We start from the raw sequence: 42,688 nt of genomic DNA, 5'->3' as shown, positions 1-42,688 counted from the left end.
GGCGAGGGGGGACGCGCAGCGGGGGGCGGAGACGGCGGTACGGTCTTGGGCACGGGCTTCGGAGCCTCCGGGAAATCCCATTCGAGCGGCGCGCCAGCGGCCACGGGCGGAGGCGACGCACCGTCCTCGTCCTCCAGGGCCACGGCTTCCACGATGTCCAGCGGCTCGCCCCGGGCCCGCGCCAGCGCGGCGTCCAGGTCGTCCGAAGCCGCCACGAAGACGCGCATCTGCTTGCGGAGCTGGAAGCGCAGCTCGTCCACGAGCGTCACGTCCGCCGGGTCATCCACCGCGACGAGGATGCGCTCGCTGCGGCCTTCCACTTCCATCCGGAACGGCACGATGCGGTGCTCGGACTGGAAGTCCAAGGACACCAAACCCGCGACGTTCGCCGGAATCTCCTCCGGCAGCTCCACGAAGGGCAGCGCGTGCTGGGCGGACAGGGCCTGGGCGATGTGCGTGGGCGTGCACAGCCCCTGCGCCACCAACACCTCCCCCAGGCGCTGACTGCCGAAGGCGCCCCGACGTCCCAATGCCGCGCGGACCTGCTCCTCCGTCACGACGCCGGCCTCGACGAGCAGCTCACCAATCTTTTTGCGCATGGGGGACTACCGCTTGACCTTCGCGAGGTACTCCTCGCGGCTGAACACGCCCTTCTCGATGAGCAACTCCACCATCGCCTTGAGGGCGGCGACTTCCTTGCGCTGCACTTCTTCCACGTTGCGAAGCAGCTCCGCCGGGCTGCCGGAGGCCGCCGCCGGACGGGCGGCGGGAGCCTCGGGCGCAGGGGCGGGACGGCCCGGTGCCGGAGCGGCGCGCGGCGAGGTCGCCACGGCCGCCGGGTCCAGGTCCTTGAGGTTCTTCACCACCGTGCGGCCCTGGGCGTCCACCACCTTGAAGTTGGTGTCCGCGTCCTCCAACTCGTGGTTCTGCTCGTAGATGCGCGCGAAGGCCCGGGCAATGGAGGTCCGGCCCGCCACGTTGGGGATGATGCGGCACTTGGTGATGGCGCGCAGTTCGTCCAGCATGCGCACGTTGAGCGGATCCGACATCGCCACCACCAGCGACTTGCCGTCATCCCGCACCTGCAGCGGCAGCACGGAGAAGTCCCGCGCCGTCTGGGCCGGAATCTTCGCCTTCACGTGCGGCTGCACCATCTGCACCGCGTCCAGGTTCACCGCCGGCATTCCCAGTTGCTTGGACAGGGCGCGCACCAGGATGTCCTCGGAGACGAGGCTCATCCTGACCAGGATTTCGCCCAGCTTGCCGCCCCACTTCGCCTGTTCGGCGAGCGCGGCCTTCAGCTGGCTCTCCTGAAGCACGTTCGCCTTGATCAGCAATTCACCAAGCTTGATCTGTGCCATGTCGTGGCGCGCACTCTAGACTGTCTCGGCAGCGTGCGCCCCTTCTTCCGCGCCTGCTCGGTCAGGAACCCGGTGCCAGGGGCGAGGACGACCCGGAGGCGGGCGCCCCGGCGGGCAGCTCGCGGCCGGCCTCATCCACCTCCACCACCCGGGCTCCCTCGGGGGGGACCAACTCGTAGAGTGTGAGGTCCGGTCGCGCGTTGAGTTTGATCTGCTGGTAGCGGACCTGGAGCTTCGTCTTCGCCTGCTTCGCCTCCAGCGACACCCGGCCCGGGAAGATGAGCCCGCCCTGCTCCAGGAAGTCCTCGAAGCCCAGGTCGTACCCCGGGATGCCCCGCACCTGACTCTTCATGACGCGCAGGTACTTGGTGTGGACGTCGAGCACCTGCGTCGCCGGGCCGCGGTGGAGCGTCAGCACGTAGACGCCCTTCTTGCGGTCCAGCTCCAGCGTCATCCGCTCCGGAGGGATGAGCGGCACCTGCCCGAGCATGATGGGCACCAGCTCCTCGCCCGGCAGCATGACCGGCAGGAAGCGGGACACGTTGGCGGGGCTGGCGGGGCCCTGGTACCAGGTGTTCGTATCCGCTTGATACAGCCCGAAGCGCTGTCCGTCGGACACCAGGGAGGCGAGCGGCCTGTTGAAGAAGTCGAACGTCTCCAGGTGCAGCATGGCCGGCCGGGTGACGGCGATGAACATGCTCAGCGTGCCGCTCTGGTCGGGCAGCTCGGCGCGCAGCTTCGCGTCCCCCTCCAGCGTGACGACGTTCTCCTGGTTCTTCACGACGCGCTGATAGACGGTGTCCGCGTCCGTGAGCTCGCCTTCGGGGCCGAACTCGATTCGCTTGGGACAACCAGAACAGAGCACTACCAGGAAGATTGCGACAGCTGCGCGGTTCATATGTCCTAGTCTGGGCCAAGCCGCCCTGCCCGGTCACCCACCAATGAGCCTGAACGACATCCTCCATTACCTCCGCCTGGGTGGCGTCACCCTCGCCATGCTCATCTTCGCCTCGGTCGCGGCGCTGATTGTCGCCGTCGAGCGCATCATCGCGCTCTGGGGCGTGGGCGAGCGTTCACGCGCCTTGGGTGAGACAGTGAACAAACACCTGCTGCGCGGGGACGTCGCCGCGGCCCGCACCGCCGCCGAGCGCTCCGACGCGGTGGCCGCCGACATCTTCCTGGCCGGGTTCGACCGGATGGAGCGCAGCCGTACCGCCGGGGGCGCTGGCATCGAGGCCGCGGTGGAGCGCGAGCGTGCCCAGGTGGCCCTCAAGCTGCGCCGCTACCTGTGGATCCTGGCCACCATCGGCTCGATTACACCCTTCGTGGGCCTCTTCGGCACCGTGGCCGGCATCATGCGCTCCTTCAAGGACCTGGGCCTGGACGTGGAAGCGGGCGGCACGGGCGGCAGCGTGGCGGTGATGACGGGTATCTCCGAGGCCCTGGTCGCCACCGCGGTGGGCATCCTGGTCGCCGTGCAGGCGATGGTCTTCTACAACTACTTCCAGGCCCGCCTGTCCCGCGTGCTGGTGGAGCTGCGCCTGATTGGCGATGAGTTCGTCGAGCTGCTCAAGGAGCGGGCCGCCGGCCTGCCGCCATCCGAGCCCATGCCTCCCGAACCGCAGGCCGCCGCCGCCACACGCACGGACGCCCAGCCCGCCTAGGCCGGAGGAGAACGCACCATGGGCATGGGAAAGACTCCGGGCAGCGATGACGGCTCCGAGGAGGGCGTCTTCGCTGAAATCAACATCACCCCGCTCACCGACATCTTCCTGGTGCTGCTCATCATCTTCATGGTGACCAGCTCCGTCATCGTGCAACAGGGGCCGGGCGGCGGCGCCAAGGCCGGCCTCAAGGTGAACCTGCCCAAGGGCGGCGCCGCGGACGTCACCGCGCGCACCACGGACCTGTCGGTGGCGGTGCTCGCGGACGGGCGCTTCATGCTGGCCGGCAACGTCGTCTCCCAGGACGAGCTGCAGCAGGCCTTCGATGACGCCAGGCAGAAGGACGAAGAGACGGTGGTCATCGTCCAGGCCGACGAGGGCGTGCCCCACGGCACCGTGGTGCAGGTGATGGAGCTGGCCAAGAAGGCCGGGCTCGCGCAGCTGGCCATCGGCGTTCGCGAAGGCGAATAGGCGACACCTCCCTGCTGGAAACACCAAGGCCACCCAGGGCAGCGAGCCCGGGTGGCCTTTGATGCTTCAGGCGCCCCGCCTTTCAGCGGGGCACGGACTCAGACGGACGCGAAGGCGGCGTCCGAGATGTCCATGGGCGAGGTGTCCTCCATGGTGAGCATCTTCGCCGCCTGCTCCACGTTGGGCAGCACGTTCCGCGCGTACCAGAGGGCGCTGTACTTCTTGCCCTCGTAGAAGGCGTGGTCCGGGTGGTCCGCGGAGACGGAGGCCTTCGCCTTCTCCGCGATGAGCGCCGCGTCCAGCAGCAGCCAGCCCACGGCGACCTCGGACATCATGTTGAGGAAGCGGTTGGCGGACAGCGGAATCAGCGGGAACTTGCTGCCGTCCTGCGACCAGCCGAACACCACCATGGCGCTGGCCATCAGGGCCTCCTGCGCCGCGGCCAGGGACTTCACGGCCTCGCCGTAGACGGCGTGCTCGCGGTGGGCCTCGATGAAGGAGCCCACGTCGCCCATGAACTGCTGGAAGTGCATGCCGCCCGCCTGGCCCATCTTCCGGCCCACCAGGTCCATGGCCTGGATGTGGGTGGTGCCCTCGTAGATGGAGAAGATCTTCGAGTCGCGGGTGTACTGCTCCACCGGGTAGTCCTGGATGTAGCCGGCGCCGCCGTAGATCTGGATGGCCTGCGCGCACAGGCGGAACGCCTGCTCGGAGCTGTAGGCCTTCACCAGCGGGGTGAGCAGCTCCACCTGGCCCTTGTGGTAGGTGGCCGCGTCGTCGTCCTTGCCGGCCAGCTGGCGCGCCTTGTCCAGGTGCATGGCCAGCTTGATGATCAGCGAGCGGATGCCCTCCACGTGCGCCTTGATGTCCAGCAGCATGCGGCGGACGTCCGGGTGCTCGATGATGGAGGCGCGGGGCGCGGTGGGGTCCTTCCACTTGGTGAAGTGGGAGCCCTGCTTGCGGTCCTTCGCGTAGTCCAGCGCGTTGTAGTACGCGGCGGACGCCAGGCCGATGCCCTGGATGCCCACGGCGATGCGCGCGCCGTTCATCATCTTGAACATCTGGCTCATGCCGACGTGCTCGACGGTGCCCACGAGCTCGCCGACACAGTTGTCGTTCTCACCAAAGTTGATGACACAGGTGGCCGAGCCGTTGATGCCCATCTTGTGCTCGATGGAGCCCACGCCCACGTCGTTGGGCTGGCCCGAGCTGCCGTCCGCGTTGATGCGCAGCTTGGGGACGATGAACAGCGACAGGCCCTTGGTGCCCGGCGACGCGCCGTCGATGCGCGCGAGCACGAGGTGGATGATGTTCTCCGCCATGTCGTGGTCGCCGCCGGAGATGAAGATCTTCGTCCCGCGGATGTTGTAGGTGCCGTCGCCGTTGCGGCGGGCCGTCGACTTGGCCGCGCCCACGTCGGAGCCGGCGTGCGGCTCGGTGAGGCACATGGTGCCGCCCCACGTGCCGTTGAGCATGCGCTCCACGAACTGCTTCTGCTGCGCGGGCGTGCCGCACTCCGCGACAACTTCCGCCGCGCCGAAGGCCAGGCCGGGGTACATGTTGAACGCCGAGTTGGCGCCCGACAGCAGCTCCTCCACCGTCACCTGGAGCATCATCGGCGAACCCTGGCCGCCGTGCTCCGGGCTCACGCCCACCGTCTTGAAGCCCTGCTCGTAGAGCTTCTTCCACGCGTCCTTGAAGCCCGTCGGCGTGAAGACGGCGCCGTTCTCCACCCGACAGCCCTCCCGGTCACCCACCGAGTTGAGGGGCCCGAGCACCTCGCGCGCGAAGCGGTACGTCTCCGACAGCACCGCCTTCGCTTCGTCCGGACCCCAGGCATCGAACGGCGCCTGGCCGGCCACCTGGCCGAAGCCGAACTGCTCGAACAGCGTGAAGAAGATCTCTCGAAGGTCGGTCTTGTAGGTGTTGATCCCGGCGGACATGGCCACTCCTGCGTGACGGCTCGCTGCCCGCCCTCGGTGAAAAAGGATGAGGTCAGCGGCGCGTTGAGACGCAGGAAGTGTGGCGGCGACTGATTTTTGAGTCAACCCCGAATGACACCTCGCGTTGAGGGGCGGTCAGAACCGCCCCTCGAGGCGCGGTGCGCCTGCCTACTTCTTCGCCTTCTTCGCGGAGGGAAGCGTGGCTGTCTTGGCCGCCGGCTTTTCCCTGGGAACCGTCTTCTTGGAGGTGACGCCCTCGCGGCGCTCGTCCGCCTCGTCGCTCCCCTCGCTGGGAGCGGCGCTGGTGGCGGAGGCGGGCGCGGCGGCGTTGACGTTGCTCAGGCTCTCCCGAGGCACCTCCACCACGATGGGGGACTGGCCGGAGCGCTGCCGGTTCTCGTCCTCCAGCGAATAGAAGAGCTGGATCTGCGAGGAGCCCTTCATCAGCAGTTCGCCCTTCTGGTTCTCCGCCCAGAGGTCGATTTCGACGAAGTAGCGGCCCCCGGAGCCGTGCCGGTCGCTCACGCGGCCCTTGCAGACGACGGTGTCCCCCGGCCACACCATCTTGATGAAGCGCACGTTGTAGCGCCGCATCTGCCCACCCCGGGCCCAGTCACTGATGAGCTGGCCGAGCATGCCCATGACGAGCATGCCGGGCGCGTAGACGCTCGGCATGCCCACGCTCTTGGCGTAGAGCTCGTCCACGTGGACCGGGTTGAAGTCTCCGGACGCGCCGGCGTAGCGCGACAGCTGGACGCGGTCGACGGGCGCCTTGGCCAGCGCGGGCAGTTCATCCCCGACGCGGATGGCTTCGAAGTACAACTTGCGCGCGGGCATCACGGGGTCTCCTTGGCGGCGCGGACCACCAGCGTCCGGCGAGCGCGGAACACGAGGTTGCCTTCCTCGTCACGGCCTTCATCCTCGATGACCGCGATGTCCATCTTCCCGGACATGCCCGGCCGCTCGAAGACGTCGGAGACGCGCGTGGAGACGTAGATGCGGTCCCCGGCGAAGATGGGCCGCTCGTAGTCGAAGCCCTGCTCCGCGTGGAGCAGGCTCTTGATGCCCACGCCCAGCAGCTCCCGCAGGTCCGCCGCTGAGTGGAAAGACGCGGGGAACGTGGGGGGCGCGATGATGGTGGGGTACCCCGACGCCCGGGCGTACTCCTCATCATAGTAGATGGGGTTGTAGTCCCCGATGGCCTCCGCGAACCGACGGATGGCGCCCTTTTCGACCTCGTTCAGCGTCGGCGGCGAGGCGCGGCCGATCGCGTTCTTGTCCAGCATTTCCTCTCCTGACTCTAGCGTCCGGCCGGAAGCTCAAGCACCGTGAGGAGCCCAGCTTCGGCGGCCGTCAAGCGTGGCGCGGCATTCACCAGCGCATTCGCGGTGGCCCGGTCGCCCGCCACTCCCCCCGGGATTTCCAACACCAGCTTCGGGTCAGCGTCGATTTCGATACGGTCCTTGGGGTCATCCGCCCCCACCGCGATGGTCAGCTCCAGCCGCACCCGCTCCTGTCCGTCCTCCAACCCCACCACGGACTGGAACATGCCAGCCACCCTTCCCTTCCTGACGGGAAACGCGCCACCGGAGATGTCCTCCTCGGCGAACACGGGGGCTACTTCTTCTTCGAAGTCGTCGCAATCCAGCCCCAGGCCGAGGGCCGCGAGCGCCGCGGACTCAACAAGGCCAACGTGGCCCAGTTGCTCACTGTCCACCAGCGCGAAGAACTCCTCCTCCGTCAGCCCCGCGCCCACAATCCGCTGCAAGGCCGGGCGGCGGGTCCGCGCATCCACCACGCGGGTGACGGTGGCACGACGGACTGGACCGCACACCTGTCCGGCAACCGCCACCAGCCGGTCCAGCACGAAGCCCGGATTGACGCCGGTCCCCACCACGGCGACGCCCGCCTCCTGCGCCGCCTGGTCCAGTTCGTCCGCCAGCTCCGGGTACTTCAGGTACGGGAAGGCCAGCTCCTCACAGGTGCTGGCCACGGGCAGTCCCAGCTTCACCGCCTCCATCACCTGGTCGAACACCTTGGGCAGCCGCGAGCCGGTGGCATGCAGCACCACCACGCCCTTGCGCTTGCCCACGGCCTGCGCCAGCGACGCGGAGACCTTCACACGAGGGGCGGGCCCTCCCAGGACATCACCCAAGGGGCGACCCACCAGGCCGGATTGCACGTCCACGGCCCCGATGAGCTCCACCTCAGGTGAAGACATCGCAGCCCGGGCAATTTCCTGACCGATGAACCCCAGCCCCATCACCACCACCGGCACGGGCCCTTCCGGGGCTTTTGCCATCGGAGATTGCTCCACGATTCCAAGGGGTTAGCGATACTGTTCAGCGTTGCAGCGCACCATAAATCACACCTTGGCGGCCAGGCAAGCGTGACGTGGCTCGACCTCTCCTCCCGAATGAAAGAACCTCCAAGAATTTCCATAACTTAGAAGCCCATCACCCGCCTGGGGGGCCTTTTGGGGGCGCGTGGCGGCGTGTATAAAGCTGTACAAGCACGCTGTCCTGGAGGCACCTCGGGCATGGATCGCATCCTCGTCGTGGACGACGACGTCCTCATCCTGGCCGCCCTGTCACGCATCCTCCAGGCAGAGGGGTACGACGTCGTCACCCACAGCGACCCGGCGGTGGCCGCCCGGGAGGTCGGCTTCCAGGTCGTGCTGACGGACTTCATGATGCCGTACCTCAACGGCATCGAACTGCTCGGCGCCCTTCGGGAGAAGAACCCCAAGGCGGTGCGGCTGATGCTGACGGCGGCGGCGGACTTCCGCACCGCCTCCGAAGCAGTCAACCGCGGCGAGGTCTTCCGGCTGCTGGGCAAGCCCTGGTCCCTCAGCGACCTGACGAACAGCGTCCGGCAGGCCTTCGCGCACTACCGCCTGGTGGACGCCAACGAGCGGCTGTCGCGCGAGGTCGCGGAGAAGAACGCGGAGCTGGTGGCCATCAACCGAGACCTGGAGCGGCGGGTGGTGGAGCGCACTGCGGGGCTGCTCGACGGGCTCATCAGCGCCCTGGACTACCGCGATACGGAGACGCAGTGGCACTCGCGCCGCGTGTCGCTCTACTCCCGGCGGCTGGCCCAGGAGGTGGGGATGACGGGCGGAGCGCTGGACGTGGTGGAGCAAGGCGCGCTGCTGCACGACATCGGGAAGATTGGCGTGCGCGACTCCATCCTGCTCAAGCCCGGTCCGCTCACGCCGGAGGAATGGGTGGAGATGCGCAAGCACCCGGAGTTCGGCTATCGGATGCTGGCGAAGATGCCCTACCTGCACGAAGCGGCGCTCATCGTGCTCCAGCACCAGGAGCGCTGGGACGGCAAGGGCTACCCGCAGAACCTGGCGGGCGAGGACATCGTCCTGGGCGCGCGCATCTTCTGCCTCGCGGACACGGTGGACGCGATCACGTCCGACCGGCCCTACCGCAAGGGCCGGCCCATGAGCGTGGCGCGGGATGAAATCCGCCGCTGCGCGGGCACCCAGTTCGACCCGGCGCTGGCGGAGGCCTTCCTCCACATTCCGGAGACGGAGTGGCAGCGCATCCGCCAGGAAGTCGAGGCCTTGGAAGCGGCGGAGAACGAGCGCTGGAACAGCGACCCGCTCGGTCCTCCCGCGCCCCTGGCCCGTGCCAGCGGCGCATGAGTCAACGCTTCAGGGCGCCAGCTCCACCGCGCGCACTTCGCGGATGACGTCCCCTTCCAGGAGGGCGTCGACCACGTCCATGCCGGACACCACCTCGCCAAAGGCCGTATAGCGGCCATCCAGGTGCGGCTGCGGGGCGTGGGTGAAGAAGAACTGGCTGCCGCCGGTGTCCTTCCCGGCCAGGGCCATGCCCAGCGTGCCCCGGCCGTAGGGTCGACGCGTCATCTCGCAGCGAATGGAGTACCCCGGCCCGCCCTCACCGTCCCCGCGCGGGTCTCCGCCCTGCGCGACGAAGTCCGGCACCACGCGGTGGAAGGTGACGCCGTTGAAATAGCCCTTGCGCGCCAGCGCGTGGAGGTTGCCCGACGTGAGGGGCGCCTCGTCCACGTCCAGCCGCACGGTGATGTCCCCCTTGTCGGTGCGCAGCACGAGCCCCGCGCGCGCCGGGGCGGCCACGGGCCGGAAGGTGTTCGCCGGCAGCTCCACGCGCGCCGAGCGCACCCGCTGCCCCGTCAACTGCGTGAGGGCCTGCGCCGCCACGCGCCGCACGTTGGCGTGCGGGTGCATCAGCCATTCACGCAGTCGGGGCTCGGCTGCCGGGCCCTGCAGCGCCACCAGCGCGCCCGCCACCGGCTCGGCCAGGTCTCCCGGCGTCTGCGGCACACGTGCCGCCAGCGCCTCCACGGCAGGTAACGCGGCCGTGTCCTTGAGCACCCCCGCGGTCGCCGCCGCCGCGCCCGCCACCACGTCATCCTCGCCCTCGATGAGCGCACGCACCGGCGCCGCCGCCTCGGGCACGGGCCGCGCGGACACGGCCTCCAGCGCCGTCAGGCGGACGCGCGCCTCGGGGTGACGCAGGTACTTCACCGCGAAGCCCGCCCCTCCCTGCCCCTTCGTCTGAGCCACCTCGCGCAGCCCCAGCGCCAACCGGCGCGCCTCGGGCACGCGCCCATAGCCGCAGCCCAGGACTTCCTTCAGCGTTCCCTCCTGCCGGTCCATCGCCGCCGCCAGCCGGCAGTCCAGCCAGGCCAGGTCCGCACGCGCTACATCTGAGGCCGCGCCCCGCTCCGCGTCCGCCAGCGCGAGCCGCAGCGACTCCAGGACGGGACGCCCAAAGGCGGGCAGACCCTGCTGCGCCAGCGCCAGCAGCGCGTGTCCCTCCGACGACCGCGCCAACGTCTCCACCGGCGCCTTCGCGCCCTCCGGCGCCGATGCCCCCGCCGCCGCCGGAGGCGCCATGCCCCGGGCCACGCGCCTGGCTCGCGCCGCCAAGGCCTCCAGCGCATCCACCGCGGTACACGGTCCACTGCAAGCCGCCGCCAGCTTCGCCAGCGAGCGCGCCGCCTCCGCCGCCACACGCGGAACCGTGTCCTCCAAGAGTCGCCCGAGGACCACGGCATCCTCGGGCCCCCCCACGTCACCGAAGCCCCTCGCACACGAGGCCCGCACGTCCGCGTCCGCATCACCCAGGCAGCGGCGCAGCGCGTGCAAGGCCTCGGGCCGCTTCACGGTGGCCAGGAAATGAGCCCCTGCCTGACGCGCCTCCACCGGCCGCTCAGCCGCGAGCAGCGCCTCTGCTGGCGCCAAGGGCACCTGGGCAACCACCGCCGCGCCGCGGGTGCGTGCGAGGACGCCCAACGCCTGCGTGGCCCAGGCAGCCTCCGCCCCATCCGCTTCGCGCATCCGCTCGGACAGCCACGCCACGGCCCCGGGTGTGCCGAGCCGGCCCAGGGCCTCCACCACCGCCCGCCGCACGTCCGCGTCGCGCTCCGTCCGCCCGGCTTCGAGCAGTGCCCTCTCCAACGCCGCGAGCTCGGCGTCCACCAGGGGCTCCCAGGACAGGGCGAGCACGCCCGCGGCGAAGGCCGCCTCGCCGCGTACCGCCGCCGCCTCATCCTTCAGCCCCGCGATGACGGGCTCCAGGGTGGCCGGGTCCTGGATTCGCGCCAGCGCCCGTAGGGCCCGAGCACGCACCCGGGCATCCGGTGCAGTGGCCGCCAGCGACACCAGGGCCCCATTTCCCAGCGAGCGCGCGTCCTCCCACGCCTGGATGCGCTCGATCGTCTGCGCGTCCACGGGCGGCGGCTTCACCGGTGGCACGGAACGGACGCATCCGGACAACAGCGAGAAAGCGACGACCCATGTCGACAGGGCACGGACGGAGTGCGAGCGGCGCATGGCGCGGGCCTAGGTCAATTCCCCGCGAAAATCCAGGGGTTAGGCCGAGAGGGGTTTGACACGCACGGCCGGCGCTCCGAAGATGACGCGAAGATTCTCTCCGCGGGAGCGTTGGTCCTGAACTGCCCTGGCTGCGGCTCGAAGGTAGCCGCCAACACGTCCATCTGTTCCGTCTGCGATTACATCATCGATGGCTCGTTCCTCTCGGGGGAACCGCCGGCCGAAGAGACTGAGGAGTCCACGGACGCGGCGGAGGACCCCCGCCGAGCCGCCAGGCCACCTCCTCCGCGACGCCCTCGTCCGGCCACGGGCAAGTCCGGAAGTCGGCCCGCCGCCGCGCCGCCGCCCGACTCGGACTCCACCAACATCCGGAGCATGGAGGACATCGCCCGCAGTGCGCCGCAGCAGCGCGCGGCGCGCGCATCGGCGCCTCGGCCCGCGCCTCGCAAGGCGCCCGCTCCCGAGCCCGCGGCCTCGGTGGACCCGTGGGACCGCTCGGACTCGAACGACCGCGGCAGCGCCGTCACCGACCCGGATGAGCTCATCCGTGACGCGAAGGAGCTGTTCGCCCAGCTCCAGGGTGGCGACAAGGTCGCGTTCTGGGGCGCGGCGGTGGTGCTGATGTCCTGCTTCATGCCGTGGAAGGAGACGGCGGTGGATGGGGACGTGCTCGGCCTGATGAGCGTGGGCGCCGGCGCCTTCATCATGTCCATCATCCTGCTCACGGCCGTCACGGTGCGCGTCAAGGGCTCGTTCCCGAACGTGAACCCGGTGGTGCCGTGGATGGGCCAGCTCATCGTCAGCATCGTGTGCCTCATCTGGTGCGTCGTGTTCATCAAGGTGTCGTCCGACACGACGATGGTGCCCACGCCCATCGGCAACTCGGAGATGATGAACTCTTCGCCCAGCTTCGGCGTCTACGTGGCCATCCTGGGCTCGGTCGCCACACTGGGCGGCACGCTGCTGGGGCTCAAGGGCCAGTCCTCGCACTGAGCCTCCGCGCCTCGAATGAAAAAGCGCTGCCGCCCTCCGCGGCAGCGGGCTAGCGTCACCGGCAACCATGTCCGACGCCTCTCCCCTCTCCCGTCTCACCGCCGCGCTCGACGCGGCCGTCTTCGGACAGCAGCGCGTGCTGGAGGACCTGGTGACGGCCTTCCTCGCGCGCGGCCACGTGCTGCTGGAGGGCGTGCCCGGCGTGGCCAAGACGCTCACCGCGCGCAGCATGGCCGGCGCGCTGGGGCTGCTCTTCACGCGCATCCAGTTCACCCCGGACCTGATGCCGGCGGACATCCTGGGCACCAACGTCTTCCAGCCCCAGGACCACGCCTTCCGCCTCGTGAAGGGCCCCATCTTCACGGAGGTGGTGGTCGCGGACGAAATCAACCGCACCCCGCCCAAGACGCAGGCCGCGCTCCTGGAGGCCATGGAGGAGCGGCAGGTCACCATCGACGGTGTATCCCACGCGCTGCCGCCCCACTTCTTCGTGGTGGCCACCCAGAACCCCCTGGAGTTGGAGGGCACCTACCCGCTGCCGGAGGCCCAGCTGGACCGCTTCCTCATGCGCGTGCGCGTGGGCTACCCGGAGGCCACGGCGGAGACGACGATGCTCCGCGCCTTCCACCAACGCGAAGGCAAGCCGGCCATCACCCGCCAGGTGCTGGATGCGCCCACGCTGATGGAGCTGCAGTCGCGCGCCGCCCGCGTGTCGTGTGACGACTCCATCATCCAGTACGTGGTGGCCATCGTCCGGGAGACGCGCACCAACCCGCGCGTGCGCCTGGGGGCCAGCCCCCGCTCGGCCCAGGCGCTGCTCGCGGCCTCCAAGGCCCGCGCCGCGCTGATGGGCACGGACTTCGTCACCCCGGATGACGTCAAGGCCGTCACCTTCAGCGTCCTCAACCACCGGCTGCTCCTCAAGGCCGAGGCCGAGGTGGAAGGCATCACCGCGGACGACGTACTGAAGCAGACGCTCGAGCGGGTCCGAGTGCCCCGGTGAGCGCCGGGCGCCCCGTCCCCACCGGCCTCGCCGTGGCCCTGCTGGCGGCGGGGCTCCTGCCGGCGGCCCTCGCGGTGGCCAGCCCCGCGTTCGGCTGGCTCGCGCTGGCGACGGACGTGGCAGTGCTGGCCCTCTGCGCCGTGGACTTCCTCCGGGCCCCGCGCGCCCAGAGCGTCCGCGTCTGGCGGCGCGTGGAGCCCGTCCTCTCCTCCGGCACGCGCAACGCCGTGCACGTGGCGCTGGAGCGCCAGGACACCGGCACCGCGCCGCTGCACGTGGAGGTCCGCGACGAGCCGCCCGAGGACATGGCCAGCAGCGGGCACCGGCAATCCCTCACCCTGCCCGCGGCACGGACCACGCCCCAAGAGCTCACCTACTTCGTCACGCCGCCTTCACGGGGGGACGCCCGCTTCGGGGACGTGCACCTGCGCCTGCGAGGCCCCCTGGGCCTGTGCGCGCGACAGGTCCGCGTCCCGGCGACGATGGACGTCAAGGTGTACCCGGACCTCACCGCGCTCACCCGAGAAGCGCTGGCGCTGGCCCGCGCTTCGGACGCCCCTTCCGCGCGCACGCAGCGGCGGCGCGCCTCGGAGGGCCGGGAGTTCGAGTCGCTGCGCGAGTACCGCCCTGGCGACGACTACCGCCACATCGACTGGAAGGCGTCCGCGCGCCACGCCCACACCCTGGTGCGCACGTGGCAGCCGGAGCAGCACCAGCCGGTGCTCCTGCTGCTCGACTGCGGCCGGCACATGGCGGGCCGCATCCAGGAGCGGCGCAAGCTGGACCATGCGGTGGACGCGGCGCTGCGGCTGGCGCGCGTGGGCCTGGAGGCCGGTGACGTGGTCGGCGTGCTGGCGTTCGCCAGCGGCGTGCGGGCCTACCTGCCGCCGCGCAAGGGCCGCGAGCACCTGCGGCTCATCACCGAATCGCTCTACCGCACCGAGGCCGCGCTCGAGGAGAGCGACTACGGCCGCGCCTTCGACTTCGCCTTCGCACGCCAGACGCGGCGCGCCCTGGTGGTGCTGTTCACGGACCTGGTGGACCCGGACGCCTCCGCCAGCCTCCTCACTCGCACGCTGGCGCTGCGCCCCCGGCACCTGCCCGTCGTCGCCTCGCTGCTGGACGAGGACGTCCAGGCGGCGGCCCACGGCGTGCCGGTGCAGACACAGGATGCCTACGCGCGCCAGGCCGCGGTACGGCTGGAGACGGAGTACCGGCGGACGGCCACCACCCTGCGGGACGCGGGCGCGCTGGTGATCCGAGCCCCCGCGCGCGGCTTCGGCGCGGCCACGCTCAACGCCTACCTGGACGTGAAGGCGCGCGGACTGCTCTAGGCCTCTGCGTCAAGTCCAGCAAAAGTTTTGTACGGAGTGTGCAGTCAACGTGTATCGACGCCGCTCGCGAAGAAGCATGCCAATCGCGCGGAGGCCGATTTTTCGGCTTCGGCCACGACCCCCTTTACAGATAGGCGCGCGTCAACAAAATGGCCGGTCCTCGCCCGCCGTGACGGTGGGCGACCTCGAAAACACCACGGATGGAGACGGTCTTGGCGGAGGTCGCGAGGGGATTCAGGGTGGAGGTTGAGGCGGACGCGGCGGCGGCGGTGGCGGCACGGATGGAGTCCGAGTCGGCGGCGGCCCCCCCGGCGTTGACGCCCTTCCATGAGCGGCTGCTGGCAGAGGAACTGCTGGCCCGCAGCGGTGACACGCAGCAACGGCTGGCGGGAGCGCTGTCGGAAGCGAAGGTGGACCTCAACCCGCACCAGGTCGAAGGCGCCATGTTCGCGCTCGACTCGCTGTCGCGCGGCGGCTGCATGCTGGGCGACGAGGTCGGCCTGGGGAAGACCATCGAGGCGGGGCTCGTCATCGCCCAGCTGATGGCCGAGGGGAAGTCGCGCATCCTCATCCTGGCGCCCGCCACGCTGCGCGCGCAGTGGAACAGCGAATTGCGGGAGAAGTTCGACCTGGACAGCGTCCTGGTGGACGGCCGCACCGTGCGCGCCACCGGGAACTGCTTCGACCAGCCCTTCCCCGTCATCTGCTCGCACCCCTTCGCGGCGAACAAGGCGCACCTGACGGCGGAGATTCCGTGGGACCTGGTGGTCATCGACGAGGCCCACCGCCTGCGCAACGCGCACCGGCCCAACAACAAGATGGGCCAGGCCCTGAAGGCGTCCCTGGCCGGCAAGCCCAAGCTGCTGCTCACCGCCACCCCGCTCCAGAATGACTTGATGGAGCTGTTCGGGCTGATGTCCCTGCTGGACGAGCAGATCCTCGGGCCCGAGCACGCCTTCCGCAGCCGTTACCGGACGGACGAGGCCGGCGGCATGCCGGAGGCCGCCGCCATCGAGCTGAAGGAGCGGCTGGCCCCCGTGGTGCAGCGCACCCTGCGCCGGCAGGTGCGCGAATACGTCCGCTACACCAACCGCCGCTCCATCGTGGAGGACTTCACCCCCTCCCCCGAGGAGCACGACCTCTATGAGAAGGTCAGCGAGTACCTCCAGCGCTCCGAGGTCGCGGCGATTGAGCCCGGCAAGAAGACGCTGCTGACGCTCTGCTACCGCAAGCTGCTGGCGTCCTCCACCTACGCCATCGCGCCCACCCTGCGCCGGCTGTCGGACAACCTGGAGAAGCGGCTCCAGGCGGCGAAGCTGGGCCAGCAGGCCCTGGCGATGTTCGAGCCCGAGGAGGCCAAGCAGTTCGTCGAGGAGGGCGAGGAGTGGTCGGACGACCCCGCCAAGGCGCCCAACGTCCGCGTCCTGGAGCAGGAGGTCTGGGAGCTGCGCCAGTACGCGGACCTGGCGGACTCCATCAAGGTCAACGCCAAGGGCGAGGCGCTCAAGCGCGGCCTGGACCGGACCTTCGCCGTGATGAAGTCGCACGGCTGGCCGGAGAAGGCGCTCATCTTCACCGAGTCCAAGCGCACGCAGCAGTACCTCTTCAACCTCCTGTCGGAGAGCGGCTACCAGGGGAAGATCTCCCTGCTGTCCGGAGACGCGGGCACGCCCGAGGACCGGCGCGCGCTGGTGGAGGAGTTCCGCCACCGCACGCAGATCCTCATCTGCACCGAAGCGGGCGCCGAGGGCCTCAACCTCCAGTTCTGCAACCTGGTGGTGAACTACGACCTGCCCTGGAACCCGCAGCGCGTGGAGCAGCGCATCGGCCGCTGCCACCGGTACGGCCAGCAGCGGGACGTGCTGGTCATCAACTTCCTCAACCGGATGAACGCGGCGGACGCCCGCCTCTTCGAGCTGCTGGAGAAGAAGCTGAACCTCTTCGACGGCGTGTTCGGCGCGTCCGACGAAATCCTGGGCGCGCTGGAGAGCGGCGTCGACTTCGAGCGGCGCATCCTGGACATCTACCAGTCCTGCCGGAAGCCCGAGGACATCAACATCGCCTTCGACAAGCTCCGCGAGGAGTTGGAAGGCCGCATCAGCCAGCGCATGACGGAGATGCGCTCGGTGGTGCTGGAGCGCTTCGACGGCGACGTGCGGCGTCGGCTGCGCGGACAGAACGAGCAGACGAAGGAGGCCCTGGCCAAGCGCCAGCAGGAGGCGCGTGCCCTCACCGCGTCCGTGCTGGGCAGCCGCAACTCGGGGCGGCTGGAGGTGGCCAAGGCCGCCTATGCCGTCAAGGAGCGCACCCAGGACGCGGTGAGCTACCTGCAACTGGACGCGGCGGGACTGCCGTCACGGCTGGCGCGGCTCGCGGGCAGCGAGGGCTGGTGGTTCGCGTACAAGTTCGAGACGACCGGCCTCAAGCCCGAGGAGAAGCTGGCCCACCTGGTGCTCGTGCGCGACAGGGACGGCTTCCGCGCCCTGCCCATGGCGGACAGCGCGCACTTCGTGAAGCTGGCGGCGAAGCCGGAGCGGCGGCGTCAGCCCGCGCCCGTGTCGGTGCAGCTGATGCAGGAGCAGGCGCTGATGGCGGCGAAGGACGAAATCGTCCGGGCCGCGGAGCGGCGCAACGCCCTGGAGCTGGACAAGGCCAAGGAGCGCGCGGACCGCTACGTCGAGGACTGCCTCATGGAGTCGCGTGAGGCCGTGGAAGCCGCGCGGCAGACGTGGATTGAAGCGCGCAAGCAGGTCGGGCTGGCCGAGGACATCGCCGACAAGGCCAAGGCCCGCGCGAACTCAGACAGGATGGAGCGCGAGTACCGCCGCAAGCTGTCCTCGCTCCGCAACGAGGAGGAGAAGCGGTACGCCTCCAAGGACCGGCAGTTGGCGGATCTGGCCAACAAGGCGAAGGTGACGGAGAAGCGCGCCCTCATCGCCTCCGCCTACTTCTGGCTGTCGTAGTCCGCTGGGCGCAGGCGTACCCACGTCGCGCCCCAACCGCCGTCCCCTTCACCCGCGGAACGGAACGACTCCACCTCAGGCAGTCTGGGAAGCAGCGACTGCACGGTGCGCCTCAGCGCGCCGGTGCCCTTGCCGTGGATGATGCGCACGTCCAGGACGCCCTTCTGCCGGCACGCCCAGAGGTACTCCACCACCAGGTCCTTCACGTCGCGCGGGTGGAAGAGGTGCAGGTCCAGGTTCCCATCGATGGGAATTTCTACAGCTTCGTCCTCGGGAGGCGGCGGCTCCGGCCCTTCGGGCGGGAGCGGCGGCTCATTCGCGTCGAGGACCGGCAGGCGCCTTCGGCTCACGCTCCCACTCCTGCTTCTCCTTCTCCGCCTGCAAGCGGCGCCGCTCGCGGGCGGCCTTGAAGCGCTCGGACAGCGATGAGACTTCGCCCTTCAGCGCGGAGAGGTTCGTGGAGATGCTGCCCGGGTCGCCTTGCTGGCGGCCGGCTGCCTGCTCGCCCTGGGCGCCTGCGCCCCCTGCGGACATCAGCTGGACCACCAGTGCCGCAACCGTCATGACTGTCATGGCCCCACAGGTAAGCAAGACGCGTGCTCAGTGGCAAGTGACACTCAGCGGGGGGCGGCCCGAAGCTCGGCCTCTTCCCGCCTGCCCAGAACGACGCGCTCGGCCAGTTTGATAGCGGACAGTGGCGCGCTGCCCTCGGCCTTGTTGTTGATGGTGATGAAGGTGGGCTTGTCCCGGCGCAGCGCCGCCAGGCACACCCGGGCCAGGACATCACGCGTGGGGACGTCCTCGTCCACCAACTGGTTGAACGGCGCGTAACGCGCGCGCGCCTCCTCGTAGCCGAGGTCCGGCGGCAGCATCCACCGCACCACCAGCGCGCGGGACTCGAAGGCGCGAGTGCGCTTCGCCTGCCGGCCCACGGGCGGCATGTGCGCCCACACCGCCAGCACCGGGCTGACGCCCACGTCCGCCAGCGCCTGTGCCAGCCCCTCCGTGAGCAGCTCCTCGTTGCGCAGCTCCACCGCGTACAGCGGCCCCTTCGGCAACGCGGCGAAGAAGGCGTGTAGCCGCTCCACGAAGCGCGCGGGGCCGCCGAGCGCCTGCGGGTCCTGCGGCGGGAACTGGAAGACGAGCGGCCCCGCCTTCTCCCCCAGCCCCTCCATGAAGGGCATGACGACGGCCTCCGTGGCATAGGCGGCATGGAGGAAGCGCTCGTTGGTTTGTCCCCGCTGCGCGCCGTAGCGCTCGTGCAGCGGGAAGCGCGCCAGGGTGCAGACCTCATGGGCCTTCACCAGGAAGCGGAAGGTGTCCGGCACCTGGGCGGCGTACTCGGCGAAGGCGCTGGAGGCGATGGGGCCGTAGAAGGTCCGGTCGATGCCCACCGTGCGCAGCACCGGGTGGCGCGCGTAGGCGGCCAGGCCCTCCCGCGCGAGCTGCGAGGCGGAGGCCTCATGGTCATAGACGATGCCGGACCAGCCCGGGAACGTCCACGAGGACGTCCCGAGGAACACGCCCCGCGGCAGCTCCCGCCCCAGCGTGGCCAGCGACTCCGGCACGGCCGCGGGCTCCACGGGCTGCGCGCCCTTGCGGCCCCTGGCGGGCGGCTCCACGGCGGCGCCGGTGAAGAGGTCGAGCTGTGCGGGTCCTCGCTCTTGAGGCATGGCGCGTCTCCTGGGCCAATACAGCAGGCACCGCGGGCACGGCGCCGTGCGTCCAGCGCACCTAACGCCGGACGCCACTGGATGCAGGAGGTTGCCTCAGTCCAGCCCCACGTCCCAAGTGCCATGTCGCCCGACAGGCGACCGGGCGACGAATCGGGGCCCGTGAGGGCTACAACACCTTGAGGCGGATGGCCCCGGGCAGCAGCGTCATGGTGCACGGGAGGCGGCCCGGCGTCTCGCCGTCCACGTCCAGGAACACGTCGCCGCCGTCCACGGGCTCGGCGCGCAGGGTGCGGCAGCGCAGGCGCCGGGTGCCCTTCCAGTTCACGTGCGAGCCGTTGTAGACGCCCTTCGACTTGAGGATGAAGTCGCTCAGGCTGTAGCCCGACCAGATGGTGACGTCGAAGAGGCCGTCGTGGGTGACGGCGTCCGGCGCGACGAACATGCCGCTGCCGAAGTAGCGGCCGTTGGCCACGGCCACCGCGGTGACACTCACCACCTCTTCCGGGCCCCCGTCCACCGACAGCCGCACCTGCCGCTCCGAGTACTTCACCAGCCCCTTCAACGTGCCCCACATGAAGCTCAGGTGGCCGCCCAGGGCCTTGCTGCTCTGGTTGACCTCCTGGGCCACCACCGCGCTCACACCGAACGAGGCGATGTTGGCGAAGTAGCGCGTGGCGGGCTGGCCCGCGTGGTCGATGAACTCCAGCTGGCCCACGTCGAACGGCTCTGTCCTGCCGGAGCGCAGCCGCTCCAACGACGAGGCCAGCTCCAGGTCCCACCCGAAGGTGCGCCGGAAGTCGCCACCCGTGCCCCGAGGAATCAGCCCCAGCGCCGCGTTCGGATTCAGCGCCTTGCCGTCCTCGAAGAAGCCGTTGGTGACTTCGTTGAGCGTGCCGTCACCGCCCACCGCGACGATGCACTCGTACCCGTCCAGGAGCGCCTGGCGGGTGATGCGCGCCGCGTCCATGCCACCCTGGGTGAAGCCGTGGCCGAAGTCGCCCAGCGCCCTGCCGACCTGCGCGGAAATCTCCGCCCAGCGCTTTCCCGTCTGCCCGTTGGCGCTGCGCGGATTGACCACGAGGAACGTCTTCATCTGACCCTACCCCTCCCTTGGCCCTCCCTGTTTACGCGGTTGCGCACCGGCACTCCACTCCGTGGCCATGTTCAGGGCACGGCGGGCCCGCCGCCACCCCGCGTCAAAAGGGGTGGCGGGACCGCGCGAGCGAGGGCTCGCGTCTGACGGACTAGGCCTTGGGCGCCACGGGCACCGGCCGCACGTGGACCTCGCGCAACTGCCGGTCATCCACGTCGCCGGGGGCGCCCGTCATCAGGTCGGTGCCCGTCTTCGACTTCGGGAACGGAATCACGTCGCGCAGGGACTCGGCGCCCGTGAGCAGCATGGCCAGCCGGTCCATGCCCAGCGCGATGCCGCCGTGCGGCGGAGCGCCGAACTTCAGCGCGTCCAGCAGGAAGCCGAACTTGGCGCGCGCGTCCTCGTCGCTGATGCCCAGCGCCTTGAACACCTCCGCCTGCACCTTCGGGTCATGCAGACGGATGGAGCCGCCGCCAATCTCGAAGCCGTTGAGCACCACGTCGTAGCGGTGGCACTTCACCCGGCCCGGGTCCGTGAGCAGGTAGGCCACGTCCTCGTCGTGCGGACGCGTGAAGGCGTGGTGCGCCGCCGCCCAGGTGTTCGTCTCGTCGTCGTACTCGAACAGCGGCGGGTTCACGACCCACAGGAACTTCCACTGGCCGCCGCTGCCGTACTCCGGAATCAGGCCCAGCTTCTTGGCCACGTGCACGCGCAGGTTGGCCATCACCGTGTGGACCAGCGCCTCCTTGCCGAACTGGAACAGGAGGAGGTCGCCCGTCTTCGCGCCCACGGCCTGGTTGATGGCCTGCCGCAGCGCGGGGCTGATCGTCTTGGACAGCGGGGACTGCGTCCACTCGCCACCCTCCGCCACCTTCGCGCGGGCCAGGCCCTTGGCGCCCGCCTGCTTGGCGAACTCCTCCAGCTTGTCGCTCTCCGCGCGGCTCATCGCCTTCTCCGCGGGGACGACCATGGCCTTGACGATGCCCTTGTTCTGCACCGCCTCCCAAATCATCGGGACGCCGCCGCCCTCGCCGTGCTCGCGAATCAGGTCGGTGAGCACCACGTGCTCCAGCCCGAAGCGCAGGTCCGGCTTGTCGTTGCCGTACTTCGCCATGGACTCATAGAAGTCCATCCGCATGAAGGGCGTGGGGATGTCGATGCCCAGCACCTCGCCCCACAGCTTCTTCAGCAGTCCCTCAATCATCGTGAAGATGTCGTCCTGGGTGACGAAGCTCATCTCCACGTCGATCTGCGTGAACTCCGGCTGCCGGTCCACGCGCAGGTCCTCGTCGCGGAAGCACTTGACGATCTGGAAGTACCGGTCGAAGCCCGCCACCATGAACAGCTGCTTGTAGAGCTGCGGGCTCTCCGCCAGCGCGTAGAACTTGCCCGGGTTGAGGCGGCTGGGGACCAGGAAGTTGCGCGCGCCGCCCGGCGTGTACTTGCCCATGAAGGGCGTCTCCAGCTCCAGGAACCCGTTGTCCACCATGTACGAGCGCGTCAGCGCGTTCATCTTCGAGCGCGTCATCAGCGAGTGCTGGAGCGGTGCGCGGCGCAGGTCCAGGAAGCGGTGGGCCAGGCGCTTCTCCTCGGACGTGTCGATGCTGTCCTCGACGGGGAACGGCGTCGGCTCCGAACGGTTGAAGATGGTGAGGTCGCTGGCCCGGACCTCGATTTCACCCGTCTTCATCTTCGGGTTCACGTTCTTCCCGCGCGAGACGACCTTGCCGCGCACGCCCACGCAGTACTCCAGCCGGAGGCTCCCGGCGAGCGCGTGCGCCTCCGCGTGGTCCGGCTCGAACACCACCTGCGTGAGGCCATCCCGGTCTCGCAAGTCGATGAACACCGCGCCGCCGTGGTCTCGGCGGTTGTGCACCCAGCCGAAGAGGACGACTTCCTCGCCGACGTTGGTCGCGGTGAGCTGACCGCACGTGTGGGTACGCTTGACCTCGGAGATGAACGGGACTGCCATGGCACCGCCTGCTGGATTCGAAGGGGGGGAGAAGGCGGAGCACCATACGGATCGCGGAAACGACGCGTCAAGGAGTCCGAGCGCCCCGGGTACGTCTCAAACCGTCGGAATCAGTGCGGATTCCGGGTTCCAAAGCCGCCCGCGAGGCCCGGGCGCACCGGCCGGCCGGCCGCCGTGCTCGCGAAGGTGACGGCCGGGGGGAATACACGTTCCGGGCGGTCCGGAGTAGAACGGCGGCATGCTCCGAACAGTCATCGCCTCGACCGCCGCGCTCGGACTGGCCGCCGGCTGTGCGCCCGATTCGACCGCGCCCGTCAAGGTCAGCGCCCTGGTGCTCTCCAGCAATGGCCAGTACGTCCCCCAGGAGGTGGAGCTGAAGACCATCTCCGACATCGTCGGCCTCAAGGGCACGGTGGCTGACCTCCAGGGAGGCGCGCGCATCGTCATCGACTCCCAGGACCCGGACCTGAACAACGCCACCACGCCGGAGGGCTACGCCAACGCGCTGCTCAAGAACGCCGGCCGTGACGTCAGCGCCAACTACATCTCCCAGGACGGCGTCCTGTGGCCGGCGGACTTCCACACCTGGAACATGGTGACGGCGTACTACAGCATGGAGCGCGCCTACGATTACTTCCGCGTCGTGGGCAACATCCCCGCGGCGGACTTCAAGGACCCCGTCACCACGTACTACTTCCCGGAGTTCGTGCTCGCGGACGTGGACAAGAAGCCGATGAGCGACAACGCCATGTACTTCTCCGTGCTGGAGTCGTTCCTGGTGCTGCCCTTCGACAAGCTCCAGCGCGCCCCGCTGGCCATCAACGCCGGCATCATCGCCCACGAATACGCGCACCGCGTCTTCAACCTGAAGGCCTACAACGGCCAGCAGTTCCCGGAGGCGCTCACGCTGTGGCAACAAGCCGGCGCCAGCCCGGGCGCCAACATCCTCAAGTCCTTCGACGAGGGGCTCGCGGACTACCACGCGTACGGCGCCACCTGTCAGACGACCCAGGGCGGCAAGGGCTGTGACACGCGCTTCTTCTCCACGTCCTTCCACGGCAACCTGTACGGGCAAGTCACCGAGGACCGGGACCTGGCCCGCGTGGACCGCTGCATGGACGCGTCCCTGCTGAACCAGCTGTACAACCAGAACCTGAGCGCGTTCAGCGGCAACGAGTACCGGGTGGGCACGCTGCTCGCCAGCGCGCTCTACCAGGCCGGCGAGGCCACCGGTCAGCGCGACGTGCTGCTGCGCGCCATCGTCGCCTCGTACAACGACGAGAGCACGACGACGCCCGGCCTCTACCAGCTGGCGCGCGCCACGCTGGCGGACCAGTCCCGCTTCACCCTGGCCGTGGCCGCCAGCGCCATCATCACCCACATCACCGACCTGCGCCTGAAGGAGGCCGTCTGCAACGAGCTGATGGACCACCTCCAGATTCCGCGCGAGCAGCTCGTCGGCAACGATCCCAACATGTGCCCGCCCAGCGCCGCGGGTGGCACCACCTGCCCCCGCCTGGACCTGTGAGCATGAGGACAGCTTCCGTGAAGACGTGGCTCTTGCGTTGCGCCCTGGGCAGCCTCGCCCTGTCCGCCCCCGCCCTGGCGCAGGACGAGGACGACCCCTACGCCTACCCGGACGAGGAGCCCGCCAACGACGCCTCCGACTCCTATGACCGCGTCCGCCCCAGGGTGGACGAGGCGGACGACTTCCGCCGCGTCTCCGAGCAGGAGCACGACGACGACGAGGACGGCTTCAAGCCCCTCTCCGGGCTCGACGACCCGAACCTGGGCGTGGCCATGGAGTTCATCACCGGCGCCCTCTTCCTGGACAGCCCGCGCGGGCGGGCCGCGGAGACGCGCCTGGGCCTGGGCGTGCGCGCCACGTGGGAGTACGGCCGCATCCTCGACAACGAGTCGCTTCGCGAGGCCCTCTGGGCCGACGTGCGCTGGACGTTCGGCGGCACCAGCGACGGCACCGACTTCATCCAGGGCAAGACGCACCTCCACTACTTCACCATTGCCCCGGCCTATGAGCTGAAGCTCGGCAAGTCCGACTTCGGCTTCTTCGCCCAGGTGGGTGGCGGCATCGCGTACACGTCGTCCACCATCACCATCGACACGGTGGAGACGAAGGTGAGCGGCAGCAAGCCACTGCTTCAGTACGGCGTGGGCTTCCGCGGCCGGCCCCGGCTGACCTCCTCCGGTAACTTCCGCCTCGCCTTCCGGCTGGAGGCCATGGGCTACCGCCGGGGCTACCACAACGACTTCTTCCTGGGCGGCAGCCTCGGCACCGCCTTCTGAAGTCGCCTTCACCGGCCGCTCGCCGCGCTGCACCCGGCGGGCGGCCATGAAGATTCTTCCACCGCCTCCCCTCTTCGCCCGTACCCCCTCCTTGCGACTTCAAGGAGTTGGGCTTGGCACGCCGTGTGCTCTCATTTCAACCGGGACGGGAACCTGGGTTCCCCTGGGGGCAGGGAGGCGAGCGATGAAGAACGCGCAGGGACAAGGACAGCACTTGGACCCCGTATGTGGGAAGACCTTGGACACACCCGAGGGCCGTCCCACCGCCGAGTACAAGAAGCGCCGTTACTTCTTCTGCTCGGAGCGGTGCCGCCACGCCTTCGAAAGGCAGGCGGAGCGCTTCCGCTTCAACGAGCTGGCCCGCGTCGGCGCGCTGATGACGCCGGGCCGCGTCCGCTGGGGCATTGCCTGAGCGCCACGGCCGCTAGGCGGCCACGCGCAGGTCCTTGAGCCGCAGAGACAGCTTGCGCTGGCCTCGGAACGTGTCGAAGCCGGCCTGAAACGCCAGGTCCACCGGGCCATCCACCAGCGTGGCCCGGTCCGCCATGTTGAAGCCGATGGCGTCCAGCTCCGGCGCGTCCGCCAGGGCCAGCTTGAGGTGGCCGCTGCCCGTGCCGGACTTGGGCTGCAACACGCGCGGGCGAGCCACTTGCCGGCGCAGCACCAGCACGGGCTCCGGATTGCCCTGCCCGAAGGGGCCCAGCCGCTGGAGCGACTCAACCGCGTGAGCGTCCAACTCGTTGGGATTCACCACCGCGTCCACGCGGCACCGGGGGATGAGGTCCTCCGGCGTGAGGCGCTGGTAGGCAATCTTCTCAAAGGCCTCCCGGAAGGCGGGCAGCCGCTCCGCGTCGATGGTGAGCCCCGCGGCGTGCTTGTGGCCGCCGAAGCGCGTCAGCATCTCCGCGCAGCCACTGAGCGCGTCATGGAGGTGGAAGGCCTCGATGCTGCGCGCCGAGCCCTTCCCCACGCCGTCCTTCACCCCCACCATGACGGTGGGCCGGTAGAAGCGCTCCACCACGCGCGAGGCGACAATGCCGATGACGCCCGGGTGCCAGCCTTCGTCGTACAGCACCAGGCCGCGCGCGTCCTTCAGCGACTCCGCCTGGGCCAGCGCCTGCGTGAGGATGCTGCTCTCGATGCCCTGACGCTCCGCGTTGGCCCTGTCCAACACCGCGGCCAGTGAGCGCGCCGTGTCCGGTGACTCCGAGCACAGCAGCTGAAGTCCCAACGAGGCGTCATGCAGCCGGCCCGCCGCGTTGATGCGAGGCCCCAGCCGGAAGCCCACCTGACCCGCGGTGACGGAGGCGTCCGGGTCCATGCCCGCCACTTCCTTCAAGGCCCGCACGCCCGGCCGACGGCCCGCGCTCAGCTCCTGGAGGCCATGCGTCACCAGGATGCGGTTGGCGCCCGTGAGCGGCACCACGTCCGCCACCGTGGCCAGCGCCACCAGGTCCATCATGGACCGGAGGTTGGGCTCCTTCCGGGTGGCGAAGAAGCCCTCGTCGCGCAGGCGCTTGCGGATGCCCATGCAGAAGTTGAAGGCCACGCCCGCGGCGCACAGCGCCTTCGTCGGGTACTCGCAGCCAGGCTGGTGCGGGTTGAGTACCGCCACCGCGGGCGGCAGCGTGGGCGGCACGGTGTGGTGGTCCACCACCAGCACGTCCAGGCCCAGCTCCTTGGCGCGGGTGATTTCCGCCACCGAGGTGATGCCGCAGTCCAGCGTCACCAGCACCCGCGTGCCCTCCGCGGCGATGCGCTCCACCGCGCCGACGTTGAGGCCGTAGCCTTCGTCCAGCCGGTGGGGGATGTACGTCGCGGGCGGCGCGCCCAGCTCCTTCATGAAGAGGTACAGGAGCGACGTGGAGCAGACGCCGTCCACATCGTAGTCACCGTAGAGCGTCACCTTCTCCCGCGAACGAATCGCCCGGATGATGCGGTCCACCGCCCCCGGCATCCCCTTCATGCGAAACGGGTCCGGCAGGTCCGCCAACCGGTCCGACAGGAACGCCGACGCGGACTCGGGGGTGCGGTAGCCACGGTGCAAGAGCACCTTCGCCGCGAGCGGGTGCAGTGACAGCTCCCCCGCGAGGGACGCCACTTCCTGCTCGACTACATCTGGAAGCAACCACCGCACGCTCGACACGCCTCCTCGCCTTCTCCGAGGGGAGTTGGCGGGATGAATTGGCTACGAACGCGACAGTACCTCAGACGTCTGACCAGGACAGTCCAACCTTGAACCCGACACTTCCCCTCCTGCACAGACGTTCAGACGAGCGCACGCATGGTGGCCCGCTGGTTCACGCACGGTCGGTCGCCGGTGAGCAGGTTCAAACGCACACCCGAAAACAGTGAGGTCGAGCATGCATCCAAGAGGTATCCGGGCCGCCACGCTGGCCCTGGCATTCGCCACGCTGGGCACCGCGGGTTCGGCGGGCGCGCAGGAGCGGCGCGACGGAAAACGTGGTGACCTGAATGTGTTCCTCCGCGGCGGCGTGGGCGACTTCACCGGAGGCCTGGGCGACCTGACGAGCACGGGCCCGGCCTGGGGAGTGACGCTCAACATCCAGCCCACCACCTTCCTCGGCTTCGAAGTGGGCTACGAGGGCTCCCGCAACGGCATCACCGACGGCCGCCTGCCGGAGCAGCCCTCGCTCGTCCGGCAGGGCGGCAGCGCGCTGGTGAAGGTGTCACCGCCCTTCCTCACCACCGTCCGGCCCTTCGTCGGCGCGGGGGTGGGCGTCTCCCACATGAATGTCCGCGGCCCGGTGGAGGAGCTCTACCAGTCAGACACGATGCCGGAGGTCCCCCTGGCCGCGGGCGTGGAGTTCAACCGCGGCGCGCTCACGGCGGGCATCCGGACCACGTACCGCGTCCTCCTCAGCGAAGGCTGGGCGGACGGCGCCGTGGAGGACGCCAACGGCGGCCTGCTGGACGCCTCGCTCACGCTGGGCGCGCGCTTCTGAGAGCCCCCCTGAAACACCCAGGGCCCTGCTTCCCGTGAAGGAAGAGGGCCCTGTCGGTGTCCATCGCGCGAGGCCTTCCTCAACGGAAGGAAGGCCTCAGGTGCGGGTGGCTCACGCAGCGTTCGGCTGCTGGTGGTCCATGTTGCCGCTGGCGCGCAGACGGGCTTCCTTCGCCGCGGCGCGCTCGTCCAGCCAGATGGTCAGCGGGCTGGCGATGTAGATGGTCGAGTACACACCGACCACGATGCCGACCAGCATCGCCATGGCGAAGTCGAAGATCTCGCCCACGCCGAAGATGAGCAGACCGATGAGCGACAACGCCGTGGTGCCGGACGTGAGGATGGTGCGGCCCAGCGTGTCGTTGATGGCGATGTTGATGACCTCCGCGAAGGGCTTGCCCTTGTACTTGGCCATGTCCTCGCGGATGCGGTCGTAGATGACGATGGTGTCGTTGACGGAGTAGCCGACCACCGTCAGCAGCGCCGCGATGGCCGTCAGGTTGAACTCGCGCCGGCTCACCAGGTAGTAGCCCGCCACCATGATGACGTCATGGACCATGGACAAGAGCGCGCCCGGACCGAACTTGAAGTCGAACCGGAACGCCACGTAGATGAGGATGGCGACCATCGAGTACAGCAGCGCCATGATGCCGCGGTTGCGCAGCTGCTTGCCCACCTGCGGACCGACGTAGTCCACGCGGCGCTGCTCGAAGTCCGGCTTCTCCAGTCCGGCGTTGAGCGCGGCGAACACGCGGTCCGCCATGCCGCTGGCCACCACCTGGTAGTCGTAGCCCGTGCCGCCCTGGGCCTCGCCCAGGTCACGCACTTCCTGCACACCGATGCCCGCCGACTCCACCGCCTTCTTGATGGCGTCGGAGTCCATGGGCTGCGCGGCGCGGAAGCGGATGATGCCATTGGGCAGGTCCGAGTAGACGTTGCGCACGCCCCCCAGCGCCTCTAGGGCCTCCTTGCCCTTGGCACCGCTCTCCTCGTTGAGCTGCGTGACGCCGCCCATGCGGAGCAGGAAGGTGTTCTCCTCCGCCGCGCCGATGTTCTGCACGCTGACGTCCGGCAGGCCGCCCTTTTCCGCGCGCTCGCGAACCTCCTCGGCGGTGATGGGGTGGTCGAACTTCACCTCCACCACCGTGCCGCCCGCGAAGTCCACGCCGAAGTTGAAGCCGAAGGCGGCGATGCCGACGATGATCGCCAGGTTCAGCACCGTGGAGAGAAACAGCGCGGGCTTGCGCTTGCCGATGAAGTCGATGTTCGTCTTGTTCTTGAGAATCTGCATGACGGTTCCCGGACTCCGGCCGGTCAGACGGAGACGATCTTCGCGTTACGACCGTGGACGAAGTAGGTCATGATGACTCGCGTCACCGTGATGGACGTGAACAGCGACGCCAGCAGGCCGATGATGAGCGTGGTGGCGAAGCCTCGCACCGGTCCGGTTCCCGTGAAGAACAGGATGAAGGCGGAGATGAGCGCCGTCACGTGCGAGTCGAAGATGGTCCAGAAGGCCCGGTCGTAGCCCTGGTCCACCGCCGCCCGGGCCGACTTGCCGTGTCCCAGCTCCTCGCGGATGCGCTCGTTGATGAGCACGTTGGCATCCACCGCCACCCCCAGCGTCAGCACGAAGCCGGCGATGCCCGGCAGCGTCAGCGTGGCGTTGAAGAAGGCCAGTCCCGCCAGGATGAGCAGGCCGTTGAGCACCAGCGCGAGGTCCGCGATGAGGCCTGAGGCCTTGTAGTAGATGGCCATGAAGAGGATGACCAGGCCCAGGCCCAGCACCGCCGCCAGGCCACCCTTCCGGATGAGCTCGTCACCCAGGCTGGCGCCCACCTGACGAATCTCGCCCACCGTCACAGGGGCAGGCAGCGCGCCGGCCTTGAGCACCAGCGCCAGCGTCTGGGCCTCGCCCAGCCACTCCTCGAAGGTGCGGCCGCCCATGCGACCCATGGTGATGCGGGCCGAACCACCGCTGATCTTCTCGTTGATGTTCGGCGCCGTCTGGACGTTCTCGTCCAGCACGATGGCCATGCGGCGGCCCACACCCTGCTCGGTCAGCCGCTCGAACTCGCGCGCGCCCGCGGGGTCGAAGGAGATGTTCACCTCCGGCTCGTTGAGCTGGCTGATGTTCGCGTCCGCGCTCGCCAGGCTCTCGCCAGTCAGCGGCACGTTCTTGTCCAGCAGGTAGGAGCGGTACGAGGTGCACTCGTTCTTCTTCACCGGGTTGGCGATGCACTCGGTGAGCACCACCCGGTTCTCCGGCACCTTGTCCTTCGTGTACTCGATGATGGCCTCACGCGTCGGGGCCTGGAGCTGCGGGAAGCCGCCCTCCGTCGTCAGCGTGATTTCGCTGCCAGCCGGCGGCGGGGTGGCCTGGAGCAGCTGCGCGAAGAACTGCGGGTTGGAGTCATCCACCATCCGGAACTCGAGCTGCGCGGTGGTCCCCACCAGCTCCTTCGCCTGCTCCGCGTTGCTGCGGCCCGGCAGCGAAATCTGGATGGAGTCGGCGCCCAGCTTGCGCACGTCCACTTCCGCCACGCCCCACTTGTCGATGCGGCGGCGGATGACGAGCATCGCCTGGTCCACCGCTTCCGTCCGGAAGACGTTGGCCTGGCTCTCGTCCTGCACCAGCACCAGCGAGGCGCCGCTGCGGCTGACTTCCTTGAAGTCAGTGAAGGTGGCCAGGACCTCCTTCTGGATGGCGTCCATGGTCCCCGGGTCCTTCGCCGTCAGGGTGACCTCGAGCTTCTCCGGGTCCGTGTCCGCCGTCACCTCGCCCAGCTTCTTGTCATTGACGTAATTGACAATCTGCTGCGCCCGGCGCTCGGTCCGCTTCTGGAGCGCCGTCTTGGTGTCCACCCGCATCACCATGTGGATGCCGCCCTGGAGGTCCAGCCCCAGGTTCAGGCGGTACTTCGCGGGAGGCGCCCAGGCAGGCATCCGCTCCTCGAGCACGGCCAGGTTGTTGCGCTGGTCCCGGTCGAGAACGACGAGCGAGTAGTAGGTCGGGATGAGGAACCAGATGCTGCCCAGCGTCACCGCGACGATGAGTCCGAACTTCCACCACCAGCCGCGGTCCATCACTTCTCCTCCTTCTTCTCTCCGGCCGCCGCCGCGGGGGCCGCGGGCGTGCCTTCCGCCACCGCGCCCTTGGCGCTGATGGCCGTCTTGAGCACGCGGATGCGCACGCCGCTGGAGACCTCCAGCGTCACGGTGCGCTCCTCCACGAGGTGGATCTTCCCGAGGATGCCCCCGGAAGTGACGACCTCATCACCCTTCTTCAGCGCGGAGAGGAGCGCACGGTGCTCCTTCAACTGCTTCTGCTGCGGGCGGATCATCACGAAGTACATGATGCCCACCAGGATGACCAGGAAGCCCAGGGTGCCCAGGGGATTGCCACCACCGGCCTGCGCCAGAATCAGAAAGCTCTCAGCCACACACTGCCTCGTCGGTTGAGGAAAGCTTGGGATGGAAGGCCCCCGATTTTGTTCGAGGAAACCATCCGAAAGGGGGCCCTCTTAGCAAGGGGGGCCCATGTGAGCAAGTGAACGCGGGAAGCCGGGCAATCCATCCGCCCGGTCAGCGACCGCGGGTCCGTTCGGCCTCCTGCGCCTTGGCACGGGCACGGAATTCCCGGGCAAAAGTGGCGAACCGGTCCTCTGCCACCGCGCGCCGGACTTCTGCCATCAGTCCCAGGAAGTAGTGGAGGTTGTGAATCGTGTTGAGCCGCATGGCCAACAGTTCCTGGGCGGCGAAGAGGTGCCGGAGGTAGGCCCTGCTGAAATTGCGGCAGGTGTAGCAGGAGCACGCGGGATCCACCGGCCGGTTGTCCCTGGCGTAGGCCGCGTTCCGGATGACGACCTTGCCCTCCGAGGTGAACAGCAGGCCGTTGCGCGCGCACCGGGTGGGCAGGACGCAGTCGAACATGTCCACCCCGTGCTCCACGCAGGTGACCAGGTCCACGGGCGTGCCCACGCCCATCAGGTAGCGCGGCTTGTCGCGGGGCAGCAGGGGCGCGGAGTAGGCCACGCCGTCATGCATGGCCTCCGGAGCCTCGCCCACGGAGTAGCCGCCCAGCGCGTAGCCGGGCAGGTCCACCGCGCACACCTCCTCGGCGTGGCGCTTGCGCAAATCCTCGTGCAGGCCGCCCTGGACGATGCCGAAGAGCGACGAGCGCTCCCGGCTCCAGGCCTTCACGCACCGGTGCAGCCAGCGGGTGGTGCGGGCCAGCGACGCCTCCAGGTAGGCCCTGTTCTCGGTGGAGGGCGGGCACTCATCGAAGGCCATGATGACGTCGGCGCCCAGCGTCTCCTGGATGTCGATGGAGCGCTCGGGCGTGAGGAAGTGCCGCGCGCCGTCCAGGTGCGACTGGAAGGCGGCGCCCTCCTCGGTGATTTTGCGCTTCTCGGACAGGCTGAACACCTGGAACCCGCCGCTGTCGGTGAGCATGGGCCGGTTCCACGACACGAAGCGGTGCAGGCCGCCCATCTCCCCCACCAGCGCTTCGCCGGGGCGCAGCATCAGGTGGTAGGTGTTGCCGAGGATGATCTGCGCGTCCAGCGTGAGCAGGTCGTCCGGCCCCACGCCCTTGACGCTGCCCACGGTGCCCACGGGCATGAAGATGGGTGTCTCCACGGGGCCGTGCGGCGTGTGCAGACGCCCCCGGCGGGCCTTCGTTCCCGACGCGTCCTCGTGAAGGAGCTCGAAGCGGACCATCCCCGGCTCCACGCGGGTGTCGCCCTTGCCACCTGACTGCTTCGCTTCCTGCTGCTCGCCCATGGCGTTCACTCCGACACCAGCATGGCGTCGCCGTAACTGAAGAATCGGTACCCCGCGCGGACCGCCTCCGCGTAGGCCTCCAACGTGCGCTCCCGTCCGAGCAGCGCGCTCACCAGCACCACCAGCGTCGAACGCGGCAGGTGGAAGTTGGTGAGCAGCAGGTCCACCTGGCGGAAGGCGAAGCCGGGACGGATGAAGAGGGTCGTCTCGCCGGGGCCCGCGCGCAGCCGCCCCGTCTCCGGGTCGGTGGCGGACTCCAGGGTGCGCACCACGGTGGTCCCCACCGCCACCACGCGCCGGCCTTCCGCGCGCGCCGCGTTGATGGCCTTCGCGGTGGCCTCCGGAACGGTGTAGCGCTCCGGGTGCATGTGGTGCTTGTCCAGGTCGTCCTCACGCACCGGCAGGAAGGTGCCCGGCCCCACATCCAGCGTCACCAGCGCCCGGTCCACGCCACGCGCGTCCAAGGCGGCCAGGGTCTCCTGGGTGAAGTGCAGGCCCGCTGTGGGCGCGGCCACGGCTCCGGAGGCGCGCGCGTACACGGTCTGGTAGCGCTCCGCGTCCGCGGCGTCCGGCTCCCGGGTGATGTAGGGCGGCAGTGGCAGGCGGCCTGCCGCGTCCAACAGCGCGGCCAGCGAGGCGCCCGGGGGCGCGTGGAACCGCACGCGGTACTCCCCTCCTCCCAGCGCCTCCTGGATTTCGGCCTCCAGGCCGCTGGCGAACGTCACGCGCTGCCCGGGCTTGAGCCCCTTGGAGGCCTGCCCCAGACAGACCCAGTCGAGCGACTCGGGGGCCGCCCCGAGCGCCGCCGAGGTCAACGTGTTCTGGGCGGCCGGGCGCACGACGAGCAGCTCCACGCGGCCACCGGTGCCGGCCTTCTGGCCCAGCAGGCGCGCGGGGATGACGCGGGCGTCGTTGAGGACGAGCAGATCCCCAGGGCGCAGGAGCTCCTGGAGGTCTGCGAACCGGCGGTGCGACCAGGTGCCGCTGGAGCGGCTGATGGTCATCAAGCGCGACGCGTCCCGCTCGGCCAGGGGAGCCTGGGCGATCTGGGATTCGGGCAGCGCGAAGTCGTAATCAGAGAGACGGGACGACACGGGGGTGGCGCTTGTAGCAGCCCCCACGCCGTCGCGGAAAGCGCGCCGGACGCGAGAGGCATCAGTAGAGCTGCTGCAGCTCGGCCCCGGGGTAGTAGTGGGAGAGGATCTCCCGGTACTCCCGGCCCTTGTCGGCGAGCGCCTTGGCGCCCCACTGACACAGGCCCGCCCCGTGGCCATAGCCGCGACCGGTGAACACGTAACCGCGCTCGGTGCGTTCCACCTCGAAGCCCAGGCTCTTGAGCCGGGTGTAGCCAAGCTTGCGGCGCAGCTCCACGCCGTCCATGGAGGTGCCGTCCGCCAGGGTGACGCGCGTCACCCGCCGCGTCCGCGTGCGGGCCGCCACCTTGAGCCCCTGGGCCGGGTGGCGGAGCGCCGCCTTGATGTCCGCGTCGGAGAGCGTCGCCGACCACCGGCTGGCGGGGAGCTTTCCGCAGGGGCAGTCGACGGGTTGGAGGTACGGCAGGTCGCGCTGCAAGGCATCGAGCCCCGACTCCGTCCGGCCGCCGCACGAGGCATGGAAGTACGCCTCGATGGGCGCCAGCTCGTACGTGAGCACCTGTCCCCGCGTGGCCTCGACGGCGGCCTTGGTGCGAGGGTCCTCGCGGTTGACGCCGCCGTAGACTTGATGGAGCACGCTGCTGCCCAGGTGGAACGCGTTGCTGTAGGCATCCAGTTTCTTCTGGAGCGCATACGTCCGGGCGGCCACCGCCTGGGCCTTGAGGGCCTCCGGGGGAAACGACACGGGCATCTCGCTGCCCAGCACGGCGGCGAGGTAGTCCTCCAAGGGAATGACGTTGATGAGCTGCAGCCCACTGCGGTGCAGGCGCACCACCACATCGCCGCGGACCTGCGCCGCGCCCGCCTTGAGCGGCTCGGTGCCAGGCGCGGCCGAGGCCTCCGACATGCCAGCGCGGAAGCGGACGGAGTCGCCCTCCACGGGCGTGCCGTTGACCTCGATGCGGCTCCCCTTGCGGCGGACGTTCGCCTGTCCCGAGGCGATGGGGGCGAACGTGGCCTCCTCGCTGTCGGGCCCGGAGGCCAGCCCCCGGCCGCTGATGCGCACCTCGCTGCCCGCGTCCTCAATGGAGATGCGCAGGGTCTCCACGGCGAGCACGCCCGAAGGGACCAGCAGGAGCAGGACGAGTGCAACAGGTCGCAACATGGCCCCGAAGTGTAGAGGCGTGGGTGCTCGCCTCAAGAAAACGTCCGGCGGATGGGAGAGGATGGCTCACCCGTGACGTCACCCTCGCGCCCTGCCATCCCCACGACCTTCGTCACCGCCCTGCGCGAGTTGGAGCCCCGTCCCTCCGCGATGCTCACCCTCCGGTTGGTGGAGGGCCGCTCGCGGGAAGCCTGCGCGACGCACTACGGCATCCCCGCCCAAGCCTTCTCGGTGCTGCTGCTGAGGGCCGCCATCGCACTGGCCCTGCACCGGGGCGCCCCCGCGCGCGAGCCCGCCAGCGAGGACGAGGAAGCCGCCTGGGCACGGATGCTCGCGGACGCGCTAGAGCGCCAGGACGCGAAGTGCCCCGCCGCGCTGGCTCCGGTGGTCGAAACGTGCAGAGAGCTCCAGACGCTGGCGCCCCAGGTCGCCACCGGCCTGGAAACGGCGGAGCGGGAGGCCCGCGCGTCGCCCCAGCGTCGCCGCGAGGAGTGGCTGCGGAGGCTCGCGGTGGCTTTGCTGCTGGCGATGACGGCCTGGCTGTACCTGTCGAAGCCCTGAGGCCCTTCGGCGCCCCTCCAACGTCCACCGGTGCACACCACGCCAGCCCGTCCCTGATGGAACGACACCGCGGGCCGTCGCCGCTGGACGCCAGGACCGCGGACACATAAGGGATGCGACCATGCGCGCCCTTCCACGGATGTTGCTGGCCTGCGTGCTGCTCACGGCCTGCGCGAAGCAGGTGGACGCCCGCGTCGCGGGCAACGACGACGCGGCCATCGACTCGCTGTCCCTGCGGCTCGAGGAGCTTCGGACGCGCGACGCCCTGGACGACGCGACGTGCGCGGACCGGTGTTCGGTGGGAACGCAGACGTGCGAGCTGGCGGAGTCGCTGTGCGCGCTCGTCGAGCGCCATCCTGACCGGGACGACCTGCCGCCCCGCTGCGCCCAGGGACAGGAGCAATGCGCCACTGCCCGGAATGTCTGCGCGCGGTGCGGGCCCTGAACGGCACGGCCCGGGTGCATAGAAGCAGGCTCCGTGTTTAGACTGCGACGGTTCCCGCTGTCCTGAACGAGGTCCTCCCGTCATGTCCCCCCGCTCTGCCCTGCTCCTGGTCACCTCGTGGCTCGTCATCCCTGGGCAGGCGCTCGCCGCCGACAGCTCGGAGCTGACTCCGGAGAAGGTGGCGGAAATCCGCCGCGACGAGGCCCAGGCCATGTCCCAGGTCGACGCGGAGTACGGCAACCGCAAGTCGTCGGAGATGAGCACCGCGGAGCGCCGGGAGGCCATCGGCAAGCAGAAGGCAGCCTCGGCGGCGGTGCTGGAGAAGCACGGTGTGTCGGGCAAGGACTTCGCGCGTTACGAGGCGCGCATGTCGCCGGCGGACAACGCCCGCGCGAAGGCGGAGGAGCAGCGGCTGGCGGAGGCCGCCAAGGCGGCGAAGCGACCCGCGCCCGCGGCCGCCCCGGAAGAGGTCCACGTCCAGCAGGGCTTCAACGACGAGGACCCGGTGGAGCTGGAGGCCATGGAGGGCGCGGAGCCATCCATCGACGTCGGCGTACCGAAGGACGCCGAACTGCCGCAGTAGGCCTCTTTTGAACGACAGGTGCGCGGTGGCGAACCCCCACCGCGCACGCTGCTCAGCCCTTGCGGTATCCGTAGCGCGGGGCCCGCTCCTGCCACACGCCGTCATACGGACAGGTGCAGTCCGTCTCCTCGGGTTCCGGGTACGTGAAGCGCTCGCCCTTGTAGTTACGGAACACCGTCTCCTGCGCTCCGTACTCGACGGCATAATCGGGCTGGAGCGTCACCTTCCCACCGCCCCCCGGCAGGTCCACCGCGAGGTGCGGCACGGCGAGGCCGGTGGTGTGGCCCCGGAGCTGCTGGATGATTTCCAGCCCCTTGGCGATGGGCGTGCGCAGGTGCTCGCAGCCCTCGGCGACGTCCATCTGGTGCAGGTAGTACGGCCGCACGCGGCTGCGCAGCAGCAGGTGCGACAGCTCCTTGATGATGCGCGCGTCGGAGTTCAGCTGCCGCATCAGCACGGCCTGGTTCTCCACCGGAACGCCGTGGTCCACCAGCCGCTCACAGGCCTCGCGCGCCTCGGGCGTCACTTCCTTCGGATGATTGAAGTGCGTGACGACGAAGACGGGCGCGTAGCGCCGGAGCGTTTTCGCCAAGGCGTCGGTGACGCGCATGGGCAGACACACGGGGACGCGCGTGCCGATGCGAATCATCTCGACGTGGGGAATCTCGCTGAGCGGCGCGAGCAACTCCTCCAGCCGGGAGTCACTGAGCATGAACGGGTCCCCGCCGGAGATGAGGACGTCGCGCACCTCGGGATGGCGCCGGACATAGTCCACCCCCCGGCGGAGCTGTTCCTTGGAGAGCTCCGCCACCCCCCCCTGCGTGATGCGCCGCCGCGTGCAGTGACGGCAATAGACGGAGCACGTATCCAGCGCGAGGAAGAGCACCCGGTCCGGGTACTTGTGGACGATGCACTCCTCCGGGCGCGTCTTGTCCTCACCCAGCGGATCCGCGAGCTCGCCCGGACGGATGCGCGCCTCGGCCCTCACTGGGATGGACTGCATGCGCACCGGGCAGAACGGATGCTCCGGGTCGATGAGGGACAGGTAGTACGGACTGATGCCGATGCGGAACAGCGCGGACGTTTCCTGCACACCCGCGCGCTCGTTGGAGGTCAGCGGGACGTACCGCTCCAACTGCTCCAGGCCTCGCACCGCATGCCGCTGCTGCCAACGCCAGTCCGCCCACTCCGCGTCCGTGGCGTTGGGAAACAGCCGTTTGCGCCCTTCGGCGCTGAGCGACGCGCGAGCGGCCGCCGGCTCCGGCGGGAGACCCGCCGGAAGCACTGAGGTATCCATTACGCCGCCTTCTGCTGCTCCCGCCACCAGGCCTGCCCCGCCTCAGGCAGCTGGTCGATGGGGTCGAAGTACTCGTACTTCCGGCTGAGCGCGTCCGCATCGTTCATTTCGATGCCGGTCCGGTAGTTCTTGGTCCAGTACGAGATGCCGCGCTCGCGGTCATACTCCGCCACCTGGTGGACCCAGCGCTTCCCGACGAAGGGCACGTCACAGACGATGCGCGGCGTGGCGAAGCCCGGCATGTAGCCCATGATGTCGTGCTGCAGCTGCTGCGCCTGAGCCACCGACAGCCGCCAATGCTCGCTGTTGGGGATCATGTCGCACATGTAGAAGTAGTACGGCAGGATCTTCGCGTGGTCGAGCAGCGTGAAGCACAGGTCCAACAGCGCCTGCGGGCTGTCATTCACACCGCGCAGCAGCACGCCCTGGTTGCGCACGTCACGGAAGCCCATCTCCAGCAGCTTGCGCACGGCCTTGCCCACCAGCGGGGTGAGCTGCTGCGCGTGATTGACGTGCGTGTGCAGCGCCAGGTCCACGCCGCGCTCGACGGCCTTCTTCGCCAGCCGGTCCAGCCCCTGGAGGACGGAGTCCTGGAGGAAGTGCTGCGGGATGGCCATCAGCCCCTTGCTGGCCAGGCGGATGTCCCGGATGTTCGGGATGTCCATCAGCGAGCTGACGAACGGCTCGAGCTGCTGGATGGGCAGGTTCGCGATGTCTCCACCCGACACCACCACGTCGCGCACCGTCGGCGTGCGACGCAGATAGTCGAGCATCTGCGCGTAGCGGTCCTTGGGCCCGATGCCGAACTTGTGTTTGCTGACCTGCGGCACGTCATTGCCCACCAGGTCCATGCGCGTGCAGTGGCCACAGTACTGCGGGCAGGTCGGCAGCATCTCCGCCAGCACCTTGGTGGGATACCGGTGCGTCAAGCCTTCCACCACCCACATGTCCTGCTCGTGAAGACTGTCACGGCTGGCCTTGGGATGGTTGGTCCACTCCGTGAGGCGGTCCGCGTAGGCCGGCAGCATGTAACGACGCACCGGGTCACGCCACAGGTCCTCAAGGTTCATGGTGTTGAGCATCTGCGGAGGCACGAGCAGCGACATGGTCGCCCGCTCGCGCTGATCGCGCTCCATGCTCTCAGCCAGGTCATCCGGGAGCAGAGCCCCCAGCGTCGCCTTGAGTTCCTTGAGGTTCTTGATGGTGTGCTTGCGCTGCCAGACGGAGTTCTCCCAGTCGGCGGCGGACACGTCCTTGAAGCCAGGGATCCGCCGCCAATCGGGCTCGATGAACTCCCGGCGGTGAGGATACGTAAAAGGCTGTTCAGCGGGGCCAGCCTCAGGCTTGGCCCGGATGGGCGTCGTTTGCATGGCGCATCACCTCTTAGATTGCTCGCGGGCGAGGCGTCATAACGCGCCCATGCCCCACTTCGGTCAACAATCGAAGGGGGCATCGGATGCCCGCCTTCTCACTCGATGGGAACATTGACCAGCTTGGCTACATTGTCTTCCGTGATGTCGACCACCACGGGCTTGGTCGTCTTGCCGTTGAGCTTGAACGAAATCTTCCGCTTGCCCACCGGTAGCATCAACGGACTGCCAAGTGTCACCGGCGTCTGGCGATTCGTCTTCTTCCCATCGACGTAGATGTCCGCGCCCGCCGGCTTTGTGCTGCAGGCGAACTTGCCCATCACCTTGGGGGCCCTCGGAGGCTTGGGCGCAGGCGGAGGCTTGGGCGCCGTCTGGGGCGGCGGCCGCACGTTGGCCACGGCGGGCTCGGGCTGCGGCTCCTTCGTCATCTCGAACGCGACCGTGACCTGCTGGCTGCTGCCGTCGGCCTTGAACTCACCGGAGTACGGCTTGTAGCCCGCGAGCTTCGCGGTGAACGAGTAGGTCTTCCCCACCTCCAGGTTCGCCATGCGCGCGTCTGGAATCCGCCCCAGGCGCTCGCCGTTCACGGCGATCTCCGCGCCATCATCCCCCTTGAAGACAGCTGCGACCTGAACGGGCGCGGGAGCCGGCTCCGTGGAGGGAGGCGGCGTCTGCCCATTGTCGACAGGCGCGTTCTCAGGTGCCTGGTCGCCGCCCGGCTCCTCCACGGGAGCCGCGGGCTCGGTGGTCCCCGCGGCAATGACGACGCCCGTGTTCGTCGGCGGGGCCACCGGCGACTTGTTCTCGGGCGGCGGGGCCGCCTGCGGATCAGCTTCCAGCGGAAGCGAAACGACGATTCTGCTTCCGGCGACGACATCCACCGTCTTGGCCGCGCTCTGCTGACCAGGAGCGCTCGCGGTGACCCGGTACTGCCCTGCCGGAAGTGCCAGCAGCGTGTTGAGCTGGACCTCCTGGCCATTCAGTTGGATTCGCGCGGAAGGGTTGGACGGGGACACCATGAAGGTGACCTCTCCCGTGGACGGCCTGGTGGCCATCACCACACCGACGACGAGCAACAGCACGATGGCCGCGGCGGCGGCGAACAGCACCGGCTTCGGCAGCGTCTTGAGGTTGAGCGCGGGCTTCCCCTTGGCGGGGACCTTCGTCTTCGCCTTCGCGGGCGCAGCGGCCTTCGCGGGAGGAGGCGCCTCCTCCGGAGGGAGCGGAACCGAGCCCGTCACCTCTTCCTCGGGCTCGTTCAGGTCGTCATGCGGGTGCCCCTCGTCACCGTAGTCGTCCTGGGCGTCGTAGCCGGCGCCGCCGTCTTCCTCGGGCGGCTGCTCGTAGTCAGACGGATCCTCCTCGGGCTCGGGAGCGCGCTTTCCGCCCCGGCCGCGGCCCACCACGGGGGCTGGCCTGCTGCCCGTCTCTTCGTCCAACGAAGGAGACGAGCCGCGCGAGCGCGTCGGCGGCGCGGACGGCGCGGGGCCAATCATCGTGGCGCCGGAGTAGGCCTCGCCTTCCTCGTTGCTGATGACGACCTGCGCCTTGGGGCCACTCTTGCCCTTGCGCGAGGACGTATCGGGCGCGGGGGCCCGCAGGGAGTTGTAGGAACCGGACGTCCCATGGTCCTGGATGGGGTTCTCCGTCCGGCCCGTAATGCTGTCGTCCACCACGACGCTGCTGTCGGCAACGCGGGTTTCGGGAGACATGAACGTATGCGAGGAGTCGACAATCTGCGTCTTGTCGCCCGCGCCGACGCCCATCTCCTCGAGCTCCTCGGCGGTGGGAGGCGGGATGTAGTCCTGGACAGGCTGCGCCGGCGAGGTGGACGCACGGCCCGCGGGCGTTCCCGTCACCACCACGGCTGGAGGGGGCGCACGCCGCGCCGCCTGCCGGTTGAACCCGGGGGCCACCGTGATGCCCGAGGCTTCAATCTGGTCGGGGCGCTCGATACCGGCATAGCGCTCCATCTTCTCCGCCTCGCGGAGCATGTCCTCGGCGAACGCCTCCTTCATGTAGCTGGAGAGGTGCTTGGACGAGTAGATGGCGTCACCAGCCAGGAGGAACCGCATCAGGTCCTCGGCCATGTCGGACGCCCACTGGTAGCGGTCCTCGGGTTCGCGAGTGAGAGCCTTGAGGACCACCCTCTCCAGGCCCTGCGGGATGCTCGGGTTGAACTCGCTGGGGAGCGGAACCTCCGCGTTGCGCACCTTCTCCAGGGTGGAGAAGTCCGACTCGCCAACGAAGAGCTTCTCGCCCGTGAGCATCTCGTACAGCAGCACGCCCACGGCGAAGATGTCGCTGCGCCGGTCGATGGGCATACCCCGGACCTGCTCGGGGCTCATGTACCCGAACTTGCCCTTGAGGATGCCCGCCTGCGTCTTCTGGGAACGGTTCGCCGCCTTGGCGATACCGAAGTCGATGACTTTGACCTCACCCTCATAGGAAATGAGGATGTTCTGGGGCGACACGTCGCGGTGGATGATGTGGAGGTCCTGCCCGCGGGCGTCCTTCTTCCGGTGCGCGTAGTCCAGACCGTCGCAGATCTTGGAGGCGATGAACACCGCTTGGGCGGTGGGCATGATCTCCTTGCGACGCCGGTAGCGCTCCAACATGGTCCGAACGTCGCGTCCGGCGACGTACTCCATGGCGATGAAGTAAGTGTCGTCGTACTTCCCGAGTTCGTTGATGTGCACGACGTTGGCGTGGTTCAGCTGAACGCTGATCCGCGCCTCGTCGATGAACATCGTGATGAACTCTTCGTCCTCCGCCATCGTGGGGAGGATCTTCTTGATGGCCAGGATGCGCTCGAAGCCCTCGACGCCGAAGGCCTTCGCGATGAACACCTCCGCCATGCCGCCGACGTTGATGCGCTCGAGGAGCAGGTACTTCCCAAAGAGGGTCGGCTTCTTCATCTCGTGGAGCGGCCCGGCACCGGGAGGCGCGCACCGCGACAGGCGGTGCGCAGACCGGGCGGAAACCTGGACTCTAGTCGCAGCGCGGACGGCGAGTCAAACATGCACAGCAGCCTGAAACCCCAACGAATCCGGTAGCTTGAGCCCTGCGCGCACCATCCGGACCTCGCTACGTAAATGTCATGCTCCACGACGCGCAGCGGCAGGCGTGCAGAGGGGGGCTCAGAGGCCTGTTGGAGCGCGCTCAAAGGTAGGCGCATGTCGCCCATCTCGGCAGTTCAGAGCGCCTCCTGTCTGGGCGCCCAAACGGAATGATCCATGCTCCGGCGCCAGCGAGACGGGGCGTCCCGCCACCTGGGCGACGCCGAACTCGAAGCGCTCCCGGCTGAGTTTTCACCACAGAGCGTCTGCCCGCGAGCGAAACTGCCGCGACTGTCGCCAAGTCTCCGCGCGCCCCAGTATGCCCTCCCTGGCCTTGGAGCTCGCAGGCGCGATGGCGGGTGTGCTCCGTGGAGGCATAAGACGCGTGCTCATCGCCCGAAGTCTGGGGCCCGCGCGCTGCACGAACAGCATCGATTGATCAAGAAGCCATGGGAGCCGCGCGCGCCGAGCACCTGCTGGTGTTGGCCACGACGGCGGCCCTGCTGGCGGTGGGGGCGTGCGCCGGTTGCGCGCGCGGCGCCTGGCCCAGCGCCCGCGGTGACGCGCCGACACTCCACACGGCCCCAAAACGGAAAACCCCCGGTGTCCACGAGGGACACCGGGGGTTTCTCAAAAAGAATCCGGCAGCGACCTACTCTCCCGCGCGGTTTCCCGCGAAGTACCATCGGCTCTGGAGGGCTTAACTTCCGTGTTCGGGATGGGAACGGGTGGGACCCCTCCGACATAGCCACCG

The 42,688-nt window shown here is 69.1% G+C and carries 37 protein-coding genes and 1 rRNA gene; 14 read left to right on the top strand and 24 right to left on the bottom strand.

The window, feature by feature from the left end:
* The 3 genes from HNV26_RS23010 to HNV26_RS23000 all read right to left on the bottom strand — a co-directional run.
* On the bottom strand, nucleotides 1-599 hold a 599-nt coding region (locus HNV26_RS23010; RefSeq protein WP_495525093.1), incomplete at its 3' end, for a GspE/PulE/PilB domain-containing protein.
* Between the two features lie 6 nt (nucleotides 600-605).
* Nucleotides 606-1,361, bottom strand: coding sequence for a cyclic di-GMP-binding domain-containing protein, MshE-related (locus HNV26_RS23005; RefSeq protein WP_171445318.1), 756 nt, complete (start codon nucleotides 1,359-1,361; stop codon nucleotides 606-608).
* 61 nt (nucleotides 1,362-1,422) lie between these two features.
* A complete protein-coding gene (locus tag HNV26_RS23000; RefSeq protein WP_171445317.1) occupies nucleotides 1,423-2,259 on the bottom strand; it encodes a DUF4292 domain-containing protein in 837 nt (278 codons plus the stop codon).
* A gap of 43 nt (nucleotides 2,260-2,302) precedes the next feature.
* Here HNV26_RS23000 and HNV26_RS22995 point away from each other — a divergent pair, with 43 nt between their 5' ends.
* Complete coding sequence (locus HNV26_RS22995; RefSeq protein ID WP_171445316.1) at nucleotides 2,303-3,025, top strand: MotA/TolQ/ExbB proton channel family protein; 723 nt, start codon at nucleotides 2,303-2,305, stop codon at nucleotides 3,023-3,025.
* A gap of 18 nt (nucleotides 3,026-3,043) precedes the next feature.
* A complete protein-coding gene (locus HNV26_RS22990) occupies nucleotides 3,044-3,496 on the top strand; it encodes an ExbD/TolR family protein (RefSeq protein ID WP_171445315.1) in 453 nt (150 codons plus the stop codon).
* Between the two features lie 98 nt (nucleotides 3,497-3,594).
* Here HNV26_RS22990 and HNV26_RS22985 read toward each other — a convergent pair whose 3' ends face one another.
* The 4 genes from HNV26_RS22985 to HNV26_RS22970 form a co-directional block, all read right to left on the bottom strand.
* Complete coding sequence (locus HNV26_RS22985) at nucleotides 3,595-5,439, bottom strand: acyl-CoA dehydrogenase (protein WP_171445314.1); 1,845 nt, start codon at nucleotides 5,437-5,439, stop codon at nucleotides 3,595-3,597.
* Nucleotides 5,440-5,607: 168 nt separating this feature from the next.
* Nucleotides 5,608-6,276, bottom strand: a complete 669-nt coding sequence (locus HNV26_RS22980) for a MaoC family dehydratase (protein WP_171445313.1) — start codon at nucleotides 6,274-6,276, stop codon at nucleotides 5,608-5,610.
* A complete protein-coding gene (locus tag HNV26_RS22975; protein ID WP_002636736.1) occupies nucleotides 6,276-6,725 on the bottom strand; it encodes a MaoC family dehydratase N-terminal domain-containing protein in 450 nt (149 codons plus the stop codon). The genes HNV26_RS22980 and HNV26_RS22975 overlap by 1 nt, the downstream gene beginning before the upstream one ends.
* 14 nt (nucleotides 6,726-6,739) lie before the next feature.
* Nucleotides 6,740-7,741, bottom strand: coding sequence for an NAD(P)H-dependent amine dehydrogenase family protein (locus tag HNV26_RS22970; protein WP_171445312.1), 1,002 nt, complete (start codon nucleotides 7,739-7,741; stop codon nucleotides 6,740-6,742).
* A gap of 237 nt (nucleotides 7,742-7,978) precedes the next feature.
* Here HNV26_RS22970 and HNV26_RS22965 point away from each other — a divergent pair, with 237 nt between their 5' ends.
* Nucleotides 7,979-9,094, top strand: a complete 1,116-nt coding sequence (locus HNV26_RS22965; protein WP_171445311.1) for an HD domain-containing phosphohydrolase — start codon at nucleotides 7,979-7,981, stop codon at nucleotides 9,092-9,094.
* A gap of 9 nt (nucleotides 9,095-9,103) precedes the next feature.
* Here the strand turns inward: HNV26_RS22965 and HNV26_RS22960 are convergent, their stop codons facing one another.
* A complete protein-coding gene (locus HNV26_RS22960) occupies nucleotides 9,104-11,272 on the bottom strand; it encodes a peptidylprolyl isomerase (protein WP_171452869.1) in 2,169 nt (722 codons plus the stop codon).
* A gap of 375 nt (nucleotides 11,273-11,647) precedes the next feature.
* On the opposite strand from HNV26_RS22960, the gene HNV26_RS37950 reads away from it, so the two are divergent.
* The 4 genes from HNV26_RS37950 to HNV26_RS22940 all read left to right on the top strand — a co-directional run bounded on the left by HNV26_RS37950 (nucleotide 11,648) and on the right by HNV26_RS22940 (nucleotide 17,565).
* The gene (locus HNV26_RS37950) at nucleotides 11,648-12,265 is read left to right on the top strand and encodes a hypothetical protein (protein WP_216612627.1); all 618 of its coding nucleotides are present in this window, start codon (nucleotides 11,648-11,650) and stop codon (nucleotides 12,263-12,265) included.
* Nucleotides 12,266-12,332: 67 nt separating this feature from the next.
* Complete coding sequence (locus HNV26_RS22950) at nucleotides 12,333-13,268, top strand: AAA family ATPase (protein WP_171443691.1); 936 nt, start codon at nucleotides 12,333-12,335, stop codon at nucleotides 13,266-13,268.
* Nucleotides 13,265-14,602, top strand: coding sequence for a DUF58 domain-containing protein (locus HNV26_RS22945; RefSeq protein WP_171443692.1), 1,338 nt, complete (start codon nucleotides 13,265-13,267; stop codon nucleotides 14,600-14,602). The genes HNV26_RS22950 and HNV26_RS22945 overlap by 4 nt, the downstream gene beginning before the upstream one ends.
* A gap of 200 nt (nucleotides 14,603-14,802) precedes the next feature.
* On the top strand, nucleotides 14,803-17,565 hold the full coding sequence (locus HNV26_RS22940) for an SNF2-related protein (protein WP_171443693.1): 2,763 nt from the start codon (nucleotides 14,803-14,805) through the stop codon (nucleotides 17,563-17,565).
* Here HNV26_RS22940 and HNV26_RS22935 read toward each other — a convergent pair.
* The 5 genes from HNV26_RS22935 to aspS all read right to left on the bottom strand — a co-directional run bounded on the left by HNV26_RS22935 (nucleotide 17,547) and on the right by aspS (nucleotide 22,306).
* Entirely contained in the window at nucleotides 17,547-17,915 is a 369-nt protein-coding gene (locus tag HNV26_RS22935; RefSeq protein WP_090494323.1) for a Smr/MutS family protein, read from the bottom strand. The two genes, HNV26_RS22940 and HNV26_RS22935, sit on opposite strands and share 19 nt — an antisense overlap.
* Nucleotides 17,878-18,138 (bottom strand): hypothetical protein, encoded by a 261-nt coding sequence (locus HNV26_RS22930; protein WP_253816928.1) that lies wholly within the window; start codon nucleotides 18,136-18,138, stop codon nucleotides 17,878-17,880. The genes HNV26_RS22935 and HNV26_RS22930 overlap by 38 nt, the downstream gene beginning before the upstream one ends.
* A gap of 44 nt (nucleotides 18,139-18,182) precedes the next feature.
* Nucleotides 18,183-19,238 (bottom strand): DUF72 domain-containing protein, encoded by a 1,056-nt coding sequence (locus tag HNV26_RS22925; protein ID WP_171443694.1) that lies wholly within the window; start codon nucleotides 19,236-19,238, stop codon nucleotides 18,183-18,185.
* A gap of 169 nt (nucleotides 19,239-19,407) precedes the next feature.
* Nucleotides 19,408-20,334 carry a diacylglycerol/lipid kinase family protein gene (locus HNV26_RS22920; RefSeq protein ID WP_171443695.1) on the bottom strand — a complete coding sequence of 309 codons (927 nt, stop codon included), beginning with the start codon at nucleotides 20,332-20,334 and terminating at the stop codon, nucleotides 19,408-19,410.
* Between the two features lie 151 nt (nucleotides 20,335-20,485).
* Complete coding sequence (gene aspS, locus HNV26_RS22915) at nucleotides 20,486-22,306, bottom strand: aspartate--tRNA ligase (RefSeq protein WP_171443696.1); 1,821 nt, start codon at nucleotides 22,304-22,306, stop codon at nucleotides 20,486-20,488.
* Between the two features lie 238 nt (nucleotides 22,307-22,544).
* On the opposite strand from aspS, the gene HNV26_RS22910 reads away from it, so the two are divergent.
* The 3 genes from HNV26_RS22910 to HNV26_RS22900 all read left to right on the top strand — a co-directional run bounded on the left by HNV26_RS22910 (nucleotide 22,545) and on the right by HNV26_RS22900 (nucleotide 25,022).
* On the top strand, nucleotides 22,545-23,834 hold the full coding sequence (locus HNV26_RS22910) for a hypothetical protein (RefSeq protein WP_171443697.1): 1,290 nt from the start codon (nucleotides 22,545-22,547) through the stop codon (nucleotides 23,832-23,834).
* Between the two features lie 17 nt (nucleotides 23,835-23,851).
* Nucleotides 23,852-24,610: a hypothetical protein gene (locus HNV26_RS22905; RefSeq protein ID WP_171443698.1), complete on the top strand. Its 759-nt coding sequence runs from the start codon at nucleotides 23,852-23,854 to the stop codon at nucleotides 24,608-24,610.
* Nucleotides 24,611-24,794: 184 nt separating this feature from the next.
* Entirely contained in the window at nucleotides 24,795-25,022 is a 228-nt protein-coding gene (locus tag HNV26_RS22900; protein WP_011554678.1) for a YHS domain-containing protein, read from the top strand.
* A 12-nt stretch (nucleotides 25,023-25,034) separates the two neighbouring features.
* Here the strand turns inward: HNV26_RS22900 and recJ are convergent, their stop codons facing one another.
* Nucleotides 25,035-26,747 carry a single-stranded-DNA-specific exonuclease RecJ gene (recJ, locus tag HNV26_RS22895; RefSeq protein WP_171443699.1) on the bottom strand — a complete coding sequence of 571 codons (1,713 nt, stop codon included), beginning with the start codon at nucleotides 26,745-26,747 and terminating at the stop codon, nucleotides 25,035-25,037.
* A gap of 226 nt (nucleotides 26,748-26,973) precedes the next feature.
* Between recJ and HNV26_RS22890 the strand changes: the two genes are divergently transcribed.
* Nucleotides 26,974-27,576, top strand: a complete 603-nt coding sequence (locus tag HNV26_RS22890) for a hypothetical protein (protein WP_171443700.1) — start codon at nucleotides 26,974-26,976, stop codon at nucleotides 27,574-27,576.
* 111 nt (nucleotides 27,577-27,687) lie between these two features.
* Here HNV26_RS22890 and secF read toward each other — a convergent pair whose 3' ends face one another.
* The 6 genes from secF to HNV26_RS22860 form a co-directional block, all read right to left on the bottom strand.
* Nucleotides 27,688-28,866, bottom strand: coding sequence for a protein translocase subunit SecF (gene secF / locus HNV26_RS22885; protein ID WP_171443701.1), 1,179 nt, complete (start codon nucleotides 28,864-28,866; stop codon nucleotides 27,688-27,690).
* 23 nt (nucleotides 28,867-28,889) lie between these two features.
* Nucleotides 28,890-30,662 (bottom strand): protein translocase subunit SecD, encoded by a 1,773-nt coding sequence (secD, locus tag HNV26_RS22880; RefSeq protein WP_171443702.1) that lies wholly within the window; start codon nucleotides 30,660-30,662, stop codon nucleotides 28,890-28,892.
* Nucleotides 30,662-31,018, bottom strand: coding sequence for a preprotein translocase subunit YajC (gene yajC, locus HNV26_RS22875; RefSeq protein ID WP_171443703.1), 357 nt, complete (start codon nucleotides 31,016-31,018; stop codon nucleotides 30,662-30,664). Before yajC ends, secD begins: the two co-directional genes overlap by 1 nt.
* Nucleotides 31,019-31,160: 142 nt before the next feature.
* Nucleotides 31,161-32,360, bottom strand: a complete 1,200-nt coding sequence (gene tgt / locus HNV26_RS22870; protein ID WP_090494346.1) for a tRNA guanosine(34) transglycosylase Tgt — start codon at nucleotides 32,358-32,360, stop codon at nucleotides 31,161-31,163.
* A gap of 5 nt (nucleotides 32,361-32,365) precedes the next feature.
* The gene (gene queA / locus HNV26_RS22865; RefSeq protein ID WP_171443704.1) at nucleotides 32,366-33,454 is read right to left on the bottom strand and encodes a tRNA preQ1(34) S-adenosylmethionine ribosyltransferase-isomerase QueA; all 1,089 of its coding nucleotides are present in this window, start codon (nucleotides 33,452-33,454) and stop codon (nucleotides 32,366-32,368) included.
* 61 nt (nucleotides 33,455-33,515) lie between these two features.
* Nucleotides 33,516-34,619, bottom strand: coding sequence for a SpoIID/LytB domain-containing protein (locus tag HNV26_RS22860; RefSeq protein WP_171443705.1), 1,104 nt, complete (start codon nucleotides 34,617-34,619; stop codon nucleotides 33,516-33,518).
* A 72-nt stretch (nucleotides 34,620-34,691) separates the two neighbouring features.
* Between HNV26_RS22860 and HNV26_RS22855 the strand changes: the two genes are divergently transcribed.
* From HNV26_RS22855 to HNV26_RS22845, 3 genes are all read left to right on the top strand, one after another.
* Nucleotides 34,692-35,180, top strand: coding sequence for a hypothetical protein (locus tag HNV26_RS22855; RefSeq protein WP_366816922.1), 489 nt, complete (start codon nucleotides 34,692-34,694; stop codon nucleotides 35,178-35,180).
* 121 nt (nucleotides 35,181-35,301) lie between these two features.
* Nucleotides 35,302-35,625 (top strand): hypothetical protein, encoded by a 324-nt coding sequence (locus HNV26_RS22850; protein WP_253816926.1) that lies wholly within the window; start codon nucleotides 35,302-35,304, stop codon nucleotides 35,623-35,625.
* An 82-nt stretch (nucleotides 35,626-35,707) separates the two neighbouring features.
* On the top strand, nucleotides 35,708-36,208 hold the full coding sequence (locus HNV26_RS22845) for a hypothetical protein (RefSeq protein ID WP_171443707.1): 501 nt from the start codon (nucleotides 35,708-35,710) through the stop codon (nucleotides 36,206-36,208).
* Nucleotides 36,209-36,260: 52 nt separating this feature from the next.
* Here HNV26_RS22845 and HNV26_RS22840 read toward each other — a convergent pair whose 3' ends face one another.
* The 4 genes from HNV26_RS22840 to rrf form a co-directional block, all read right to left on the bottom strand.
* A complete protein-coding gene (locus HNV26_RS22840) occupies nucleotides 36,261-37,505 on the bottom strand; it encodes a KamA family radical SAM protein (RefSeq protein ID WP_171452868.1) in 1,245 nt (414 codons plus the stop codon).
* Nucleotides 37,505-38,875 carry a KamA family radical SAM protein gene (locus HNV26_RS22835; RefSeq protein ID WP_171443709.1) on the bottom strand — a complete coding sequence of 457 codons (1,371 nt, stop codon included), beginning with the start codon at nucleotides 38,873-38,875 and terminating at the stop codon, nucleotides 37,505-37,507. The genes HNV26_RS22840 and HNV26_RS22835 overlap by 1 nt, the downstream gene beginning before the upstream one ends.
* Nucleotides 38,876-38,973: 98 nt before the next feature.
* Complete coding sequence (locus HNV26_RS22830; RefSeq protein ID WP_171443710.1) at nucleotides 38,974-41,793, bottom strand: serine/threonine protein kinase; 2,820 nt, start codon at nucleotides 41,791-41,793, stop codon at nucleotides 38,974-38,976.
* 780 nt (nucleotides 41,794-42,573) lie between these two features.
* A 5S ribosomal RNA gene (rrf, locus tag HNV26_RS22825) occupies nucleotides 42,574-42,688 on the bottom strand; the annotation flags it as partial.

It is taken from the genome of Myxococcus xanthus, from assembly GCF_013116825.1.
Classification (GTDB): domain Bacteria; phylum Myxococcota; class Myxococcia; order Myxococcales; family Myxococcaceae; genus Myxococcus; species Myxococcus xanthus_B.
The sequence above is the reverse complement of the archived record's forward strand: the minus strand, read 5'-3'. Positions and strand labels throughout refer to the sequence as shown.

Excerpts from the sequence above, each read along its gene's own strand:
- HNV26_RS23005 (WP_171445318.1), bottom strand. The coding sequence starts at position 1,361 with ATGGCACAGATCAAGCTTGGTGAATTGCTGATCAAGGCGAACGTGCTT.
- HNV26_RS23000 (WP_171445317.1), bottom strand. The coding sequence starts at position 2,259 with ATGAACCGCGCAGCTGTCGCAATCTTCCTGGTAGTGCTCTGTTCTGGT.
- HNV26_RS22995 (WP_171445316.1), top strand. The coding sequence starts at position 2,303 with ATGAGCCTGAACGACATCCTCCATTACCTCCGCCTGGGTGGCGTCACC.
- HNV26_RS22990 (WP_171445315.1), top strand. The coding sequence starts at position 3,044 with ATGGGCATGGGAAAGACTCCGGGCAGCGATGACGGCTCCGAGGAGGGC.
- HNV26_RS22985 (WP_171445314.1), bottom strand. The coding sequence starts at position 5,439 with ATGTCCGCCGGGATCAACACCTACAAGACCGACCTTCGAGAGATCTTC.
- HNV26_RS22980 (WP_171445313.1), bottom strand. The coding sequence starts at position 6,276 with ATGCCCGCGCGCAAGTTGTACTTCGAAGCCATCCGCGTCGGGGATGAA.
- HNV26_RS22975 (WP_002636736.1), bottom strand. The coding sequence starts at position 6,725 with ATGCTGGACAAGAACGCGATCGGCCGCGCCTCGCCGCCGACGCTGAAC.
- HNV26_RS22970 (WP_171445312.1), bottom strand. The coding sequence starts at position 7,741 with ATGGCAAAAGCCCCGGAAGGGCCCGTGCCGGTGGTGGTGATGGGGCTG.
- HNV26_RS22965 (WP_171445311.1), top strand. The coding sequence starts at position 7,979 with ATGGATCGCATCCTCGTCGTGGACGACGACGTCCTCATCCTGGCCGCC.
- HNV26_RS22960 (WP_171452869.1), bottom strand. The coding sequence starts at position 11,272 with ATGCGCCGCTCGCACTCCGTCCGTGCCCTGTCGACATGGGTCGTCGCT.
- HNV26_RS37950 (WP_216612627.1), top strand. The coding sequence starts at position 11,648 with ATGGAGGACATCGCCCGCAGTGCGCCGCAGCAGCGCGCGGCGCGCGCA.
- HNV26_RS22950 (WP_171443691.1), top strand. The coding sequence starts at position 12,333 with ATGTCCGACGCCTCTCCCCTCTCCCGTCTCACCGCCGCGCTCGACGCG.
- HNV26_RS22940 (WP_171443693.1), top strand. The coding sequence starts at position 14,803 with ATGGAGACGGTCTTGGCGGAGGTCGCGAGGGGATTCAGGGTGGAGGTT.
- HNV26_RS22930 (WP_253816928.1), bottom strand. The coding sequence starts at position 18,138 with ATGACAGTCATGACGGTTGCGGCACTGGTGGTCCAGCTGATGTCCGCA.
- HNV26_RS22925 (WP_171443694.1), bottom strand. The coding sequence starts at position 19,238 with ATGCCTCAAGAGCGAGGACCCGCACAGCTCGACCTCTTCACCGGCGCC.
- HNV26_RS22920 (WP_171443695.1), bottom strand. The coding sequence starts at position 20,334 with ATGAAGACGTTCCTCGTGGTCAATCCGCGCAGCGCCAACGGGCAGACG.
- aspS (WP_171443696.1), bottom strand. The coding sequence starts at position 22,306 with ATGGCAGTCCCGTTCATCTCCGAGGTCAAGCGTACCCACACGTGCGGT.
- HNV26_RS22910 (WP_171443697.1), top strand. The coding sequence starts at position 22,545 with ATGCTCCGAACAGTCATCGCCTCGACCGCCGCGCTCGGACTGGCCGCC.
- HNV26_RS22900 (WP_011554678.1), top strand. The coding sequence starts at position 24,795 with ATGAAGAACGCGCAGGGACAAGGACAGCACTTGGACCCCGTATGTGGG.
- HNV26_RS22890 (WP_171443700.1), top strand. The coding sequence starts at position 26,974 with ATGCATCCAAGAGGTATCCGGGCCGCCACGCTGGCCCTGGCATTCGCC.
- secF (WP_171443701.1), bottom strand. The coding sequence starts at position 28,866 with ATGCAGATTCTCAAGAACAAGACGAACATCGACTTCATCGGCAAGCGC.
- secD (WP_171443702.1), bottom strand. The coding sequence starts at position 30,662 with ATGGACCGCGGCTGGTGGTGGAAGTTCGGACTCATCGTCGCGGTGACG.
- tgt (WP_090494346.1), bottom strand. The coding sequence starts at position 32,360 with ATGGGCGAGCAGCAGGAAGCGAAGCAGTCAGGTGGCAAGGGCGACACC.
- HNV26_RS22860 (WP_171443705.1), bottom strand. The coding sequence starts at position 34,619 with ATGTTGCGACCTGTTGCACTCGTCCTGCTCCTGCTGGTCCCTTCGGGC.
- HNV26_RS22850 (WP_253816926.1), top strand. The coding sequence starts at position 35,302 with ATGCGCGCCCTTCCACGGATGTTGCTGGCCTGCGTGCTGCTCACGGCC.
- HNV26_RS22845 (WP_171443707.1), top strand. The coding sequence starts at position 35,708 with ATGTCCCCCCGCTCTGCCCTGCTCCTGGTCACCTCGTGGCTCGTCATC.
- HNV26_RS22840 (WP_171452868.1), bottom strand. The coding sequence starts at position 37,505 with ATGGATACCTCAGTGCTTCCGGCGGGTCTCCCGCCGGAGCCGGCGGCC.
- HNV26_RS22835 (WP_171443709.1), bottom strand. The coding sequence starts at position 38,875 with ATGCAAACGACGCCCATCCGGGCCAAGCCTGAGGCTGGCCCCGCTGAA.
- HNV26_RS22830 (WP_171443710.1), bottom strand. The coding sequence starts at position 41,793 with ATGAAGAAGCCGACCCTCTTTGGGAAGTACCTGCTCCTCGAGCGCATC.